This window comes from Escherichia sp. MR, from assembly GCF_005280595.1.
Lineage (GTDB): Bacteria > Pseudomonadota > Gammaproteobacteria > Enterobacterales > Enterobacteriaceae > Escherichia > Escherichia ruysiae.
Genome location: NZ_SZVK01000018.1, coordinates 1 through 57,472 on the forward strand (window position 1 = coordinate 1; position 57,472 = coordinate 57,472).

Annotated in this window: 60 protein-coding genes, 3 tRNA genes and 1 pseudogene (1 of these 64 cut by a window edge); 45 read left to right on the plus strand and 19 right to left on the minus strand. The window is 49.9% G+C overall.

Annotated features, from left to right (window positions below; genetic code table 11):
• Positions 1-62 (plus strand): IS1 family transposase (locus FC814_RS23475; protein ID WP_071528444.1); only part of this gene is annotated, 62 nt, incomplete at its 5' end.
• A 10-nt stretch (positions 63-72) separates the two neighbouring features.
• Here FC814_RS23475 and FC814_RS23105 read toward each other — a convergent pair.
• The 3 genes and pseudogenes from FC814_RS23105 to FC814_RS23115 all read right to left on the minus strand — a co-directional run.
• Positions 73-936 carry a hypothetical protein gene (locus FC814_RS23105; protein ID WP_301546363.1) on the minus strand — a complete coding sequence of 288 codons (864 nt, stop codon included), beginning with the start codon at positions 934-936 and terminating at the stop codon, positions 73-75.
• A gap of 66 nt (positions 937-1,002) precedes the next feature.
• Positions 1,003-1,734, minus strand: a complete 732-nt coding sequence (locus tag FC814_RS23110; protein ID WP_301546364.1) for a hypothetical protein — start codon at positions 1,732-1,734, stop codon at positions 1,003-1,005.
• Between the two features lie 436 nt (positions 1,735-2,170).
• Positions 2,171-2,302 (minus strand): annotated as a pseudogene (locus tag FC814_RS23115) (integrase); the annotation flags it as partial.
• A 239-nt stretch (positions 2,303-2,541) separates the two neighbouring features.
• On the opposite strand from FC814_RS23115, the gene dcyD reads away from it, so the two are divergent.
• The 4 genes from dcyD to sdiA all read left to right on the plus strand — a co-directional run bounded on the left by dcyD (position 2,542) and on the right by sdiA (position 5,913).
• Positions 2,542-3,528 carry a D-cysteine desulfhydrase gene (gene dcyD / locus FC814_RS10220; protein WP_137325894.1) on the plus strand — a complete coding sequence of 329 codons (987 nt, stop codon included), beginning with the start codon at positions 2,542-2,544 and terminating at the stop codon, positions 3,526-3,528.
• Positions 3,529-3,542: 14 nt separating this feature from the next.
• Positions 3,543-4,211, plus strand: a complete 669-nt coding sequence (gene tcyL / locus FC814_RS10225; protein ID WP_032225570.1) for a cystine ABC transporter permease — start codon at positions 3,543-3,545, stop codon at positions 4,209-4,211.
• Positions 4,208-4,960 carry an L-cystine ABC transporter ATP-binding protein TcyN gene (tcyN, locus tag FC814_RS10230; RefSeq protein ID WP_137325895.1) on the plus strand — a complete coding sequence of 251 codons (753 nt, stop codon included), beginning with the start codon at positions 4,208-4,210 and terminating at the stop codon, positions 4,958-4,960. Before tcyL ends, tcyN begins: the two co-directional genes overlap by 4 nt.
• Positions 4,961-5,190: 230 nt before the next feature.
• Positions 5,191-5,913: a transcriptional regulator SdiA gene (sdiA, locus tag FC814_RS10235; protein WP_001154261.1), complete on the plus strand. Its 723-nt coding sequence runs from the start codon at positions 5,191-5,193 to the stop codon at positions 5,911-5,913.
• Positions 5,914-5,979: 66 nt separating this feature from the next.
• Here sdiA and yecF read toward each other — a convergent pair whose 3' ends face one another.
• Both yecF and FC814_RS10245 read right to left on the minus strand, forming a co-directional pair.
• Positions 5,980-6,204, minus strand: a complete 225-nt coding sequence (gene yecF, locus FC814_RS10240) for a DUF2594 family protein YecF (protein ID WP_000106474.1) — start codon at positions 6,202-6,204, stop codon at positions 5,980-5,982.
• The gene (locus FC814_RS10245) at positions 6,191-6,367 is read right to left on the minus strand and encodes a hypothetical protein (RefSeq protein WP_032155896.1); all 177 of its coding nucleotides are present in this window, start codon (positions 6,365-6,367) and stop codon (positions 6,191-6,193) included. The genes yecF and FC814_RS10245 overlap by 14 nt, the downstream gene beginning before the upstream one ends.
• Before the next feature lie 296 nt (positions 6,368-6,663).
• Here FC814_RS10245 and uvrY point away from each other — a divergent pair, with 296 nt between their 5' ends.
• The 7 genes from uvrY (at position 6,664) to yecA (ending at position 11,067) form a co-directional block, all read left to right on the plus strand.
• Positions 6,664-7,320 carry a UvrY/SirA/GacA family response regulator transcription factor gene (gene uvrY, locus FC814_RS10250; RefSeq protein ID WP_000611331.1) on the plus strand — a complete coding sequence of 219 codons (657 nt, stop codon included), beginning with the start codon at positions 6,664-6,666 and terminating at the stop codon, positions 7,318-7,320.
• On the plus strand, positions 7,317-9,149 hold the full coding sequence (uvrC, locus tag FC814_RS10255; protein ID WP_000116018.1) for an excinuclease ABC subunit UvrC: 1,833 nt from the start codon (positions 7,317-7,319) through the stop codon (positions 9,147-9,149). Before uvrY ends, uvrC begins: the two co-directional genes overlap by 4 nt.
• 56 nt (positions 9,150-9,205) lie before the next feature.
• Positions 9,206-9,754: a CDP-diacylglycerol--glycerol-3-phosphate 3-phosphatidyltransferase gene (gene pgsA / locus FC814_RS10260; RefSeq protein ID WP_001160187.1), complete on the plus strand. Its 549-nt coding sequence runs from the start codon at positions 9,206-9,208 to the stop codon at positions 9,752-9,754.
• Positions 9,755-9,905: 151 nt separating this feature from the next.
• Positions 9,906-9,981 (plus strand) — tRNA-Gly (locus FC814_RS10265).
• 53 nt (positions 9,982-10,034) lie between these two features.
• Positions 10,035-10,108, plus strand: a tRNA-Cys gene (locus FC814_RS10270).
• Between the two features lie 12 nt (positions 10,109-10,120).
• Positions 10,121-10,207, plus strand: a tRNA-Leu gene (locus tag FC814_RS10275).
• A gap of 194 nt (positions 10,208-10,401) precedes the next feature.
• Complete coding sequence (gene yecA / locus FC814_RS10280; protein WP_000847898.1) at positions 10,402-11,067, plus strand: UPF0149 family protein YecA; 666 nt, start codon at positions 10,402-10,404, stop codon at positions 11,065-11,067.
• A gap of 62 nt (positions 11,068-11,129) precedes the next feature.
• On the opposite strand, the gene tyrP is transcribed toward yecA, so the two are convergent.
• Positions 11,130-12,341 carry a tyrosine transporter TyrP gene (tyrP, locus tag FC814_RS10285; RefSeq protein WP_000797587.1) on the minus strand — a complete coding sequence of 404 codons (1,212 nt, stop codon included), beginning with the start codon at positions 12,339-12,341 and terminating at the stop codon, positions 11,130-11,132.
• 190 nt (positions 12,342-12,531) lie between these two features.
• On the opposite strand from tyrP, the gene FC814_RS10290 reads away from it, so the two are divergent.
• A complete protein-coding gene (locus tag FC814_RS10290; RefSeq protein WP_000094895.1) occupies positions 12,532-12,771 on the plus strand; it encodes a YecH family metal-binding protein in 240 nt (79 codons plus the stop codon).
• A gap of 37 nt (positions 12,772-12,808) precedes the next feature.
• Here the strand turns inward: FC814_RS10290 and ftnA are convergent, their stop codons facing one another.
• Together ftnA and yecR are read right to left on the minus strand one after the other, a co-directional pair.
• The gene (gene ftnA / locus FC814_RS10295) at positions 12,809-13,306 is read right to left on the minus strand and encodes a non-heme ferritin (protein WP_000917207.1); all 498 of its coding nucleotides are present in this window, start codon (positions 13,304-13,306) and stop codon (positions 12,809-12,811) included.
• Between the two features lie 178 nt (positions 13,307-13,484).
• Positions 13,485-13,808, minus strand: a complete 324-nt coding sequence (gene yecR, locus FC814_RS10300; RefSeq protein WP_000681391.1) for a YecR family lipoprotein — start codon at positions 13,806-13,808, stop codon at positions 13,485-13,487.
• A gap of 263 nt (positions 13,809-14,071) precedes the next feature.
• On the opposite strand from yecR, the gene azuC reads away from it, so the two are divergent.
• A complete protein-coding gene (gene azuC, locus FC814_RS10310; RefSeq protein WP_077629254.1) occupies positions 14,072-14,158 on the plus strand; it encodes a stress response protein AzuC in 87 nt (28 codons plus the stop codon).
• Between the two features lie 115 nt (positions 14,159-14,273).
• The gene (yecJ, locus tag FC814_RS10315; protein WP_000082114.1) at positions 14,274-14,525 is read left to right on the plus strand and encodes a DUF2766 family protein YecJ; all 252 of its coding nucleotides are present in this window, start codon (positions 14,274-14,276) and stop codon (positions 14,523-14,525) included.
• Between the two features lie 83 nt (positions 14,526-14,608).
• Here the strand turns inward: yecJ and FC814_RS10320 are convergent, their stop codons facing one another.
• Positions 14,609-15,112, minus strand: a complete 504-nt coding sequence (locus tag FC814_RS10320; RefSeq protein WP_000246122.1) for a non-heme ferritin-like protein — start codon at positions 15,110-15,112, stop codon at positions 14,609-14,611.
• Positions 15,113-15,901: 789 nt separating this feature from the next.
• Between FC814_RS10320 and araF the strand changes: the two genes are divergently transcribed.
• The 5 genes from araF (at position 15,902) to otsA (ending at position 21,846) form a co-directional block, all read left to right on the plus strand.
• Positions 15,902-16,891, plus strand: coding sequence for an arabinose ABC transporter substrate-binding protein AraF (gene araF / locus FC814_RS10325; protein ID WP_000548667.1), 990 nt, complete (start codon positions 15,902-15,904; stop codon positions 16,889-16,891).
• Between the two features lie 73 nt (positions 16,892-16,964).
• Positions 16,965-18,479: an arabinose ABC transporter ATP-binding protein AraG gene (araG, locus tag FC814_RS10330; RefSeq protein WP_001187835.1), complete on the plus strand. Its 1,515-nt coding sequence runs from the start codon at positions 16,965-16,967 to the stop codon at positions 18,477-18,479.
• Between the two features lie 14 nt (positions 18,480-18,493).
• Entirely contained in the window at positions 18,494-19,480 is a 987-nt protein-coding gene (gene araH, locus FC814_RS10335; protein ID WP_000100212.1) for an arabinose ABC transporter permease AraH, read from the plus strand.
• A 163-nt stretch (positions 19,481-19,643) separates the two neighbouring features.
• On the plus strand, positions 19,644-20,447 hold the full coding sequence (otsB, locus tag FC814_RS10340) for a trehalose-phosphatase (RefSeq protein WP_137325897.1): 804 nt from the start codon (positions 19,644-19,646) through the stop codon (positions 20,445-20,447).
• Positions 20,422-21,846, plus strand: coding sequence for an alpha,alpha-trehalose-phosphate synthase (gene otsA / locus FC814_RS10345; RefSeq protein WP_137325898.1), 1,425 nt, complete (start codon positions 20,422-20,424; stop codon positions 21,844-21,846). The genes otsB and otsA overlap by 26 nt, the downstream gene beginning before the upstream one ends.
• A 6-nt stretch (positions 21,847-21,852) precedes the next feature.
• Here otsA and uspC read toward each other — a convergent pair whose 3' ends face one another.
• A complete protein-coding gene (gene uspC / locus FC814_RS10350; RefSeq protein ID WP_000122665.1) occupies positions 21,853-22,281 on the minus strand; it encodes a universal stress protein UspC in 429 nt (142 codons plus the stop codon).
• A 776-nt stretch (positions 22,282-23,057) separates the two neighbouring features.
• Between uspC and flhD the strand changes: the two genes are divergently transcribed.
• The 14 genes from flhD (at position 23,058) to flhe (ending at position 37,155) form a co-directional block, all read left to right on the plus strand.
• Positions 23,058-23,408 (plus strand): flagellar transcriptional regulator FlhD, encoded by a 351-nt coding sequence (gene flhD / locus FC814_RS10355; RefSeq protein ID WP_001516558.1) that lies wholly within the window; start codon positions 23,058-23,060, stop codon positions 23,406-23,408.
• A 2-nt stretch (positions 23,409-23,410) separates the two neighbouring features.
• A complete protein-coding gene (gene flhC, locus FC814_RS10360) occupies positions 23,411-23,989 on the plus strand; it encodes a flagellar transcriptional regulator FlhC (protein ID WP_001291590.1) in 579 nt (192 codons plus the stop codon).
• Between the two features lie 123 nt (positions 23,990-24,112).
• Positions 24,113-25,000, plus strand: a complete 888-nt coding sequence (gene motA, locus FC814_RS10365; RefSeq protein WP_000906346.1) for a flagellar motor stator protein MotA — start codon at positions 24,113-24,115, stop codon at positions 24,998-25,000.
• Positions 24,997-25,923: a flagellar motor protein MotB gene (gene motB, locus FC814_RS10370; RefSeq protein ID WP_000788499.1), complete on the plus strand. Its 927-nt coding sequence runs from the start codon at positions 24,997-24,999 to the stop codon at positions 25,921-25,923. Before motA ends, motB begins: the two co-directional genes overlap by 4 nt.
• Positions 25,924-25,927: 4 nt before the next feature.
• On the plus strand, positions 25,928-27,892 hold the full coding sequence (cheA, locus tag FC814_RS10375) for a chemotaxis protein CheA (protein ID WP_137325899.1): 1,965 nt from the start codon (positions 25,928-25,930) through the stop codon (positions 27,890-27,892).
• A gap of 20 nt (positions 27,893-27,912) precedes the next feature.
• Complete coding sequence (cheW, locus tag FC814_RS10380) at positions 27,913-28,416, plus strand: chemotaxis protein CheW (RefSeq protein ID WP_000147302.1); 504 nt, start codon at positions 27,913-27,915, stop codon at positions 28,414-28,416.
• 144 nt (positions 28,417-28,560) lie between these two features.
• The gene (tar, locus tag FC814_RS10385; protein WP_137325900.1) at positions 28,561-30,222 is read left to right on the plus strand and encodes a methyl-accepting chemotaxis protein II; all 1,662 of its coding nucleotides are present in this window, start codon (positions 28,561-28,563) and stop codon (positions 30,220-30,222) included.
• A gap of 148 nt (positions 30,223-30,370) precedes the next feature.
• The gene (gene cheR / locus FC814_RS10390; RefSeq protein ID WP_137325901.1) at positions 30,371-31,231 is read left to right on the plus strand and encodes a protein-glutamate O-methyltransferase CheR; all 861 of its coding nucleotides are present in this window, start codon (positions 30,371-30,373) and stop codon (positions 31,229-31,231) included.
• Positions 31,232-31,233: 2 nt separating this feature from the next.
• On the plus strand, positions 31,234-32,283 hold the full coding sequence (cheB, locus tag FC814_RS10395) for a protein-glutamate methylesterase/protein glutamine deamidase (RefSeq protein WP_000036399.1): 1,050 nt from the start codon (positions 31,234-31,236) through the stop codon (positions 32,281-32,283).
• Positions 32,284-32,297: 14 nt separating this feature from the next.
• Positions 32,298-32,687 carry a chemotaxis response regulator CheY gene (cheY, locus tag FC814_RS10400; RefSeq protein ID WP_000763855.1) on the plus strand — a complete coding sequence of 130 codons (390 nt, stop codon included), beginning with the start codon at positions 32,298-32,300 and terminating at the stop codon, positions 32,685-32,687.
• 10 nt (positions 32,688-32,697) lie between these two features.
• The gene (gene cheZ / locus FC814_RS10405) at positions 32,698-33,342 is read left to right on the plus strand and encodes a protein phosphatase CheZ (RefSeq protein ID WP_000983593.1); all 645 of its coding nucleotides are present in this window, start codon (positions 32,698-32,700) and stop codon (positions 33,340-33,342) included.
• A 201-nt stretch (positions 33,343-33,543) separates the two neighbouring features.
• Positions 33,544-34,692: a flagellar biosynthesis protein FlhB gene (flhB, locus tag FC814_RS10410; protein ID WP_024212519.1), complete on the plus strand. Its 1,149-nt coding sequence runs from the start codon at positions 33,544-33,546 to the stop codon at positions 34,690-34,692.
• Entirely contained in the window at positions 34,685-36,763 is a 2,079-nt protein-coding gene (flhA, locus tag FC814_RS10415) for a flagellar biosynthesis protein FlhA (RefSeq protein WP_137325902.1), read from the plus strand. Before flhB ends, flhA begins: the two co-directional genes overlap by 8 nt.
• Positions 36,763-37,155 carry a flagellar protein FlhE gene (gene flhe / locus FC814_RS10420; protein WP_001221459.1) on the plus strand — a complete coding sequence of 131 codons (393 nt, stop codon included), beginning with the start codon at positions 36,763-36,765 and terminating at the stop codon, positions 37,153-37,155. The genes flhA and flhe overlap by 1 nt, the downstream gene beginning before the upstream one ends.
• Positions 37,156-37,207: 52 nt before the next feature.
• On the opposite strand, the gene argS is transcribed toward flhe, so the two are convergent.
• Positions 37,208-38,941 (minus strand): arginine--tRNA ligase, encoded by a 1,734-nt coding sequence (argS, locus tag FC814_RS10425; RefSeq protein WP_137325903.1) that lies wholly within the window; start codon positions 38,939-38,941, stop codon positions 37,208-37,210.
• Between the two features lie 214 nt (positions 38,942-39,155).
• Here argS and FC814_RS10430 point away from each other — a divergent pair, with 214 nt between their 5' ends.
• The 4 genes from FC814_RS10430 to torZ all read left to right on the plus strand — a co-directional run bounded on the left by FC814_RS10430 (position 39,156) and on the right by torZ (position 44,426).
• A complete protein-coding gene (locus FC814_RS10430) occupies positions 39,156-39,722 on the plus strand; it encodes a VOC family protein (RefSeq protein WP_010345044.1) in 567 nt (188 codons plus the stop codon).
• Positions 39,723-39,735: 13 nt separating this feature from the next.
• A complete protein-coding gene (gene cutC / locus FC814_RS10435) occupies positions 39,736-40,482 on the plus strand; it encodes a copper homeostasis protein CutC (protein ID WP_001185707.1) in 747 nt (248 codons plus the stop codon).
• A gap of 389 nt (positions 40,483-40,871) precedes the next feature.
• Positions 40,872-41,972 carry a NapC/NirT family cytochrome c gene (locus FC814_RS10440; RefSeq protein ID WP_137325904.1) on the plus strand — a complete coding sequence of 367 codons (1,101 nt, stop codon included), beginning with the start codon at positions 40,872-40,874 and terminating at the stop codon, positions 41,970-41,972.
• Between the two features lie 24 nt (positions 41,973-41,996).
• Entirely contained in the window at positions 41,997-44,426 is a 2,430-nt protein-coding gene (torZ, locus tag FC814_RS10445) for a trimethylamine N-oxide reductase TorZ (protein WP_137325905.1), read from the plus strand.
• A 34-nt stretch (positions 44,427-44,460) separates the two neighbouring features.
• Here the strand turns inward: torZ and cmoB are convergent, their stop codons facing one another.
• The 5 genes from cmoB to FC814_RS10470 are packed head-to-tail and all read right to left on the minus strand — an operon-like array spanning position 44,461 to position 48,042.
• A complete protein-coding gene (gene cmoB / locus FC814_RS10450; protein WP_000564725.1) occupies positions 44,461-45,432 on the minus strand; it encodes a tRNA 5-methoxyuridine(34)/uridine 5-oxyacetic acid(34) synthase CmoB in 972 nt (323 codons plus the stop codon).
• Positions 45,429-46,172: a carboxy-S-adenosyl-L-methionine synthase CmoA gene (cmoA, locus tag FC814_RS10455; protein ID WP_000019588.1), complete on the minus strand. Its 744-nt coding sequence runs from the start codon at positions 46,170-46,172 to the stop codon at positions 45,429-45,431. Before cmoA ends, cmoB begins: the two co-directional genes overlap by 4 nt.
• A gap of 40 nt (positions 46,173-46,212) precedes the next feature.
• Positions 46,213-46,608 (minus strand): MAPEG family protein, encoded by a 396-nt coding sequence (locus tag FC814_RS10460; RefSeq protein WP_010345040.1) that lies wholly within the window; start codon positions 46,606-46,608, stop codon positions 46,213-46,215.
• 52 nt (positions 46,609-46,660) lie between these two features.
• Positions 46,661-47,479 carry a DUF72 domain-containing protein gene (locus tag FC814_RS10465; protein ID WP_085460799.1) on the minus strand — a complete coding sequence of 273 codons (819 nt, stop codon included), beginning with the start codon at positions 47,477-47,479 and terminating at the stop codon, positions 46,661-46,663.
• On the minus strand, positions 47,476-48,042 hold the full coding sequence (locus FC814_RS10470; protein WP_085460798.1) for a hydrolase: 567 nt from the start codon (positions 48,040-48,042) through the stop codon (positions 47,476-47,478). The genes FC814_RS10465 and FC814_RS10470 overlap by 4 nt, the downstream gene beginning before the upstream one ends.
• A gap of 310 nt (positions 48,043-48,352) precedes the next feature.
• On the opposite strand from FC814_RS10470, the gene aspS reads away from it, so the two are divergent.
• From aspS to ruvC, 4 genes are read left to right on the plus strand one after another with little or no spacing between them, the layout of a single operon-like run.
• Positions 48,353-50,125, plus strand: a complete 1,773-nt coding sequence (gene aspS, locus FC814_RS10475) for an aspartate--tRNA ligase (RefSeq protein ID WP_137325906.1) — start codon at positions 48,353-48,355, stop codon at positions 50,123-50,125.
• A complete protein-coding gene (nudB, locus tag FC814_RS10480; RefSeq protein ID WP_077629663.1) occupies positions 50,118-50,570 on the plus strand; it encodes a dihydroneopterin triphosphate diphosphatase in 453 nt (150 codons plus the stop codon). The genes aspS and nudB overlap by 8 nt, the downstream gene beginning before the upstream one ends.
• A 29-nt stretch (positions 50,571-50,599) precedes the next feature.
• Entirely contained in the window at positions 50,600-51,340 is a 741-nt protein-coding gene (locus FC814_RS10485) for a YebC/PmpR family DNA-binding transcriptional regulator (RefSeq protein ID WP_137325907.1), read from the plus strand.
• 34 nt (positions 51,341-51,374) lie between these two features.
• Positions 51,375-51,896, plus strand: coding sequence for a crossover junction endodeoxyribonuclease RuvC (gene ruvC / locus FC814_RS10490; protein WP_001295503.1), 522 nt, complete (start codon positions 51,375-51,377; stop codon positions 51,894-51,896).
• 1 nt (position 51,897) lies between these two features.
• Here ruvC and FC814_RS10495 read toward each other — a convergent pair whose 3' ends face one another.
• Complete coding sequence (locus FC814_RS10495) at positions 51,898-52,500, minus strand: YebB family permuted papain-like enzyme (protein ID WP_000701081.1); 603 nt, start codon at positions 52,498-52,500, stop codon at positions 51,898-51,900.
• Positions 52,501-52,771: 271 nt separating this feature from the next.
• Here FC814_RS10495 and ruvA point away from each other — a divergent pair, with 271 nt between their 5' ends.
• Together ruvA and ruvB are read left to right on the plus strand one after the other, a co-directional pair.
• Positions 52,772-53,383, plus strand: a complete 612-nt coding sequence (gene ruvA, locus FC814_RS10500; protein WP_137325908.1) for a Holliday junction branch migration protein RuvA — start codon at positions 52,772-52,774, stop codon at positions 53,381-53,383.
• An 8-nt stretch (positions 53,384-53,391) separates the two neighbouring features.
• Positions 53,392-54,402 (plus strand): Holliday junction branch migration DNA helicase RuvB, encoded by a 1,011-nt coding sequence (gene ruvB, locus FC814_RS10505; protein WP_000568522.1) that lies wholly within the window; start codon positions 53,392-53,394, stop codon positions 54,400-54,402.
• An 87-nt stretch (positions 54,403-54,489) separates the two neighbouring features.
• On the opposite strand, the gene dsbB is transcribed toward ruvB, so the two are convergent.
• Positions 54,490-55,020, minus strand: a complete 531-nt coding sequence (gene dsbB, locus FC814_RS10510) for a disulfide bond formation protein DsbB (RefSeq protein WP_000943446.1) — start codon at positions 55,018-55,020, stop codon at positions 54,490-54,492.
• A 145-nt stretch (positions 55,021-55,165) separates the two neighbouring features.
• Positions 55,166-56,707, minus strand: coding sequence for a Na(+)/H(+) antiporter NhaB (gene nhaB / locus FC814_RS10515; protein WP_000406374.1), 1,542 nt, complete (start codon positions 56,705-56,707; stop codon positions 55,166-55,168).
• 221 nt (positions 56,708-56,928) lie between these two features.
• Here nhaB and fadR point away from each other — a divergent pair, with 221 nt between their 5' ends.
• Positions 56,929-57,472, plus strand: partial view of a fatty acid metabolism transcriptional regulator FadR gene (gene fadR / locus FC814_RS10520; protein ID WP_105281472.1) — the 5' portion only. It continues 176 nt past the right edge of the window; only the first 544 of its 720 coding nucleotides appear in the window; its start codon is at positions 56,929-56,931; its stop codon lies beyond the right edge, outside the window.

Below are 57,472 nucleotides of genomic sequence, written 5' to 3' on the forward strand. Positions count from 1 at the left end.
AATCGGTGGAGCTGCATGACAAAGTCATCGGGCATTATCTGAACATAAAACACTATCAATAAGTTAGAGTCATTACCTGGAACCTGTGCTCATATTCAGCGATGAATCTGTGTCAAATACCGAACTTCCGCTAAAGGTGACATCAGCTCCCGAAACGGAAACATGTGTACCTGTACCCGCACTCAGATTGCCTTTTATCTCAGAGCTGGTGGAGTCTTTATTTGTAATGGACAGAGAATTACCATCAGCATTATTTACAACATTATTCAAAACAATATCACTTTGAATGACAGAACCGGCGAAGAGATTCAAAGAGTTAGTTCCACCATTCAGAGATATTGCGGTATCACAATCTTGCCCTCTGTCGCCAGATACTCCTCCGGGGAAGTGAACGTTACTTTCACCTTCCTGTCCGCCACTACCAGGCAATATCCTGCCATGATTATTTATCGTAATATCACTCCCGGATATAGCAGTACCACCATTACCTCCGTTGCCACCATTACCTCCGGCACCAGTTTTATTATTTTCAAGGGAACGCCCTCCATCGCCACCATCACCACCAGTGCCGCCATTTCCACCAATAATATTTCCATAATTATTTATTTCCATATTATTTCCAGATATGGCAATCCCACCAGTACCACCAATCCCACCAGTACCACCAGTGCCAAGGGGCAATGAATCAGTGGGATCATATTCATCTGTATCACCACTACCTCCTTCACCACCAGTGCCCCCCAGTCCGCCAGTTATATCTCCCGTATTATTTATCTTAATATTATTACCATATATAGCAGACCCTCCAATACCACCACTACCACCGGTACTCCCATTAATATTCTGATCGGTAGTAAATTCGACACTACCTTCGCCACCGCGAGCACCATCCCCCCCCTGGCCACCTGTAATGTGATTATTATTTGTTATCTCCATATTATTTCCGGATATGGCTGTGCCTCTATTCCCTCCTGTGCCGGCAGAAGGCCCCCATACCGCCCACTAGGCACCACTACTACCTTGCCCGGCAGTGATGTTTCCGTTATTGCTTATTTGAAGATTGTTGCCAGATATGGCTGTCCCACCAACAGCAGGAGTCCCAGTTAAACCACCGCTCTTATCGCCATAACCACTGGCTCCAGGCATTCCGCCATCGCCACCCGTAATGCTTCCGTTGTTCGTAATGGTAAGATCATCTCCGGAAATAGCGGTACCTGCTTCACCTCCATCGCCTCCGCCATTACCATAACCTCCCCAACCCCCCTTACCACCGGAAATATCACCAGAATTAACAAGAGTAAAATTATTTCCAGTAATGGCTGTACCGCCCTGGCCTCCTGCAGATCCCATCTTCGTATTATCATCATCACCAGCCCATCCGCCTTCACCGCCACTAATGCGAGTACCGCTGTTAATTGTCAGGATATTTTCATCCTGTAACGAACCAGGTACAACATTAACAATGAGAGCATCTTCACCAGCTTCCCCATCATCATTATTATCTGGCCTGTGATGCGAGGCATCAGCACCAATGATATTTTCAGATATTTCTGCAGGGTTTCCTTCAGAAAGAGTAACTTCCATTTTGGCTCCCAAAGCAGGCTGAATGGACAGAGTGGCAGATATAAGACTGCAAAGTAATGTAGTCTTCATTCCCTCTTGCGTTACGCCGAATGTTTTTCTGTTTTTTATATAGATATCAAATTTTTCTTTTTTATTAATTTTCATTTTCACAAAAGCTCCAATTTTTTTAAGAATGGTGGGTTAAATGTTTTGGCTGTATAAATATTAATGGGAAATAATATGCATTATCTAATCATCATACAAATGATCGATGCGAGCATTATTGCAAATAAACAGAAAAAATCCATCTCAAGCAATCAGGTTGGTTTTTTTTGACGAGTAATTTGAAATTGTAATGTTTTCTGGATGTTAGTTTGTTTATTGATTGGTGTAATTTTAGATAGTGAGTGTTTCTTTGCTTTTTTATAAGAAAAGTGCCTGAAAATATCGTCAAGGAATATAATATTTTTATCCTAAAAACAGACCTGGATATAAATAATAATTAATGCAGAGATAATGATCACCATATTAATGAACGGGTATTGATAACAGGCTTGATCAACCTAAGATGCCAGGAGAAGTTATCCCCGTAACCAGGGGACATCAGATGTTCTGCTTTATGGATATAAGCAGCCTTTACACCGTTACGTTCCTGATGATCCATCGGACATTCAACAGTATCACGGGACCACAAACCTGATTCTATTAATGCACTACATGCCATCACCCGGAATCCGTGACTACTACAGTTGCCAGACGCTCAACGAAAGACCGATAAAACGCCAGAGTATGAATCACCCGCAGAGCGGTTCAACCAGTATGTTGCATCCATCGGGTGAAATCACAGCCAGAAACGTGTCAACGCTGTTCTGGACGGGGCATAATGACAAAAAAGGTGCTTTAATTAGCGCCTTTTTTATTTAAGCGTTTTTTGCGTGCATAATAACAATATCACAACAACACATACCGGAGGCTTTTATGCCACTGCATAATTTAACTCGTTTCCCACGGCTGGAGTTTATCGGCGCACCAACGCCGCTCGAATATCTGCCGCGTCTTTCTGATTATCTTGGGCGGGAAATTTTCATTAAACGGGATGACGTCACTCCGATGGCGATGGGCGGCAATAAATTACGCAAACTAGAGTTTCTCGCGGCAGACGCCCTGCGTGAAGGTGCCGACACTCTGATTACCGCCGGAGCGATTCAGTCTAACCACGTGCGCCAGACTGCCGCCGTCGCCGCAAAACTTGGGCTGCATTGTGTGGCGCTGCTGGAGAATCCTATCGGAACAGCCGCAGAAAACTATTTAACCAACGGCAATCGCTTGTTGTTGGATCTCTTCAATACCCAGATTGAAATGTGCGATGCGCTGACCCATCCCAATGCCCAACTGGAAGAGCTGGCAACGCGAGTCGAAGCGCAAGGGTTCCGTCCGTATGTCATTCCGGTTGGAGGTTCTAATGCTTTAGGCGCGCTGGGCTATGTGGAGAGCGCGCTGGAAATCGCGCAACAGTGTGAAGGGGCGGTTAATATTTCTTCGGTGGTGGTGGCGTCGGGCAGCGCCGGAACGCACGCTGGACTGGCAGTAGGATTGGAACAACTAATGCCAGAAAGCGAACTGATTGGCGTGACCGTGTCACGTTCCGTTGCTGACCAGTTGCCAAAAGTGGTTAACCTACAACAGGCAATAGCGAAAGAACTGGAACTGAGCGCATCAGCGGAAATTTTACTCTGGGATGACTATTTTGCGCCTGGCTACGGCGTGCCGAACGACGAAGGCATGGAAGCGGTGAAACTGTTGGCGCGGCTGGAAGGCATTCTGCTTGATCCTGTGTATACCGGAAAAGCGATGGCGGGGCTGATGGATGGCATCAGTCAGAAACGCTTCAAAGACGAAGGGCCGATTCTGTTTATTCATACTGGCGGCGCGCCTGCGCTGTTCGCCTATCATCCTCACGTCTAGCCCCGGAAACGCTCATGCAAGAAAGTATACAACTGGTTATTGATTCTTTGCCGTTCCTGCTTAAAGGGGCTGGGTATACGCTGCAACTCAGCATCGGCGGCATGTTTTTTGGCTTACTGCTGGGATTCATTCTCGCGCTGATGCGCCTGTCGCCACTCTGGCTCGTGCGCTGGCTGGCACGTTTTTACATTTCCATTTTTCGCGGTACGCCGCTCATCGCGCAACTGTTTATGATCTACTACGGCCTACCGCAGTTTGGCATTGAACTAGATCCGATTCCGTCGGCGATGATTGGCCTGTCACTGAACACCGCTGCCTATGCTGCCGAAACGCTGCGTGCCGCCATTTCATCTATTGATAAAGGTCAGTGGGAAGCCGCCGCCAGTATTGGCATGACGCCGTGGCAAACTATGCGTCGCGCAATTTTGCCGCAGGCGGCTCGGGTGGCGCTGCCGCCGCTGTCGAACAGCTTTATCAGCCTGGTAAAAGATACCTCGCTGGCAGCGACGATTCAGGTGCCGGAACTGTTTCGTCAGGCGCAGTTGATTACCTCGCGCACGCTGGAAGTTTTCACCATGTATCTGGCGGCTTCGCTCATCTACTGGATTATGGCGACAGTGTTATCGACGCTACAGAACCATTTTGAGAATCAACTTAACCGCCAGGAGAGAGAACCAAAATGAGTGCCATTGAAGTTAAAAACCTGGTGAAAAAATTCCACGGTCAGACGGTACTGCACGGTATCGATCTGGAGGTCAAAACTGGCGAAGTCGTGGCGATTATCGGCCCGAGTGGCTCCGGCAAAACCACGTTGCTACGCAGCATAAATTTGCTGGAGCAACCGGAGGCGGGGAGCATCACCGTTGGGGATATCACTATTGATACTGCGCGTTCGTTAAGCCAGCAAAAATCGCTGATTCGCCAGTTGCGCCAGCATGTCGGATTTGTCTTTCAGAATTTTAATCTGTTTCCGCATCGCACAGTGCTGGAAAACATTATTGAAGGGCCGGTGATCGTTAAAGGCGAACCGAAGGAGGAGGCCACGGCGCGCGCTCGCGAGCTGCTGGCAAAAGTTGGACTGGAAGGGAAAGAGACCAGCTATCCGCGTCGTTTGTCCGGCGGTCAACAGCAACGTGTGGCGATTGCGCGTGCGCTGGCGATGCGCCCGGAAGTCATTTTGTTTGACGAACCCACTTCGGCGCTGGACCCGGAGCTGGTGGGGGAAGTCCTGAATACCATACGCCAGTTGGCACATGAAAAGCGCACCATGGTGATTGTGACGCACGAAATGAGCTTTGCCCGTGACGTTGCTGACCGCGCGATCTTTATGGATCAAGGGCGGATAGTAGAGCAGGGCCCTGCAAAAACCTTATTTGCCGATCCTCAGCATCCCCGTACACGCCAGTTCCTTGAGAAGTTTCTGTTGCAATAAGATAAGAAAAAATCAGCCCCGGCAGCTTTTTAGTCGGGGCGAAAACGCATTCCTGACCGCATAAATCGCTTAATAAATCAGCATAACTTATTAATAACATAAGAGAATGCTATGGCTTGCAAAAGTAATTCATTGTCTGAATAATATAAATTATATATAAATCTTATTTATGTGATAGTTTGAGTTATCAGTATAAATGATACTCACTCTCAGGGGCGTTGCGGTTAACTATGCAGGATACGGATTTTTTCAGCTGGCGTCGCACGATGTTGTTGCGTTTTCAGAGGATGGAGGCCGCAGAAGAGGTCTACCATGAAATAGAGCATCAGACTTACCAACTGGAGTTCGATTTTTATTCATTATGTGTGCGCCACCCGGTGCCATTCACGCGACCGAAAGTGGCTTTCTACACCAATTATCCGGAGTCATGGGTCAGTTATTATCAGGCCAAAAACTTTCTCGCCATTGATCCTGTGCTTAACCCTGAAAACTTCAGTCAGGGGCATTTATTGTGGAATGATGAGTTATTCAACGAAGCACAGCCGTTATGGGAAGCCGCACGTGCGCATGGTTTACGCCGTGGCGTCACTCAGTATTTAATGCTGCCGAATCGGGCGTTGGGGTTTTTGTCCTTTTCCCGTAGCAGTACGCGTGAAATACCCATTCTTAGTGATGAACTGCAATTAAAAATGCAGCTATTGGTGCGTGAAAGTCTGATGGCGTTGATACGTTTAAATGATGACATAGTGATGACGCCAGAGATGAATTTCAGCAAGCGGGAAAAAGAAATTCTGAAATGGACCGCAGAAGGTAAAACGTCAGCAGAGATAGCGATGATCCTGTCAATCTCTGAGAATACTGTCAATTTTCATCAGAAAAATATGCAGAAAAAAATCAATGCACCGAATAAGACGCAGGTTGCCTGCTACGCAGCCGCAACTGGCTTAATATGATATCTATTACATTGGGCATGAAAGATGCCAAACCGGCTGAAAGGTGCGCTTTCAGCCGGTTTTATATTACTGACGGTAGGCTTGTTTAATTTGCTTAACCGTTTTGGAAAATACCGCAGCCTGGGTTTCGTCTTCGATCAGCGCAAGCTGTTTTTCCATCTTTAACATCACGCGGCCCGCGTCAGCTTGTCCCATCGCCTGCAGCATCAGCGTCAGCATCGCTTTCAGGCAGGAGACTTCATTTGCCAGTTCTTGATTATTCTCGGCAGTAGAAAAATCAGGCGTACTCATTTATTTTCCTCGTCATGTTGCAATGAAAATTTGCGGTGAAAAATGTTAAGGCGGCGGAGTATACCATAAGCTTTGCTAAAAATAGCAGTGGTTGTTTTTTGCGCACGATATCAGCAATAGTAATAAAACAGGGAATATAACGCGCAATAAATATTTTTATCATGAATGTTTTTCGCGCGTATTGTTCGGGTTAATTCATGTTACATATTCATGCCGCTGATTTTTCATTTATGCTGAATAAAGTCAATTTTTGTCACATTTCGTCGTTGGCCTTACTGCGAAACGCGCTGGCAAACCTTTGATGACGGACGTGACGATAACTCTGGACAATCGAATTTACAAAAACGAGAGAAAAATCGAATACCCACCATTTTTAACGTTTCAAAGTTGCAATAAAAACCGCTAATATACGAATGACTAACTATCAGTAGCGTTATCCCTATTTCTGGAGATATTCCTTTGATCAACGTTCTACTTGTTGATGACCACGAACTGGTGCGCGCAGGGATACGACGCATTCTGGAAGATATAAAGGGTATTAAAGTCGTCGGTGAGGCATCCTGCGGTGAAGACGCCGTTAAGTGGTGCCGGGCAAACACCGTTGACGTCGTGCTAATGGACATGAGTATGCCTGGCATTGGCGGTCTTGAGGCGACGCGTAAAATCGCTCGCTCGACAGCAGATGTCAAAATCATCATGCTTACGGTTCATACTGAAAACCCTTTACCAGCGAAAGTCATGCAGGCCGGTGCTGCGGGCTATCTCAGCAAAGGTGCGGCTCCGCAGGAAGTTGTGAGTGCGATTCGCTCTGTCTATTCGGGGCAGCGTTATATTGCTTCTGACATTGCTCAACAAATGGCATTAAGCCAGATCGAACCAGAAAAAACAGAAAGCCCATTTGCCAGTTTGTCTGAACGTGAATTGCAGATTATGCTGATGATTACCAAAGGCCAAAAGGTCAATGAGATCTCAGAACAGCTTAACCTCAGCCCGAAAACGGTGAACAGCTATCGCTACCGTATGTTCAGTAAATTAAACATTCATGGCGATGTTGAGCTGACTCACCTGGCAATTCGCCATGGTCTGTGTAATGCGGAGACATTAACAAGTCAGTGAGTGTTCAGTTTGACGCAAAAGCGTTTTTAAAAACCGTAACCAGCCAGCCTGGCGTTTATCGCATGTATGATGCTGGTGGTACGGTTATCTATGTCGGCAAAGCGAAAGACCTGAAAAAACGGCTTTCCAGCTATTTCCGTAGCAACCTCGCTTCGCGCAAAACCGAAGCGTTGGTTGCCCAGATCCAGCAAATTGATGTGACGGTTACCCATACCGAAACCGAAGCTCTGCTGCTGGAACACAACTACATCAAACTCTATCAGCCGCGTTACAACGTTCTGTTACGCGATGATAAATCTTATCCTTTTATTTTTCTTAGCGGCGATACCCATCCGCGTCTGGCTATGCATCGCGGTGCAAAGCACGCCAAAGGTGAATATTTCGGCCCGTTCCCAAACGGCTATGCCGTGCGTGAAACCCTGGCGCTGCTACAAAAGATTTTCCCGATTCGCCAGTGTGAAAATAGCGTTTATCGCAACCGCTCGCGTCCGTGTCTGCAATATCAGATAGGGCGCTGTCTGGGACCGTGCGTTGAGGGTCTGGTGAGTGAAGAAGAGTACGCCCAGCAGGTAGAGTATGTGCGCCTGTTTTTATCCGGTAAGGACGATCAGGTGCTGACTCAACTGATCGGTCGCATGGAAACAGCCAGCCAGAATCTGGAGTTTGAAGAAGCGGCACGTATTCGCGACCAAATCCAGGCGGTGCGACGCGTAACCGAAAAACAGTTTGTCTCCAATACAGGTGATGACCTTGACGTTATTGGCGTCGCTTTCGATGCGGGCATGGCTTGTGTCCACGTCTTGTTTATTCGTCAGGGCAAGGTGCTCGGTAGCCGTAGTTATTTCCCAAAAGTGCCTGGCGGTACGGAGCTGGGCGAAGTGGTGGAAACCTTTGTCGGTCAGTTCTATTTACAGGGCAGCCAGATGCGCACTTTGCCGGGTGAGATCCTGCTCGACTTTAATCTTAGCGATAAAACGCTGCTCGCCGATTCCCTTTCAGAACTGGCAGGGCGCAAGATTAACGTTCAGACTAAACCGCGTGGCGATCGGGCACGTTATCTGAAGCTGGCGCGCACCAATGCGGCGACGGCCTTAACGACCAAACTTTCGCAGCAATCTACGGTTCACCAGCGTCTGACCGCGCTTGCAAGCGTGTTGAAATTGCCGGAAGTGAAGCGGATGGAGTGTTTTGACATCAGCCATACCATGGGTGAACAAACGGTCGCTTCGTGTGTGGTGTTCGATGCTAACGGCCCGCTGCGTGCGGAGTATCGGCGCTATAACATTACCGGCATTACGCCTGGTGATGATTATGCGGCAATGAATCAGGTGCTGCGTCGGCGTTACGGTAAAGCCATCGACGACAGTAAGATTCCGGACGTGATCCTGATTGATGGCGGCAAAGGCCAGCTTGCGCAGGCGAAAAATGTCTTCGCCGAGCTGGATGTCTCATGGGATAAAAACCATCCGCTGCTTCTTGGCGTGGCGAAAGGAGCCGATCGTAAGGCTGGGCTGGAAACGTTGTTCTTCGAACCTGAAGGTGAGGGCTTCAGTCTGCCGCCAGATTCACCGGCGCTGCATGTCATCCAGCATATCCGCGATGAATCACACGATCACGCGATTGGTGGGCATCGCAAAAAACGCGCAAAAGTCAAAAATACCAGCACGCTGGAAACCATCGAAGGCGTTGGACCAAAACGTCGGCAAATGTTGTTGAAATATATGGGCGGTTTGCAAGGTTTACGTAACGCCAGCGTTGAGGAAATTGCAAAAGTGCCGGGTATTTCGCAAGGTCTGGCAGAAAAGATCTTCTGGTCGTTGAAACATTGATGTCTCTGTAGCAACATAGGGGTAATCTTACTGACAACAGATAGTTACCCGTCATTATGCAATTTAATATCCCTACGTTGCTCACACTGTTCCGTGTCATCCTTATCCCATTCTTTGTATTGGTCTTTTATCTGCCTGTCACCTGGTCGCCGTTTGCTGCCGCGCTCATTTTCTGCGTTGCGGCGGTAACTGACTGGTTCGATGGTTTTCTGGCGCGTCGCTGGAATCAGAGTACCCGCTTTGGCGCTTTCCTTGATCCAGTAGCAGATAAAGTGCTGGTTGCCATTGCCATGGTGCTGGTAACTGAGCATTACCATAGCTGGTGGGTCACTTTGCCAGCGGCAACGATGATCGCCCGTGAAATTATTATTTCTGCTCTACGTGAATGGATGGCTGAACTCGGTAAACGCAGCAGTGTGGCTGTCTCCTGGATTGGTAAAGTAAAAACGACTGCCCAAATGGTGGCGCTGGCCTGGCTGTTATGGCGTCCGAACATTTGGGTTGAGTACGCTGGTATTGCACTTTTCTTTGTGGCTGCGGTACTGACTCTGTGGTCTATGTTGCAATATTTGAGCGCAGCTCGCGCAGATTTGCTTGATCAGTGATCGTTTCGGCGCAAAATTCAGCAAACGATCAAAAGTGGTGAAAAATATCGTTGACTCATCGCGTCAGGTAAGTAGAATGCAACGCATCGAACGGCGGCACTGATTGCCAGACGATAATAAAATCAAGTGATTAGCTGATTGCTTGATGAATGCGGGAATAGCTCAGTTGGTAGAGCACGACCTTGCCAAGGTCGGGGTCGCGAGTTCGAGTCTCGTTTCCCGCTCCAGTTTAAAAGACATCGGCTTAAGCGGGTGTCTGGCTGAAAAGCCTGAAGAATTTGGCGCGTTAACAAAGCGGTTATGTAGCGGATTGCAAATCCGTCTAGTCCGGTTCGACTCCGGAACGCGCCTCCACTTTTTTCCCGAGCCCGGATGGTGGAATCGGTAGACACAAGGGATTTAAAATCCCTCGGCGTTCGCGCTGTGCGGGTTCAAGTCCCGCTCCGGGTACCATGGGAAAGATAAGAATAAAATCAAAGCAATAAGCAGTGTCGTGAAACCACCTTCGGGTGGTTTTTTTGTATCTGCCACTTATCGTTATACCCCTCTTATTTTTAATCACTGGGTAATCCACTCAAAAAGTATCTCTATGCCAGACCGACATGTAAGATAGACGCTGGCGAGTCGAGATCCACAAGGAAAAGCGTATGAAAACGGGACCGTTGAACGAAAGTGAGTTGGAATGGCTGGATGATATCCTGACCAAATACAACACAGACCACGCCATCCTTGATGTAGCTGAGCTGGACGGTTTATTGACGGCGGTGTTGAGTTCTCCGCAAGAAATTGAACCAGAACAGTGGTTGGTGGCCGTCTGGGGTGGGGCGGACTATGTACCGCGCTGGGCGTCAGAAAAAGAGATGACGCGCTTTATGAACCTGGCTTTTCAACATATGGCCGATACCGCAGAGCGTCTGAACGAATTTCCTGAACAGTTTGAGCCGTTATTTGGTCTGCGAGAGGTTGATGGTAGTGAGCTGACGATTGTTGAGGAGTGGTGCTTTGGCTATATGCGTGGAGTTGCTCTCTCTGACTGGTCGGCATTGCCTGAATCCTTAAAACCGGCGCTTGAGGCGATTGCGCTGCACGGTACGGAAGAAAACTTCGAGAGAGTAGAGAAGCTGTCGCCGGAAGCGTTTGATGAGAGTGTGGATGCCATTCGACTGGCGGCACTTGATTTGCATGCTTACTGGATGGCTCATCAGCAGGAAAAGCCTGTTCAGCAACCGATAAAAGCAGAAGAAAAACCGGGTCGTAACGATCCTTGCCCGTGCGGTAGTGGTAAGAAATTTAAGCAGTGCTGCTTGCATTAAGAGGTCACATTGGGTGCCAGAGTTAATTCTGGCACCCAACAGGGATATGTGAGGTTATTTGATCACCCCACTTCTGGTAACCACCCTGCTGCAATCAAAAATTGCACTCCAATCACGCCAATACCACAGAGAAACACCAGTATCAACGCTGGACGGCCGCCTTTCACCCGATAACCTGCTTGTGGATTATGCTTTCTGCTCTGCCAGGTCAACAGGGAAGGGATAATCAACGCCAGCACAGCCAGCGCCACACCGGCGTAACCCAGCGCCATTACAAAGCCACGTGGGTAAAACAGCGCAAATGCCAGCGGTGGCAGAAAAGTAATTGCCCCGGTTTGCATTCTCCCGCCAACGCTATTTGATCGCTGAAACAGATCCGCAAGATAATCAAATAAGCCTAATGCTACGCCGAGGAAGGAGGTTGCGAGGGCTAAGTCAGCAAATAAATGCACCGCCAGTTCGACATGCGGTGAGGCCACCACTTCGCGTAATGCCTGTAACAGCCCGTTTAGCCCGGCATGATTAGCCAACAATCCCATAAAGGTTGTGGAATCAATGCTGCCCAGCGTCGCCAGTTGCCAGAATATATACGCCACCAGAGGGATCGCACTACCGGTAATAAATACCCAGCGCAGCTTGCGAATGTTGCCATCCATATAACTGACGATGCTCGGTACACTACCGTGGAAGCCAAATGACGTAAAAATTACCGGGATCGCCGACAACGCAAGTCCTTGTTGTAGCGGCAGGGTTAAAAGATTCACTTTGTGAATATGCGGTAGCAGCAATACCAGCATCACCACCAGAAAAATAATTTTGGCGCTGAACAGAAAGCGGTTAAATAAATCGACCAGCGACGTCCCGACACAAACCACACCACCGGCAACAAAAGTGAACAACAACACGCCAGTGGTTGCCGACACTGGAATACCCGTCCAGTCGCTGATGCTGGAGGCCAGCAATTCACCGGCGCCGCTAATGTACGCCGCCGTCAGGGCGTACATTAAAAACATCATACTGAAGCCTGTCAGCCACTGCCCATAATGCCCCAGATAGCGTTTTGCCAGCGTGCCCAGACCGGTATCTGCGGGTACATGCTGATACACCTCCAGCAATAGCAGTGCGGTGTAACACATCAATGCCCACAGACCAACTAACAATGTCAATGTGACACTAAAACCGACGCCTGCTGCCGCCAGCGGCATTGCCAACATACCCGCGCCAATTGTGGTTCCTGCCACGATAAAAACACTTCCCAGAGTTCTGTTTTTCACGCTTTCTTCTGTCCTGACGATCTTTATGAGTGATATCTGCGGCGCAGGTTAAGGCATTCTACATTTTTCGTCAAATCGGCGTTACATTTAGTGTAAATAAAAATGTACAATAAAATGCATTCAGAACTGCGCTGGCGCAAAGCCTTGATGAGCAGCTATCGCTACGCTATGCCCTTTTTGAGGAGGAACGATGAGCTCTATTCACGGTCATGAAGTGTTAAATATGATGATTGAATCAGGCGAGCAATATACGCACGCCAGTCTGGAAGCGGCGATCAAAGCGCGTTTTGGTGAACAGGCGCGTTTTCATACCTGCTCGGCGGAAGGGATGACTGCGGGAGAACTGGTGGCGTTTCTGGCGGCGAAAGGTAAATTTATTCCCGGTGAAGAAGGGTTCTCAACCGATACAAGTAAAATTTGTCGCCACTGATATGAAACGGCGGCAGTAAATCTGCCGCCAGAGTAGATTAATTTTGCGCGTCGAGGGTAGAAAGTTCTTTATCGATGAAATAAAGACCTTCGCCGCTTTTACCGGCCAGACTTAATTTATCAATAATCGATTTGAACAATTTCTCTTCTTCATGTTGCTCAGAAACATACCATTGCAGGAAATTAAACGTTGGGTAATCCTGGTTGGTCATGGCAGCGTGAGCCAGTTCATTAATTTTCTGCGTGATTAATTGTTCATGCTTATAGGTTTCCTGGAATAATTCATCAAGTGAAGAATATTCAGCAAACGGGGATTCAACGGTATTAATACGCGGTAAGTTTCCGGTATCGGTCAGATAGTCAAACAGACGCTGCATATGCGTCATCTCTTCCTGGGCGTGTCGGCGGAGAAACGCAGCCGCGCCTTCAAAGGTATGATAGCTGCACCAGGCGCTCATTTGCTGATAAAGCAGTGAAGAGTACAGTTCCAGGTTCATCTGCTCATTGAGTTTTTCAATCATTTCTGGTTTCAGCATGATAGTGCTCCATAAAGGTTATTTTTGTTGCTGTGGCGCCACTATAATTTGTTATTTTATTATTTGCAAAAGGTAAAATATTAAATTCAATTATTAAAAATACGAATGGGAATAAAACGCATTAACGCTATTTGTGGCATTAATTAACCAGCGAAGCATCCCTCGCTGATTAAGGTCTTTATTGATAAGTCGAGGGCATTAAATTTTGGCACTGATACGACAGCGTAAATTCCGTATTCAGGCATAACGATCCCGCAAACAGACTACAGTTACTTACAGGTTGCCCAAACGCAATAGCGCGGGTAAACCCTGCGTGCTGACATGCGCGTTCCGCTATTCTTTGATTAAGATAGCTGTCAGTACGGGCGTGTTGTAAAAATGCCTGATCATAAACGAGGCGCACAATACCGCTCGTGACATTAACTTCGCTCAATTGAGCCTGACGAGTTACGGTGCAGCCCGCTAATGTTAAAAGTGAAAAAATAAATATCAGATGTTTCATGTCACGGCCTGAAGAGGGAGAAGAAACTGGTATTGTACCCGCGCGCAGTACCAGGTTATGGACAGAAAAGACGACGGATCGGTGCTATTCCTTGCTTTTCCCAGAAGTCAGGCGCTTTATGGGGGCTTTGTGGTTATCAATTTCATAACATTAAAGGGGTATTTATGTGATATATATCACATAAAGATTGATTTTTGTGATGGATGTCATATTATAAGCGCAAAGACGATAACACCTGCATAACAAATGGTCGGAGTACCTCGATGAAACTACGCAAAATCCTGAAAAGCATGTTTGATAACTATTGCAAGACGTTCAAAGACGTACCGCCAGGCAATATGTTCAGATAACAAAAAAACCTGCTTCGGCAGGTTTTTTTGTGCCCTGGTGATGGCGGATGTGACTATCGCTGTGGAGGGGAAGCCGCTACTATAGCGGCTTTCAAAAAGCTATCAGGAGTTTACAATGTCCCAGCCGCTGAATGCCGATCAGGAACTGGTCTCTGATGTTGTCGCTTGCCAGTTGGTAATCAAACAAATTCTCGACGTACTCGATGTGATCGCACCTGTTGAGTTGCGTGAAAAAATGTCCAGCCAGTTGAAGAATATCGATTTTACTAACCATCCCGCCGCAGCCGATCCGGTAACGATGCGCGCTATCCAAAAAGCCATCGCGCTGATTGAACTGAAATTTACTCCGCAAGGTGAATCCCATTAAAAAAACCGCTGCTTCAAAGTATGAAGCAGCGGCTTTCTCAAAATTATTTGTATCCGGCGCATGTTTTAAAGCGCCGAACATGATTAATGTATCTGATGCGACACGACATTAAGAACATGCTGGTCGGTCTGGACAGGGCACATACCGGCAAGTTTCGCGCTGCGTACTTCATCAAGAATGGTTTGCAACAACAGACCATCGTGCTGCTGTTCTTTTTCCAGATCGCGCAGGAAATCGACGGTAGAATCATCATTCAATTCTTTAGCTTCATCGGCTAATTGTGACAGCTTGCTTGAACGCTGCTCATATTCTTCCATCGTCTTTTGGAAGAGTTCTTCCAGGGAGTTAAGCTTTTCTCCTGGTACATCGATAGCTTTAACGATGGGAGTTGCTCCGATACTTTTCATAAAGTTAAACATGCGCATCATTTGCGTCACGTTACTCTGTGCCTGGGCGCGAAGGAAAGTAGCGGTGCCATTCAGACTTTGTTCAGAACACCATTTGCTCAGGTGAAGGTAGAGATTGGATGCATAAAACTCGCGGTTCATTTGGGTGTTGAGTTTGAGAAGCATTCCAGTGGTTGCCATACCTAATATCCTTATATCCAGAAGACGTGAGGTGCAAGATGAATCAAAACACCGTAATTACTGATTGCAGAATAATTCCTTTCTGCATGTCCAAAATGTGATCGTGGAGTCAATTCTGACGATGATCTGAAATAAGCATAACGTCTGAACGGATATAAGAAAATCCTTAAATCACCAGATTTATATTTTTTTACATTTCATTGATGAGAACAATTAGTTTGCAATAATTCCTAATGCGCTGTGTTGGTATATCTCATTGATATTGAAATAAATTATTAATAACATGATGATGTTTTGATATTTTAAGATATTTTTTTAGTTATGCGATGATGCTCTCATTATAGCGTTACCCTTAATTAATAATGGTGGTGATAATTAATGTGGAAATTGATTGTTGCAAGGATTAGAGACTTCATCCTCCTTCACTATTCAGCGTAAATGAACAACCTCTTACCCGGTAATAATTAGATTAAAAAAAGACACTCCCAGCCTCTCAACGCATACCACAAGGATTTCCAGGCTAATGTCATGGATTATTCTGCTAATGCCTTTTTGAATTGTCAGACAATTACCGTTTCCAGTATGTCATTTCTCGCTGAATTTATGCACGTTCTCACTGTAATTCTGCTATGTGATATTGCTCTCCTATGGAGAATTAATTTCTCGCTAAAACTATGCCAACACAGTCAATTATCTTTTCGCTAAAGGTAATGCTTTGTTTTCCGATTGAATTAACAAAAGTTCTTAGTTTTTGCCCTACACAAAATGACGCTAAAGCTGGAGATAACCATGCACAAATTTACTAAAGCTCTTGCAGCCATTGGTCTGGCTGCCGTTATGTCACAATCCGCTATGGCGGAAAACCTGAAACTCGGTTTCCTGGTAAAGCAACCAGAAGAGCCGTGGTTCCAGACCGAATGGAAGTTTGCCGATAAAGCCGGGAAAGATTTAGGGTTTGACGTTATTAAGATTGCCGTGCCGGATGGCGAAAAGACGCTGAACGCCATCGACAGTCTGGCTGCCAGCGGTGCGAAAGGGTTTGTCATTTGTACGCCAGACCCGAAACTGGGTTCCGCAATTGTGGCGAAAGCACGTGGCTATGGTATGAAAGTGATTGCCGTGGATGACCAGTTTGTAAATGCCAAGGGTAAGCCGATGGATACCGTGCCGCTGGTGATGATGGCGGCGACCAAAATTGGTGAGCGTCAGGGCCAGGAACTGTATAAAGAGATGCAAAAACGTGGTTGGGACGTAAAAGAAAGTGCCGTAATGGCGATTACTGCCAACGAACTGGATACCGCTCGTCGCCGTACCACGGGCTCTATGGACGCACTTAAAGCCGCCGGATTCCCGGAAAAACAAATATATCAGGTTCCTACCAAATCTAACGACATCCCTGGGGCATTTGACGCCGCCAACTCCATGCTGGTTCAGCACCCTGAAGTTAAACACTGGTTGATTGTCGGGATGAACGACAGCACCGTGCTGGGCGGTGTACGTGCAACGGAAGGTCAGGGCTTTAAAGCGGCGGACATCATTGGTATCGGTATCAATGGGGTGGATGCGGTGAGCGAGCTGTCCAAAGCGCAGGCTACCGGTTTCTACGGTTCACTCCTGCCAAGTCCGGACGTACATGGCTATAAATCCAGCGAAATGCTCTACAACTGGGTAGCGAAAGACGTAGAACCACCAAAATTCACTGAAGTTACCGATGTAGTTCTGATTACGCGCGACAACTTTAAAGAAGAACTGGAGAAAAAAGGTTTAGGCGGTAAGTAATCTGCCGTAAAAATTCCCCTCTGCCTTTATTGTGCAGAGGGGGTGTGAAAGACCAGTGATTCACGGAGACGTTATGCAACAGTCTACCCCGTATCTCTCATTTCGCGGCATTGGTAAAACTTTCCCCGGCGTTAAGGCGTTGACGGATATTAGTTTTGACTGCTATGCCGGTCAGGTTCATGCGTTGATGGGTGAAAATGGCGCAGGAAAATCAACACTCTTAAAAATCCTTAGCGGAAACTATGCGCCAACCACGGGTTCTGTAGTGATTAATGGACAAGAAATGTCCTTTTCCGACACGACCACTGCGCTTAACGCGGGCGTGGCGATTATTTACCAGGAACTGCATCTCGTGCCGGAAATGACCGTCGCGGAAAATATTTATCTCGGCCAGCTTCCCCATAAAGGCGGCATTGTAAATCGTTCACTGCTGAATTATGAAGCAGGTTTACAACTCAAACATCTGGGTATGGATATTGACCCGGCTACGCCGCTGAAATATCTCTCCATTGGTCAGTGGCAGATGGTTGAAATTGCCAAAGCTCTGGCGCGTAACGCCAAAATTATCGCCTTTGATGAGCCAACCAGCTCCCTGTCTGCCCGTGAAATCGACAATCTTTTCCGCGTTATTCGTGAGCTACGAAAAGAGGGGCGGGTGATCCTATACGTTTCTCACCGTATGGAAGAAATATTTGCTCTCAGCGATGCCATCACCGTCTTTAAAGATGGACGTTACGTCAAAACTTTCACCGATATGCAGCAGATTAACCACGACGTTCTGGTACAGGCGATGGTCGGTCGCGATATCGGCGATATCTACGGCTGGCAACCGCGTAGTTATGGTGAGGAGCGATTGCGCCTGGATGCAGTTAAGGCGCCAGGCGTGCGTACGCCAATAAGCCTGACCGTTCGCAGTGGTGAAATTGTTGGTCTGTTTGGTCTGGTGGGGGCTGGACGCAGCGAATTAATGAAAGGCATGTTTGGTGGTACGCAAATCACCGCCGGTCAGGTTTATATCGACCAAAAGCCGATTGATATTCGCAAGCCGGGTCACGCCATTGCCGCTGGCATGATGCTCTGTCCGGAAGATCGCAAAGCGGAAGGTATTATTCCGGTGCATTCCGTTCGTGACAATATCAACATCAGTGCCCGTCGCAAACATGTGCTTGGTGGTTGTGTGATCAATAACGGCTGGGAAGCGAATAATGCTGATCACCATATTCGTTCGCTCAATATCAAAACGCCGGGAGCGGAGCAATTAATCATGAATCTCTCCGGTGGTAATCAGCAGAAAGCCATTCTGGGGCGTTGGTTATCGGAAGAGATGAAGGTCATTTTGCTGGATGAACCTACGCGCGGTATTGATGTGGGAGCCAAGCACGAAATATATAACGTGATTTATGCGCTGGCGGCGCAGGGCGTGGCGGTGCTGTTTGCCTCCAGCGATCTGCCCGAAGTCCTCGGCGTTGCCGACCGTATTATCGTCATGCGTGAAGGTGAAATCGCGGGTGAATTGCTACACGAGCAGGCAGATGAGCGTCAGGCACTAAGCCTTGCTATGCCTAAAGTCAGCCAGGCAGTTGCCTGAGTAAGGAGAGTATGATGTCTTCTGTTTCTACATCGGGTTCTGGTGCATCTAAGTCGTCATTCAGCTTCGGGCGTATCTGGGATCAGTACGGTATGCTGGTGGTGTTTGCGGTGCTGTTTATCGCCTGTGCCATTTTTGTCCCGAACTTTGCCACCTTCATTAATATGAAAGGGCTGGGGCTGGCAATCTCCATGTCGGGGATGGTGGCGTGCGGCATGTTGTTCTGTCTCGCGTCGGGTGACTTTGACCTTTCTGTTGCTTCGGTAATTGCCTGTGCAGGTGTTACTACGGCGGTGGTTATCAATCTGACCGAAAGCCTGTGGATAGGCGTGGCGGCAGGTTTGCTGCTGGGCGTCCTCTGCGGTCTGGTGAATGGTTTTGTTATCGCCAAACTTAAAATTAACGCTTTGATTACCACGCTGGCGACGATGCAGATTGTCCGTGGTCTGGCGTATATTATCTCCGACGGTAAAGCGGTCGGTATCGAAGATGAAAGTTTCTTTGCTCTCGGTTATGCCAACTGGTTCGGCCTGCCTGCGCCAATCTGGCTCACTGTCGCTTGCCTGATAATCTTTGGCTTGCTGCTGAACAAAACTACCTTTGGTCGTAATACGCTGGCGATTGGTGGTAACGAAGAGGCCGCGCGTCTGGCAGGTGTACCGGTTGTCCGCACCAAAATCATTATCTTTGTTCTCTCTGGTCTGGTATCGGCGATTGCCGGGATTGTTCTGGCTTCGCGCATGACCAGCGGTCAGCCGATGACCTCGATTGGCTATGAGTTGATTGTTATCTCAGCCTGCGTTTTAGGTGGCGTTTCTCTGAAAGGTGGCATCGGAAAAATCTCATATGTGGTGGCGGGTATCTTAATTTTAGGTACTGTAGAAAATGCTATGAACCTGCTCAATATTTCTCCTTTCGCGCAGTACGTGGTTCGTGGCTTAATCCTGCTGGCGGCGGTGATCTTCGACCGTTACAAGCAAAAAGCGAAACGCACTGTTTGATGCTTTTTTCCGCAAAAATTTAGCCCTTTTTTCCTCCACAGCCAGCCGCCACAACGGCTGGCTGTTCTTTTTTGCAAATGGCGAGCTACGTCACACTGTCTATACTTACATGTCTGTAAAGCGCGTTCTGCGCGAACTATAAAAAGATAAGGAGGAGTACCGGGTGACAGAACCGTTAACCGAACCCCCTGAACTATCCGCGAAATATGCCTGGTTTTTTGATCTCGATGGAACGCTGGCGGAAATTAAACCGCATCCCGATCAGGTCGTCGTGCCTGACAATATTCTGCAAGGACTTCAGCTACTGGCAGCCGCAAGTGATGGTGCATTGGCATTGATATCAGGGCGCTCAATGGTCGAGCTTGACGCACTGGCAAAACCTTATCGCTTCCCGTTAGCGGGTGTACATGGGGCGGAGCGCCGTGACATCAATGGTAAAACGCATATCGTTCATCTGCCGGATGCGATTGCCCGCGATATTAGTGTTCAACTGCATACGGCAATCAGCCACTATCCCGGTGCGGAGCTGGAGGCGAAAGGGATGGCGTTTGCGCTGCACTATCGTCAGGCGCCGCAGCACGAAGACGCCTTATTGAGATTAGCGCAACGCATTACCCAGATTTGGCCGCAAATGGCATTACAGCAGGGAAAGTGTGTCGTCGAGATTAAACCAGGAAACACCAGTAAAGGGGAGACGATTGCTGCCTTTATGCAGGAAGCTCCCTTTATCGGCCGTAAGCCCGTTTTTCTGGGCGATGATTTAACCGATGAATCTGGCTTCGCGGTCGTTAACCGACTGGGTGGAATGTCAGTGAAAATTGGCACCGGAGCGACTCAGGCATCATGGCGGCTGGCGGGCGTGCCGGATGTCTGGAGCTGGCTTGAAATGATAACCAACGCATTACAACAACAAAAAAGAGAAAATAACAGGAGTGATGACTATGAGTCGTTTAGTCGTAGTATCTAACCGGATTGCACCACCAGACGAGCACGCCGCCAGTGCCGGTGGCCTTGCTGTCGGCATACTGGGTGCACTGAAAGCTGCAGGTGGACTGTGGTTTGGCTGGAGTGGCGAAACGGGGAATGAGGATCAGCCGCTAAAAAAGGTGAAAAAAGGAAATATTACCTGGGCCTCTTTTAACCTCAGTGAAAAGGATCTCGACGAATACTACAACCAATTCTCCAATGCCGTTCTCTGGCCTGCATTTCATTATCGACTCGATCTGGTGCAATTTCAGCGTCCTGCCTGGGACGGCTATCTACGCGTAAATGCGTTGCTGGCAGATAAATTACTGCCGCTGCTAGAAGACGATGACATTATCTGGGTTCACGATTATCACCTGTTGCCATTTGCGCATGAATTACGCAAACGTGGGGTGAATAATCGCATTGGTTTCTTCCTGCATATTCCTTTCCCGACGCCGGAAATCTTCAATGCGCTGCCGACGTATGACACCTTGCTTGAACAGCTTTGTGATTATGATTTGCTGGGTTTCCAGACAGAGAACGATCGCCTGGCGTTCCTGGATTGCCTTTCTAACCTGACCCGCGTTACGACGCGTAGCTCAAAAATCCATACGGCCTGGGGCAAAGCGTTTCGAACCGAAGTTTACCCCATTGGCATTGAACCAGATGAGATAGCCAAACAGGCTGCCGGACCATTGCCGGCAAAACTGGCGCAACTAAAAGCGGAACTGAAAAACGTACAAAATATCTTTTCTGTCGAACGACTGGATTATTCCAAAGGTTTGCCGGAGCGTTTTCTCGCCTATGAAGCGTTGCTGGAAAACTATCCGCAACATCACGGTAAAATTCGCTATACCCAGATTGCGCCAACGTCGCGTGGTGATGTGCAAGCGTATCAGGATATTCGTCATCAGTTGGAAAATGAAGCCGGGAGAATTAACGGCAAATATGGTCAATTAGGCTGGACGCCGCTTTATTATCTGAATCAGCATTTTGATCGTAAATTACTGATGAAAATCTTCCGCTATTCTGATGTTGGATTAGTGACGCCGCTGCGCGACGGAATGAACCTGGTCGCGAAAGAGTATGTTGCCGCACAGGATCCTGCCAATCCGGGCGTACTGGTACTTTCGCAATTTGCCGGAGCGGCAAACGAACTGACGTCGGCGTTAATTGTAAACCCCTACGATCGTGATGAAGTTGCGGCGGCGCTCAATCGGGCGTTGACGATGTCGCTGGCGGAACGTATTTCCCGCCATGCAGAAATGCTGGAAGTTATTGTGAAAAACGACATTAATCACTGGCAGGAGTATTTTATTCGCGATCTAAAGCAGATAGTTCCGCGAAGCGCGGAAAGTCAGCAGCGCGATAAAGTTGCTACCTTTCCGAAACTGGCGTAATGGCAGTTAATCTCCCTTAAGCGGAACCAGTAGTACATCGACCTCGCTTGAGGCAATCACACTTTTCGCTGAGCAGGATGCTCGCGAAAAGAAACTGTGGTTATGATTGCCGCAAATCACCAAATCGAATTTATGCTTACGGCACACTGCCAGAATATGTTCGCTTAACTCACCGTAAGCAATAAATGTCTCTTCTACCGGATATCCCGCATCCTTTATTAATTTATCAAGAAAGTTTTGTGTTTCTTCATGCATTACGCTGCGTAAATCTTCAAGCATCGGTGCGGCTAATTGATTGAAGATTTCCGGGTCGGAAGCGAGAGTGATCAAACTTATGCGCCCATTAACCGGACGGGCGATAGAGACCGCTTTTGTCAACAGTTGCTGGCTTTCTGGCGAGACAGCTACAGCAACAAGAACATTGGTATAGCTCATAACCTGCTCCTTATTCTGTGAACTTCAGGTGTTATTACAGCTTTACTCTGAATGAGGCATTGATGCAATAACAACTCAGTCAAAAAGGTAAATATTAGGCTGGTTACTAGTAAGAATAATTAATTAGTACCGCAATGTTATTGTTCGATCGCCAGTATGGCTGTAAGAAGTAAAATTATCTATTTTCCTTATAAAACAAATGGTTAATGTTTGAAAAACATTTATATAACATTTGAGGGGGTCTCGGCTTTATTTTCACTTGAACTGGGTCATGTTATGTAACTCTCTGTTTGAAAATAAGTTATAGAGGGTAAGTAAATTTATTTCATACATAACAGATGGTTATTTACGGTGATTTATATTAACAGTGCGCAACATAATAATTTTATGCCTCTACTTCATTTTTGAAGCCAGAGGCGCTGAAAAACTTTTTAACAGAATGAAATATCATCAAAACAAAAGTATGACTTATACATTAATGTTAAGTAATTGAGTGTTTTGTGTGATCTGAGTCACACATTATCGAAAATCGCAGCGTCGCTCCGTTGTATGTGTGAGTGGTGACGAGTACAGTTGCGTCGAATTAGGAAAAATCTTAGTTAAGTGTAAAAAACACTATTCTCTGTAAGGGATTGTTTCATCGCTTACGATGCTTGTGTTTTTTCGTTGATCGCAACTATTCCATGGTTATTTACTTTTTACCGGGATTTCCCGGCGACATCACGGGGTGCGGTGATACCGCATAAAAATAAAGTTAGTTATTCTGGATGGGAATAATGCATACCTCCGAGTTGCTGAAACATATTTATGACATCAATTTGTCATATTTACTTCTTGCACAACGTCTGATCGTTCAGGACAAAGCGTCCGCCATGTTTCGTCTCGGTATTAATGAAGAAATGGCAACAACGTTAGCGACGCTGACGCTTCCGCAAATGGTTAAACTGGCAGAAACCAATCAACTGATTTGTCATTTCCGCTTTGACAGCCACCAGACTATTAATCAGTTGACGCAGGATTCCCGCGTTGACGATCTCCAGCAAGTTCATACCGGTATCATGCTCTCTACGCGTTTGTTGAATGATGTTAATCAGCCCGAAGAAGTGCTGCGTAAAAAAAGGGCCTGATAATGAGCGAAAAAAGCATTGTTCAGGAAGCCCGGGATATTCAGCTGGCAATGGAATTGATCACCCTCGGTGCTCGTTTGCAGATGCTGGAAAGTGAAACACAATTAAGTCGCGGACGCCTGATCAAACTCTATAAAGAACTGCGCGGAAGTCCGCCGCCGAAAGGTATGCTGCCATTCTCCACCGACTGGTTTATGACCTGGGAACAAAATGTTCATGCGTCGATGTTTTGTAATGCATGGCAGTTTTTGCTGAAAACCGGGTTATGTAACGGCGTCGATGCAGTAATCAAAGCCTATCGTTTATACCTCGAACAGTGTCCGCAAGCCGAAGATGGGCCGCTGCTGGCGTTGACACGCGCCTGGACACTGGTGCGATTTGTTGAAAGTGGTTTACTACAACTTTCCAGTTGCAAGTGCTGCGGCGGTAATTTTATCACCCATGCCCATCAGCCTGTTGGCAGCTTTGCCTGCAGCTTATGTCAGCCGCCATCACGAGCGGTAAAAAGACGTAAACTTTCTCAAGACCCTGCCGATATTATCCCTCAACTGCTGGATGAACAGAGAGTACAGGCTGTTTAACTCACGCGATATGGCGAAACATTCCAGCAGCGGCAACTGATTGTCGCTGCTTTTTTCCCCGACCGTAAGTTAACGCCTGACGACTGAACATCCTGTCATGGTCAACAGTGAAAGGATGATGTCGTGCTTATCTTATTAGGTTACCTGGTTGTTCTCGGTACAGTTTTCGGCGGTTATTTGATGACCGGCGGAAGCCTTGGAGCACTTTATCAACCCGCTGAACTGGTGATTATTGCCGGTGCAGGTATTGGGTCGTTTATTGTCGGCAACAACGGTAAAGCCATCAAAGGCACGCTTAAGGCGCTGCCGTTACTGTTTCGCCGCTCCAAATACACCAAAGCAATGTATATGGATCTGCTGGCGCTGCTTTACCGGCTAATGGCGAAATCACGCCAGATGGGCATGTTTTCGTTGGAGCGCGATATTGAAAATCCTCGCGAGAGCGAGATCTTCGCCAGTTATCCTCGCATTATGGCTGATGCCGTCATGCTTGATTTTATTGTCGATTATCTGCGCCTGATTATTAGTGGTCACATGAATACCTTTGAAATCGAAGCTTTGATGGATGAAGAGATCGAGACTCACGAAAGCGAGGCGGAAGTCCCGGCAAACAGTCTGGCGCTGGTCGGTGACTCGCTCCCGGCATTTGGTATTGTCGCGGCTGTGATGGGAGTGGTTCACGCGCTCGGTTCGGCTGACCGACCTGCCGCCGAACTGGGGGCGTTGATTGCTCATGCGATGGTGGGGACTTTCCTCGGTATCTTATTGGCTTATGGATTTATTTCCCCGCTGGCAAGTGTTTTGCGCCAGAAAAGCGCAGAGACCAGCAAAATGATGCAGTGCGTCAAAGTCATACTGCTTTCTAATCTCAACGGTTATGCACCGCCAATTGCGGTTGAATTTGGTCGCAAAACGCTCTACTCCAGCGAGCGCCCGTCGTTCGTCGAACTGGAAGAGCACGTTCGTGCAGTGAAAAATCCGCAACAGCAGACGACAACTGAGGAAGCATGAAGAATCACGCGCATCCCATTATTGTCGTCAAGCGACGCAAAGCGAAAAGTCACGGCTCGGCGCATGGATCGTGGAAGATTGCTTATGCTGACTTTATGACTGCGATGATGGCTTTTTTTCTGGTGATGTGGCTGATCTCCATCTCCAGCCCAAAAGAGCTGATTCAGATTGCAGAATATTTCCGCACGCCGCTGGCGACGGCAGTAACGGGCGGTGATCGCATTTCTAATAGTGAAAGCCCAATTCCTGGCGGGGGTGATGATTACACCCAAAGCCAGGGAGAAGTGAATAAGCAACCGGACATTGAAGAACTGAAAAAACGCATGGAGCAAAGTCGGCTGCGGAAATTGCGGGGCGATCTCGACCAGCTTATTGAATCAGACCCGAAACTACGGGCGCTGCGTCCACATCTCAAAATCGATCTGGTACAGGAAGGTTTACGCATCCAGATTATCGACAGCCAGAATCGCCCGATGTTTAAAACCGGTAGTGCCGACGTCGAACCCTATATGCGCGACATTCTGCGGAGTATTGCGCCTGTGCTGAACGGTATTCCTAACCGTATCAGTCTCTCCGGTCATACCGATGATTTCCCTTACGCCAATGGCGAGCAAGGCTATAGCAACTGGGAGCTTTCTGCCGAACGCGCCAATGCGTCGCGCCGTGAGCTAATGGTGGGCGGTCTGGCTGATGGCAAAATTCTGCGCGTTGTCGGCATGGCAGCCACCATGCGTTTGAGCGATCGTGGACCTGATGATGCCGTCAACCGTCGAATCAGCCTGCTGGTTCTGAACAGACAAGCAGAACAAGCTATTTTGCATGAAAACGCTGAAAGCCAGAATGAGCCGGTAAGTGTTCTGGAAAAAACAGGGAGCGCACCGCAGGTCAGTGTTCCCACAATGCCATCAGCCGAACCGAGGTGACTGCGTGAGCATGGATATAAGCGATTTTTATCAGACATTTTTTGATGAGGCGGACGAACTGTTAGCCGATATGGAGCAGCATCTGCTTAATTTGCAGCCAGAATCGCCAGATGCCGAACAGTTGAATGCCATCTTTCGGGCTGCCCACTCGATCAAAGGAGGGGCAGGAACCTTTGGCTTCAGCGTTTTGCAGGAAACCACGCATCTGATGGAAAACCTGCTCGACGAAGCCAGACGTGGTGAGATGCAGCTTAATACCGACATTATCAATCTGTTTTTGGAAACGAAGGACATCATGCAAGAACAGCTCGACGCTTATAAACAGTCACAAGAGCCAGATGCCGCCAGCTTCGATTATATCTGCCAGGCCTTGCGTCAACTGGCATTAGAAGCGAAAGGCGAAACGGTATCCGCAGTGACCCGATTAAGTGTGGTTGCCAAAAGTGAACCGCAAGATGAGCAGAGCCGCAATCAGTCGTCGCGACGAATTATCCTTTCGCGCCTGAAAGCGGGAGAAATCGATCTGCTGGAAGAAGAGCTGGGACATCTGACAACGTTGACTGACGTGGTGAAAGGAGCCGATTCGTTATCGGCGACATTAGCGGGAGATATTGCGGAAGACGACATTACTGCGGTGCTTTGTTTTGTCATTGAGGCCGATCAGATTGCCTTTGAAAGCGTTGAGTCTACGGCGAAAGTATCTGCGCCACCGGTGCTTAAACTTGCCGCCGCAGAAGCGCCAGTTGTACGGACAGAACGGGAAAAACCGCCGCGCGGCAGTGAATCCACCAGTATCCGTGTGGCTGTAGAGAAGGTTGATCAACTGATTAACCTTGTCGGCGAACTGGTCATCACCCAGTCGATGCTGGCTCAGCGTTCGAGCGAACTGGACCCGGTTAATCATGGTGATTTGATTACCAACATGGGGCAGTTACAACGTAACGCCCGTGATTTGCAGGAATCGGTGATGTCGATCCGCATGATGCCGATGGAATATGTCTTTAGTCGCTATCCCCGGCTGGTACGTGACCTGGCGGGAAAACTCGGCAAACAGGTAGAACTGACGCTGGTGGGCAGTTCCACTGAACTCGACAAGAGCCTGATAGAACGCATTATTGACCCGCTGACCCATCTGGTACGCAACAGTCTCGACCACGGAATTGAACTGCCGGAAAAACGCCTCGCCGCAGGCAAAAACCGCGTCGGAAATTTGGTTCTGTCTGCTGAACATCAGGGTGGCAACATCTGCATCGAAGTGACCGACGATGGCGCGGGGCTAAACCATGAACGGATTCTGGCAAAAGCTGTTTCACAAGGTCTGACCGTCAGCGACAACATGACAGATGACGAAGTGGCAATGCTGATATTTGCTCCTGGTTTTTCTACAGCAGAGCAGGTTACCGATGTCTCCGGACGCGGCGTTGGTATGGATGTCGTCAAACGTAATATCCAGGAGATGGGCGGTCATGTCGAAATCAAATCGACGCCGGGCGCAGGAACTACGATCCGCATTTTACTGCCGCTGACGCTGGCGATCCTCGATGGCATGTCTGTACGTGTTGCAGATGAAGTTTTCATTCTGCCGCTGAATGCCGTCATGGAATCACTGCAACCCCATGAAGCTGATCTGCATCCACTGGCGGGCGGCGAGCGGGTACTGGAAGTACGTGGTGAATATCTGCCTATCGTCGAACTGTGGAAAGTGTTCAACGTCACGGGCGCGAAAACTGAAGCGACTCAGGGAATTGTGGTGATCCTGCAAAGTGGCGGTCGCCGCTACGCTTTGCTGGTGGATCAATTAATTGGTCAACACCAGGTAGTAGTGAAAAACCTGGAAAGTAACTATCGCAAAATCCCGGGAATATCCGCCGCAACGATTCTCGGCGACGGCAGCGTGGCACTGATTGTTGATGTTTCTGCCTTGCAGGCGATAAACCGCGAACAACGTATGGCGAACACCGCCGCCTGAATGAGTAAAAAGGTAACAATATGACCGGTATGACGAATGTAACAAAGCTGGCCAGCGAGCCGTCAGGCCAGGAATTTCTGGTATTTACCCTTGGTGATGAAGAGTACGGTATTGATATTCTGAAAGTGCAGGAGATCCGTGGCTACGATCAGGTAACACGGATTGCGAACACGCCAGCGTTTATCAAAGGCGTCACGAATCTGCGCGGCGTTATTGTGCCGATTGTTGACTTACGAATTAAGTTCAGCCAGGTGGATGTGGACTATAACGACAACACGGTAGTTATCGTACTGAATCTCGGACAACGGGTGGTCGGCATCGTGGTTGACGGCGTTTCAGACGTGCTTTCATTGACGGCGGAGCAAATTCGTCCGGCACCGGAATTTGCCGTGACGCTTTCAACAGAATATCTCACTGGATTGGGCGCACTGGGCGACCGTATGTTGATTCTGGTGAACATCGAAAAACTGCTGAATAGCGAAGAGATGGCGCTGTTAGATAGCGCGGCGTCAGAAGTGGCGTAATTCTCCTGATTTCCTCAATTGAAATGAACCCGATGATCTGCGCATCGGGTTTTTTATTTCAATTTCGCGGCGGGTGGCATCAGCAATAAAGTTTCCCCCTTCCTTGCCGATAACGAGATCAACTTGTTTTCAGGAAGGTGCCTTATGATTAACCGTATCCGCGTAGTCACGCTGTTGGTAATGGTGCTGGGGGTATTCGCACTGTTACAGCTAATTTCCGGCAGTTTGTTTTTTTCTTCGCTTCACCATAGCCAGAAAAGCTTTGTCGTTTCCAATGAACTACGGGAACAACAGAGTGAGCTCACCTCAACCTGGGATTTAATGCTACAAACGCGCATTAATTTGAGCCGTTCGGCGGTGCGGATGATGATGGATTCATCCAATCAACAAAGTAACGCCAAAGTTGAATTGCTTGATAGCGCCAGGAAAACATTGGCCCAGGCAGCGACTCATTTTAAAAAATTCAAAAGCATGGCACCGTTACCTGAAATGGTCGCCACCAGTCGTAATATTGATGAAAAATACAAAAACTATCACACAGCGTTAACTGAACTGATTGATTATCTTGATTATGGCAATACTGGCGCCTATTTCGCTCAACCAACTCAGGGAATGCAAAATGCGATGGGCGAAGCGTTTGCTCAGTACGCCCTCAGTAGTGAAAAACTTTACCGCGATATCGTCACTAACAATGCGGAAGATTACCGCTTTTCCCAGTGGCAACTGGCGGTTATCGCGCTGGTGGTGGTATTGATTTTGCTGGTGGCGTGGTACGGCATCCGCCGTATGTTGCTTACCCCGCTGGCGAAAATCATTGCTCACATTCGCGAAATTGCCGGTGGTAACCTGGCGAATAACCTCATCATTGATGGGCGCAGTGAAATGGGCGAACTGGCGCAGAGCGTTTCGCATATGCAGCGTTCTTTGACCGACACAGTCACCCATGTGCGCCAGGGGTCGGACGCCATCTATGCCGGTACACGTGAAATTGCAGCGGGCAATACCGATCTTTCATCACGCACTGAACAGCAGGCATCCGCGCTGGAAGAAACTGCCGCCAGCATGGAACAGCTCACCGCGACGGTGAAACAGAACGCCGATAACGCCCGTCAGGCCTCGCAACTGGCACAAAGTGCCTCCGACACCGCGCTGCACGGCGGCAAAGTGGTGGATGGCGTGGTGAAAACCATGCATGAAATCGCCGACAGTTCGAAAAAAATCGCCGACATTATTAGCGTAATCGACGGCATTGCCTTCCAGACCAATATCCTCGCACTGAATGCCGCTGTTGAAGCCGCGCGTGCCGGGGAACAGGGGCGTGGTTTTGCTGTGGTGGCGGGTGAAGTGCGTAATCTTGCCAGTCGCAGCGCCCAGGCAGCAAAAGAGATCAAAGCTCTGATAGAAGACTCAGTTTCCCGCGTTGATACCGGTTCTGTGCTGGTCGAAAGCGCCGGGGAAACGATGACGAATATCGTTAATGCGGTTACGCGCGTCACCGACATTATGGGGGAAATTGCTTCAGCCTCCGATGAGCAGAGCCGTGGCATTGATCAAGTTGCGCTGGCCGTGTCGGAAATGGATCGCGTCACTCAACAGAATGCCTCGTTGGTGCAGGAGTCAGCCGCCGCTGCTGCCGCACTGGAAGAGCAGGCCGGTCGTTTAACGCAGGCAGTATCCGCATTTCGTCTGGCAGCCAGTCAGCTAAACCACAAACCACCACTAAAATCCCAGCCTGCCAGTGAGCAATCACCTGCGCAGTCGCGGCGGCGTATCGCTGAACAAGAGCCAAACTGGGAAACATTTTGATGGGTATTTACTCAAGCGCCATTGCCGCCAGATGAGGCTGATGATGCAACAGAACGTCGCGCTTATCGTTTCTGGTGGCGCTATTACAACACAATCGGTGCAGTTACAGGCTGTGCCAGTGGTTTCCTGAAGTGATTGAGAAGGCGCTATGACATCATCTCAGCCCTGTGGGCAAACGTCTTTATTGTTACAGATGAGCGAGCGCCTTGCGCTTTCCGACGTTCATTTTCGGCGGATAAGTCAATTGATCTATCAACGTGCGGGGATTGTTCTGGCCGACCACAAGCGTGACATGGTCTACAACCGGTTGATACGCCGTTTGCGCTCGCTGGGACTGGCCGATTTTGGTCATTATCTGAACATGCTGGAATCTAATCAGTTTAGCGGCGAGTGGCAGGCATTTATTAACTCGCTGACTACCAACCTGACGGCATTTTTCCGTGAAGGGCATCATTTCCCACTGCTCGCGGCTCACGCTCGCCGTCGTTCTGGGGAATATCGTGTATGGAGCTCGGCGGCGTCGACTGGTGAAGAGCCGTACAGCATTGCCATGACGCTGGCGGACACATTAGGCACCGCGCCTGGACGCTGGAAAGTGTTCGCCAGTGATATCGACACCGAAGTGCTGGAAAAAGCCAGAAGCGGCATTTATCGCCATGAAGAGCTGAAAAACCTGACGCCACAACAACTCCAGCGTTACTTCATGCGCGGCACGGGGCCGCATGAAGGGCTGGTGCGCGTGCGCCAGGAACTGGCGAGCTATGTCGATTTTTCCCCGCTGAATTTGTTGGCGAAACAGTACACCGTACCGGGGCCGTTTGATGCGATCTTCTGCCGTAACGTCATGATCTACTTTGATCAAACGACCCAACAGGAGATTTTGCGCCGCTTCGTGCCACTACTTAAACCTGACGGATTGCTGTTTGCGGGGCACTCTGAAAATTTCAGCCACCTTGAGCGCAGCTTCACGCTGCGTGGGCAGACGGTGTATGCGCTAAGTAAGGATTAACCATGAGCAAAATCAGGGTGTTGTCTGTCGATGATTCGGCACTGATGCGCCAGATCATGACGGAAATCATCAACAGCCATAGCGATATGGAAATGGTGGCAACGGCGCCCGATCCGCTGGTAGCGCGAGATTTGATTAAGAAATTCAACCCCGATGTGCTGACGCTGGATGTTGAAATGCCACGGATGGACGGGCTGGATTTCCTCGAAAAATTAATGCGTTTGCGTCCAATGCCCGTTGTGATGGTTTCTTCTCTGACCGGCAAAGGTTCTGAAGTGACGCTGCGTGCGCTGGAGTTGGGGGCGATTGATTTTGTCACTAAACCGCAACTGGGTATTCGAGAAGGGATGCTGGCGTACAGCGAAATGATCGCTGAAAAGGTGCGTACGGCGTCGAGGGCGAGCCTCGCGGCGCATAAACCATTATCGGCTCCGGCAACGCTGAAGGCGGGGCCGTTGTTGAGTTCAGAAAAACTGATTGCGATTGGTGCTTCAACGGGGGGCACCGAGGCAATTCGGCACGTATTGCAGCCGCTGCCGCTTTCCAGCCCGGCACTGTTAATCACCCAGCATATGCCGCCTGGCTTTACCCGTTCTTTTGCCGACCGCCTGAATAAGCTGTGTCAAATCGGTGTTAAAGAGGCCGAAGACGGAGAACGTGTTTTGCCGGGACATGCCTATATCGCACCGGGCGATCGACATATGGAACTGGCGCGCAGCGGCGCGAACTATCAAATCAAAATTCACGATGGCCCGGCGGTTAACCGCCATCGACCGTCGGTGGATGTGTTGTTTCATTCTGTCGCCAGACAGGCGGGGCGCAACGCGGTTGGAGTGATCCTCACCGGTATGGGCAACGACGGTGCGGCGGGAATGTTGGCGATGCGTCAGGCGGGGGCATGGACCCTTGCGCAAAACGAAGCAAGCTGTGTGGTGTTCGGTATGCCGCGCGAGGCCATCAATCTGGGGGGCGTCTGCGAAGTGGTCGATCTTAGCCAGGTAAGCCAGCAAATGCTGGCGAAAATCAGTGTCGGACAGGCGATACGTATTTAAATCAGGAGTGTGAAATGGCGGATAAAGAACTTAAATTTTTGGTTGTGGATGACTTTTCCACCATGCGACGCATTGTGCGTAACCTGCTGAAAGAGCTGGGTTTCAACAATGTTGAGGAAGCGGAAGATGGCGCTGATGCTCTCAACAAGTTACAGGCGGGCGGTTATGGCTTTGTGATTTCCGACTGGAATATGCCGAATATGGATGGTCTGGAGTTGCTGAAAACCATTCGTGCTGATGGTGCGATGTCGGCGTTGCCAGTGCTGATGGTGACCGCTGAGGCGAAGAAAGAGAACATTATCGCGGCAGCACAAGCGGGGGCCAGTGGCTATGTGGTTAAGCCATTTACCGCCGCGACGCTGGAGGAAAAACTCAACAAAATCTTTGAGAAACTGGGCATGTGAGGATGCGACTATGATGCAACCATCAATCAAACCTGCTGATGAACATGCAGCCGGCGATATCATCGCGCGCATCGGCAGCCTGACACGTATGCTGCGTGACAGCCTGCGCGAGCTGGGACTGGATCAGGCGATAGCCGAAGCTGCAGAAGCCATCCCTGATGCCCGCGATCGCTTGTTCTACGTTGTGCAGATGACTGCGCAGGCCGCAGAGCGGGCGCTGAATAGCGTTGAGGCGTCGCAACCGCATCAGGATGAAATGGAGGAATCGGCAAAAGCATTAACCCAACGCTGGGATGACTGGTTCGCCGATCCGATTGACCTTGCCGACGCCCGTGAACTGGTGACAGATACGCGGCAATTTCTGGCGGATGTGCCCGCGCATACCAGCTTCACAAACGCGCAACTGCTGGAAATTATGATGGCGCAGGATTTTCAGGATCTCACCGGGCAGGTGATTAAACGGATGATGGATGTGATTCAGGAAATTGAACGCCAGTTGTTGATGGTGCTGCTGGAAAATATCCCGGAACAGGATGCGCGTCCGAAACGTGAAAACCAGAGTTTGCTTAACGGACCACAGGTCGATACCAGCAAAGCCGGTGTGGTTGCCAGTCAGGATCAGGTGGACGATTTGTTGGATAGTCTTGGGTTTTGATTTGTATTGCCTGATGTGACGTGACCGCGTCATATCAGGCGGTCGGATAAGGCGTTTACGCCACATCCGACAAACGTGCTCCCTGTCTGATGTACTGCGGTAAAAGCCCTAAAGCCCACCTGTTTTGCCACTTATTCCAGGCATTGAATGCTTTCCGCTCTGGCATTATTCACGCTTATTACCATTTCCAGGATTGGCGACGTGTCTGACGAGAGCGACGACAAAACAGAAGCTCCCACACCTCACCGACTTGAAAAAGCGCGGGAAGAGGGGCAGATCCCGCGCTCCCGTGAGCTGACCTCACTGCTCATTTTACTGGTGGGCGTGTGTGTTATTTGGTTTGGTGGCGCGTCTCTGGCACGGCGGTTGTCGGGGATGCTCTCCGCCGGGCTGCATTTTGATCACAGCATCATCAATGACCCCAACCTCATTCTCGGACAGATTATTTTGCTGATCAGAGAAGCCATGCTTGCACTGTTGCCGCTGATTAGCGGTGTGGTGCTGGTGGCGCTCATTTCGCCGGTCATGCTGGGGGGGCTGGTATTTAGTGGTAAATCATTGCAACCGAAGTTTTCCAAACTCAACCCACTACCGGGCATTAAACGTATTTTCTCGGCGCAAACTGGCGCGGAGCTGCTGAAAGCTATCCTGAAATCTACACTGGTTGGCTGCGTTACTGGCTTTTATCTCTGGCATCACTGGCCGCAGATGATGCGCTTAATGGCGCAGTCACCCATTACCGCAATGGCTAACGCGATGGATGTTGTGGGGTTGTGTGCACTTTTAGTGGTGCTTGGTGTCATTCCGATGGTGGGATTTGACGTCTTTTTTCAAATTTTCAGCCACCTGAAAAAGCTGCGTATGTCACGGCAGGATATTCGTGATGAGTTCAAACAAAGCGAAGGCGATCCGCATGTCAAAGGGCGAATTCGTCAGATGCAGCGTGCTGCCGCGCGGCGTCGGATGATGGCCGATGTGCCGAAAGCGGACGTCATTGTTAATAACCCAACTCACTATTCAGTGGCATTGCAGTATGACGAAAACAAAATGAGCGCGCCGAAAGTCGTTGCTAAAGGCGCGGGGCTGGTGGCGTTACGCATTCGTGAAATCGCCGCTGAAAATAACGTCCCGACTCTTGAAGCGCCGCCGCTGGCGCGCGCGCTGTATCGACACGCAGAAATCGGCCAACAAATTCCCGGTCAACTGTATGCCGCCGTGGCGGAAGTGCTGGCCTGGGTCTGGCAACTGAAACGCTGGCGTCTGGCCGGTGGACAACGTCCTGAACAACCCACTCATCTTCCGGTGCCGGAAGCCCTGGATTTTATCAACGAGAAACCGTCCCATGAGTAATCTGGCCTCGATGCTGCGCCTGCCCGCAAACCTGAAATCGACACAGTGGCAGATCCTTGCCGGACCTATTTTGATCCTGCTGATTTTGTCGATGATGGTGCTGCCATTGCCCGCATTCATTCTCGACCTGCTGTTCACTTTCAACATTGCCTTGTCGATTATGGTGTTGCTGGTGGCGATGTTTACCCAGCGCACGCTTGAGTTTGCCGCGTTTCCGACCATTCTGTTGTTTACCACGCTGCTGCGTCTGGCGCTTAATGTGGCTTCCACGCGTATCATTTTGATGGAAGGGCATACTGGCGCGGCGGCGGCAGGGAAGGTGGTTGAAGCATTTGGTCATTTTCTCGTGGGCGGTAACTTTGCCATCGGCATTGTGGTGTTTGTCATCCTCGTGATCATCAACTTTATGGTCATTACCAAAGGTGCCGGACGTATCGCGGAAGTGGGTGCGCGCTTTGTTCTCGACGGAATGCCAGGAAAACAGATGGCGATTGATGCCGACCTCAACGCTGGCCTGATTGGCGAAGATGAAGCAAAAAAGCGACGTTCAGAAGTGACCCAAGAAGCTGATTTTTACGGCTCAATGGACGGGGCGAGTAAGTTTGTCCGTGGTGACGCCATCGCCGGGATCCTCATCATGGTCATTAACGTTGTTGGCGGATTGCTGGTTGGGGTGTTGCAACATGGCATGAGTATGGGTCATGCAGCGGAAAGTTATACGCTGTTGACCATCGGTGATGGTCTGGTCGCGCAAATACCTGCGCTGGTTATTTCTACCGCTGCGGGGGTTATCGTTACGCGAGTCAGTACCGATCAGGACGTTGGCGAGCAGATGGTTAATCAGCTTTTCAGTAACCCCAGCGTCATGTTGTTAAGTGCCGCAGTGCTAGGTTTACTGGGGCTGGTGCCGGGAATGCCAAACCTGGTATTTTTACTGTTCACAGCGGGATTGCTGGGGCTGGCATGGTGGGTTCGTGGACGTGAACAAAAAGCGCCCGCTGAACCGAAACCAGTGAAGATGGCGGAAAATAATGCCGTTGTCGAAGCGACCTGGAACGATGTGCAACTGGAAGATTCTCTGGGAATGGAAGTGGGTTATCGGCTGATCCCGATGGTCGATTTTCAGCAGGATGGCGAGTTGCTTGGTCGTATTCGCAGTATTCGCAAGAAATTTGCTCAGGAGATGGGCTTTCTACCGCCAGTGGTGCACATCCGCGACAATATGGATCTACAGCCTGCCCGCTATCGTATCTTGATGAAAGGCGTTGAGATTGGCAGTGGTGATGCTTATCCGGGGCGCTGGCTGGCCATTAACCCAGGAACAGCCGCCGGGACGCTACCCGGCGAAGTGACTGTCGATCCGGCATTTGGACTTAATGCTATCTGGATCGAAAGTGCGCTAAAAGAACAAGCGCAGATTCAGGGATATACGGTGGTTGAAGCCAGTACAGTGGTGGCAACGCATCTTAACCACCTCATTAGTCAACATGCCGCAGAACTGTTTGGTCGTCAGGAGGCGCAGCAGTTACTGGATCGCGTGGCGCAGGAGATGCCAAAACTGACGGAGGATTTGGTTCCTGGCGTTATCACGCTTACCACGCTGCATAAAGTGCTACAAAACCTGCTTGATGAAAAAGTACCGATCCGCGATATGCGCACCATTCTTGAAACACTGGCGGAACATGCGCCTATCCAGAGCGATCCGCATGAATTAACCGCCGTCGTGCGCGTGGCGCTGGGGCGGGCAATTACTCAGCAGTGGTTCCCCGGTAAAGATGAAGTTCACGTTATTGGTCTGGACACGCCACTGGAGCGTTTACTGTTACAGGCGTTGCAGGGCGGTGGCGGACTGGAACCGGGGCTGGCGGATCGTTTGCTGGCACAGACCCAGGAAGCATTATCCCGTCAGGAGATGCTGGGTGCGCCGCCAGTACTGTTGGTGAACCACGCGCTGCGTCCGCTATTGTCTCGCTTTCTGCGCCGTAGCCTGCCGCAACTGGTGGTGCTGTCGAATCTCGAACTCTCTGATAACCGGCAGATTCGGATGACGGCGACTATTGGGGGTAAATAATGAGGATCTTACTGGCGATATTGTTGTTTCCGCTGGTTGTACAAGCCGCCGGGGAGGGGATGTGGCAGACAAGTAGTGTGGGCGTTACGCTAAATCATCGCGGTGAGTCGATGTCGTCAGCGCCTCTTTCTTCGCGACAACCAGCATCAGGATTGATGACGCTGGTGGCGTGGCGTTATCAGCTTATCGGCCCGACACCATCGGGGCTGCGGGTACGCTTGTGTTCACAATCTCGTTGTGTCGAGTTAGACGGGCAGAGTGGGAGCACTGTGGCCTTTTCCGGTATACCGGCGGCAGAACCGTTGCGATTTATCTGGGAAGTGCCTGGCGGTGGGCGGTTAATTCCGCCGCTGAAGGTACAACGTAATGAAGTGATTGTGAATTACCGTTAGTGATAAAAAAGCCGATGTCTGCAACGACATCGGCCTTTGCGGTATAACGCTATTACATACGCTCTACCGTCTCAATACCCAGCGTATCCAGACCCAGTTTCAGCGTCTTCGCCGTCAGTTGCGCCAGTTTCAGACGGCTGTTACGCACTTCTTCGTTTTCTGCGCTAAGGATCGGGCAGTGCTCGTAGAAGCCAGAGAACAGACCGGCCAGATCGTACAGATAAGCACACATCACGTGCGGCGTGCCTTCACGGGCAACCACAGTGAGGGTTTCTTCAAACTGCAGCAGGCGAGCAGCCAATTGTGCTTCGCGATCTTCACGGATGATCACCGGAGCCGCAGCCAGTTGCTCTTCGTTAATTTCTGCTTTACGGAACACGGACAACACACGGGTGTAGGCATACTGCATGTACGGCGCAGTATTACCCTCAAACGCCAGCATGTTGTCCCAGTCGAAGATGTAGTCGGTGGTGCGGTTTTTGGAGAGATCCGCGTATTTCACCGCACCGATACCCACGGCATTGGCCAGTTTTTCCAACTCGTCGGCTGGCATATCCGGGTTCTTCTCTGCCACCAGACGACGTGCACGCTCCAGGGCTTCATCCAGCAGATCGGCCAGTTTCACTGTACCGCCAGCACGGGTTTTAAACGGTTTGCCGTCTTTGCCCAGCATCATGCCAAACATGTGGTGTTCCAGCGGTACGGATTCCGGCACGTAGCCTGCTTTACGGACGATCGCCCACGCCTGCATCAGGTGTTGATGCTGACGGGAGTCGATGTAATACAGCACGCGATCGGCATGTAGCGTCTCGTAACGGTACTTCGCACAGGCGATATCGGTGGTGGTGTAGAGATAGCCGCCATCTTTCTTCTGAATGATCACACCCATCGGTTCGCCTTCCTTGTTTTTGAACTCATCAAGGAATACGACGGTTGCGCCTTCGCTTTCTACTGCCAGACCTTTGGCTTTCAGATCCGCCACGATACCCGGCAGCATCGGGTTGTACAGGCTTTCGCCCATCACGTCATCACGGGTCAGCGTCACGTTCAGACGATCGTAGGTGATCTGGTTCTGCGTCATGGTGATGTCGACCAGCTTGCGCCACATCTCGCGGAAATATTCGTCACCGCTTTGCAGTTTTACCACGTAGTTACGTGCACGCTCGGCGAACTCTTCATCTTCGTCGTAATGCTTTTTCGCATCGCGGTAGAAACCTTCAAGGTCAGCCAGCTCCATTTCACCGGCGTTTTCCTGCTGCTGCTTTTCCAGCCATGCAATCAGCATACCGAACTGAGTGCCCCAGTCGCCGACGTGGTTAGCACGAATCACTTTGTGACCGAGGAACTCCAGAGTACGTACTGCCGCGTCACCAATGATAGTGGAACGCAGATGACCGACGTGCATCTCTTTCGCCACGTTTGGCGCGGAGTAGTCAACCACAATGGTCTGTTTTTCTGGCGTAGCAACACCGAGACGATCGGACGCCAGCGCCTGCTGAACATGTTCAACCAGGAATGCCGGATCAAGGAAAATGTTGATAAAGCCAGGACCGGCGATCTCAACTTTGCTGGCGATACCGTTAAGATCCAGATGAGTCAGCACCTGCTCTGCTAATTGTCGCGGTGCCATACCCAGTTTTTTAGCAACTGCCATCATGCCGTTAGCCTGATAGTCGCCGAACTGAACTTTTGCTGACTGACGAACCTGCGGTTCGCAATCCGCAGGCGCGCCTGCCGCAATCATGGCCTGACGGACTTTTTCTGAGAGAAGAGCCTGAATATTCACCGGAATACCTTACATTGATGAAGCGAGCAAAAATTGCCCGCACCAGTTAAAGAAATTAGGGCGGGAGTATACTGCAAATGGCTGTTTTCGTCAGCAACGTGCGCGTGGCGTATTGCCGTTTTCACTATTGCATCAGGAGCGGCGTGAAATCAGCGGTTGGTTGGCGCAGGGCAACAGGGTAAATTAACGCTTTTACCGAAGACGAAGAGTGATTATGGCGAACTGGCAATCTATCGACGAGTTGCAGGATATTGCAACGGATTTACCGCGATTTATCCACGCATTAGACGAACTTTCACGGCGTCTGGGGCTGGATATTACTCCGCTGACTGCCGATCACATTTCTTTGCGTTGCCATCAAAACGCCACCGCCGAACGCTGGCGTCGCGGGTTTGAACAGTGCGGCGAACTCCTGTCAGAAAATATGATCAATGGTAGACCGATTTGCCTGTTTAAATTGCGTGAACCGGTACAGGTTGCTCACTGGCAGTTTTCGATTGTTGAGTTGCCGTGGCCAGGGGAAAAACGCTACCCGCATGAAGGTTGGGAACATATCGAAATTGTTCTGCCAGGAGAGCCGGAAACGCTGAATGCCCGCGCGCTGGCGTTGCTTTCTGATGAAGGACTAAGCCTGCCGGGGATCTCGGTTAAAACCAGTTCGCCAAAAGGTGAGCATGAACGATTACCGAATCCGACGCTGGCGGTCACCGATGGCAAAACGACGATAAAATTTCATCCATGGTCCATTGAAGAGATCGTTGCCAGCGAGCAGTCGGCGTAATTAAGGAGCAAAAATGGCATTACTGGAAATTTGCTGTTACAGCATGGAATGCGCGCTGACGGCGCAGCAAAACGGTGCCGACAGAATAGAATTGTGTGCGGCACCGAAAGAAGGGGGGCTAACGCCGTCACTGGGCGTTCTGAAGTCCGTGCGCCAGCATGTTACGATCCCCGTACATCCGATCATCCGTCCACGCGGTGGCGATTTTTGCTACAGCGACGGCGAGTTTGCCGCCATTCTTGAAGATATCCGCACAGTGCGTGAATTAGGATTTCCTGGACTGGTGACGGGGGTTCTGGATGTTGATGGTAATGTCGATATGCCACGAATGGAAAAAATAATGGCGGCTGCTGGTCCGCTGGCCGTCACTTTTCATCGTGCCTTCGATATGTGCGCTAACCCTTTAAATACATTGAATAACCTTGCTGAATTAGGCATTGCCAGGGTGCTGACATCGGGGCAAAAATCTGATGCACTGCAAGGTTTATCAAAAATTATGGAACTTATTGCCTATGGTGATGCTCCAATCATCATGGCCGGAGCAGGAGTCCGTGCAGAAAACCTGCACCATTTCCTCGATGCCGGGGTGCTGGAAGTCCATAGCTCTGCAGGAGCGTGGCAAGCCTCACCGATGCGTTATCGTAATCAGGGATTGTCCATGTCATCGGATGCACACGCGGACGAGTATTCGCGTTATGTCGTAGACGGGACGGCGGTTGCTGAAATGAAAGGAATCATTGAGCGCCATCAGGCCAAATGATTTTTACCGTTGCATCATGTCGCCCAATATGATGCTTGCTCGTACCAGGCCCCTGCCCATTCAACAGGGGCCTTTTTTTATCCTTGAGAAGTATGAAAAATGAACAGTTGCCGTGTCATATCGACTTCGTAATAGCGCGCCAAATCATGCTACTAAAAATGTTATATATATTCATATTAACTATGTAATTTAAATTATTAAAACTGCCAAATATATATTAAAAAATAACGGCTGGTTTCTTCTTTAATAATTAATGGTTAAATTGCAATAAATCATATTCTTTGTCGATTATTTCAGGCAGTGTTGTGCCGAATTTAGTGAGTTATTAATTCGTTGTATATTTATTTATACAGCTGGTTCGGTGTACTGGAATTTAATTAGAGGAATCTATGCGAGGGAAAAAACGCATTAGGTTATTTTTTCTGCTCATAGCAGTAGTGGTGGGTAGCGGTGGGTTATTGTTGGCGCAAAAAACGTTGCACAAAACGTCGGAAACGGCATTTTGTCTTTCCTGCCACTCAATGAGCAAACCGTTTGAGGAATATCAGGGGACTGTCCATTTTTCTAATCAAAAAGGTATTCGTGCTGAATGTGCCGATTGCCATATTCCAAAGTCAGGAATGGATTATTTATTTGCTAAATTAAAAGCATCTAAAGATATTTATCATGAATTTGTTAGCGGCAAAATAGACAGCGACGATAAGTTCGAATCCCATCGTCAGGAAATGGCCGAAACAGTGTGGAAAGAATTAAAGGCCTCAGACTCTGCAACGTGCCGTAGTTGCCATTCTTTTGATGCCATGGATATTGCCTCGCAAAGTGAATCTGCGCAGAAAATGCATAACAAAGCGCAAAAGGACGGCGAAACCTGTATCGATTGTCATAAAGGCATTGCCCATTTTCCGCCTGAAATAAAAATGGATGACAAGGCGGAGCATGAACTGGAAAGTCAGGCCGCCACATCAGTGACTAATGGCGCGCATATTTATCCTTTCAAACCTTCTCACATAGGTGAACTGGCTACTGTGAATCCTGGCACCGATCTCACGGTTGTTGATGCCAGTGGCAAACAGCCGCTCGTCCTGTTGCAGGGATATCAGATGCAGGGCAGTGAAAACACGCTCTACCTGGCGGCAGGTCAGCGGCTGGCGTTAGCCACACTAAGCGAAGAAGGTATCAAGGCGCTAACGATAAACGGGGAATGGAAAGCTGACGAATACGGTAATCAATGGCGTCAGGCGTCATTACAGGGGACGCTTACCGATCCCGCATTAGCAGACCGTAAACCGCTATGGCAATACGCTGAAAAACTTGACGACACCTATTGCGCTGGTTGCCATGCGCCTATTGCCGCCGACCATTACACCGTCAATGCCTGGCCGTCCATTGCCAAAGGGATGGGGGCGCGAACCAGCATGAGCGAAAACGAACTGGATATTTTGACGCGGTACTTCCAGTACAACGCTAAAGATATTACCGAGAAACAGTGATCTTCGTTGATCAGGGAGGAAGTTATGACATTAACAAGACGTGAGTTTATTAAAAAAAGCGGTATTGCGGCAGGGGCGCTGGTGGTGACATCGGCTGTACCGTTACCTGCCTGGGCAGAAGAGAAGGGCGGTAAAATTCTTACCGCAGGCCGTTGGGGAGCGATGAACGTAGAAGTGAAGGACGGTAAAATTGTTTCTTCTACAGGCGCGCTGGCGAAGACCATCCCGAACTCTTTGCAATCTACGGCGGCGGATCAGGTGCATACCACGGTGCGTATTCAGCATCCGATGGTGCGAAAAAGCTATCTCGACAATCCACTGCAACCGGCGAAAGGTCGCGGCGACGACAGTTACGTTCAGGTGAGCTGGGAACAAGCATTAAAACTGATTCATGAACAACACGATCGCATCCGCAAGGCCAATGGACCATCGGCCATTTTTGCCGGATCTTACGGTTGGCGTTCTTCTGGCGTGTTGCATAAAGCGCAAACTTTACTGCAACGTTATATGAATCTGGCGGGCGGTTATTCAGGACATAGTGGCGATTACTCGACCGGGGCTGCGCAGGTGATCATGCCGCACGTTGTCGGTTCCGTAGAGGTTTATGAACAGCAGACCTCCTGGCCGCTGATTCTGGAAAACAGCCAGGTGGTGGTGTTGTGGGGGATGAACCCGCTGAATACCTTAAAAATTGCCTGGAGCAGTACCGATGAGCAGGGGCTGGAGTACTTCCATCAACTGAAGAAATCTGGCAAACCGGTGATTGCCATTGATCCTATCCGTTCCGAAACGATCGAGTTCTTTGGCGATAACGCCACCTGGATCGCGCCGAATATGGGCACCGACGTGGCGCTGATGTTAGGGGTTGCGCACACCCTGATGACACAAGGCAAACACGATAAAGCGTTCCTTGAAAAATACACCACCGGCTATCCGCAGTTTGAAGAGTATCTGACCGGCAAGAAAGATAATACGCCGAAGAGCGCGGCCTGGGCGGCGGAAATTACCGGTGTGCCGGAGGCGCAGATAGTCAAACTTGCCGAACTGATGGCGGCGAATCGCACGATGCTGATGGCAGGTTGGGGAATTCAGCGCCAGCAATATGGTGAACAGAAACACTGGATGCTGGTGACCCTGGCGGCGATGTTAGGACAGATTGGTACGCCGGGCGGCGGCTTTGGTTTCTCTTATCATTACTCCAACGGTGGCAACCCAACACGCGTTGGCGGCGTACTGCCGGAAATGTCTGCGGCGATTGCCGGACAGGCCAGTGAGGCCGCTGATGATGGCGGAATGACGGCGATCCCTGTCGCCCGTATTGTCGATGCGCTGGAAAATCCTGGCGGCAAATATCAGCATAACGGTAAAGAACAAACTTACCCAAATATCAAAATGATCTGGTGGGCTGGCGGCGGTAATTTCACCCATCACCAGGATACCAATCGTTTGATAAAAGCCTGGCAGAAACCAGAGCTGATTGTCGTGTCTGAATGCTACTGGACGGCAGCAGCTAAACACGCGGATATCGTATTACCGATCACCACATCGTTTGAGCGCAATGACCTGACGATGACCGGCGACTACAGCAACCAGCACATCGTACCGATGAAGCAAGTGGTTGCGCCGCAGTTTGAAGCACGTAACGATTTTGACGTGTTTGCCGATCTTGCTGAATTACTGAAACCTGGCGGAAAAGAGATCTATACCGAAGGTAAAGATGAAATGGCGTGGCTGAAATTTTTCTATGATGCCGCTCAGAAAGGTGCGCGTGCGCAACGCGTCACTATGCCGATGTTTAATGCCTTCTGGCAGCAAAATAAACTGCTTGAAATGCGCCGCAGCGAGAAGAACGAGCAATATGTTCGCTATGGCGATTTCCGCGCCGATCCGGTGAAAAATGCGCTGGGTACGCCAAGCGGCAAAATTGAGATCTATTCCAAAACGCTGGAAAAATTTGCTTATAAGGATTGCCCGGCACACCCAACCTGGCTTGCGCCTGATGAGTGGAAAGGTACCGCCGACGAGAAGCAGTTGCAGCTTCTGACCGCACATCCGGCACACCGTTTACACAGTCAGCTTAACTATGCGGAACTGCGTAAAAAATATGCGGTTGCCGATCGTGAGCCGCTCACCATTCATACAGAAGATGCTGCTCGCTTTGGCATTGCGAACGGCGATCTGGTACGCGTCTGGAACAAACGCGGTCAGATCCTGACGGGAGCCGTGGTGACTGACGGGATCAAAAAAGGCGTGGTGTGCGTGCATGAAGGCGCATGGCCGGATCTGGAGAATGGCTTGTGTAAAAACGGCTGCGCAAACGTGTTAACGGCGGATATTCCCAGCTCGCAGCTGGCGAATGCCTGTGCCGGTAACACCTCGTTGGTGTATATCGAAAAATACACGGGCAATGCGCCGAAGTTAACGGCGTTTGATCAGCCAGCCATTCAGGCGTAAGAAGTGAATAGCGCCCGGAAACGGGCGCTAATCTTTACGGTTTGCGCGCAATCAGCACCGCGCGTTTAGGTGCCGGATAACCTTCCACTGTTTTGCCCGGATCATGCGGGTCGAGGAAATCGGCCAGCGATTCAGTAACCATCCATTCAGTGCGACGCTGCTCTTCTGTTGTAGTGACGCTCACGTCCGCAATGCGGATATCAACAAAACCACACTTCTTCAGCCAGTTTTTCAGCGCCAGCGCCGAGGGAATAAAGTAGACATTACGCATTTGCGCGTAACGATCGCCCGGCACCAGTACCGTGTTTTCGTCGCCATCAATAACCAGCGTTTCAAGCACCAGTTCACCCTCATTCACCAGTTGATCTTTCAACTGCCAGAGATGCTCCAGCGGCGAACGGCGATGGTACAGCACACCCATCGAAAAGACGGTATCAAAGGCTTTCAGTGCCGGAAGCTGTTCAATACCTAACGGTAACAGATGAGCGCGCTGATCGTTACCCAGCAGTTTGCGCACCGCTTCAAACTGGCAGAGGAAAAGTTGGGTCGGGTCGATCCCCACCGCGAGGTGCGCGCCTGCGCCGATCATGCGCCACATGTGATAACCGCTGCCGCAGCCGACATCGAGGATCGTGCGCCCGGTCAAATCAGAGAGATGGGGCAGAACACGATCCCATTTCCAGTCGGAACGCCATTCGGTATCAATGTTAACGCCATACAGCGAGAACGGCCCTTTGCGCCACGGCATCAGGTTGCGCATCAGGGTTTCAATGCGTTTAATTTGCCCGGCACTCAGCGGCTCTTCGCTTTCTGCCGTCACGCTATGCAGTAAATCAAGACGATACGGTTTAATTTCAGGCAGAAATTCCACCGCATTGGACCACTGTTTAAACAGACCGTGCTGCTGTTCACGCTGCCAGTTAGCAATCTGCGCAGGCAGTGTTTCCAGCCAGTGCGAAAGGTGATTTTTGGCAATCAGAGAATAAAAGTTACCAAAGTCGATCATGCAGCGTCCTCTGCTTTTAATGCCACCAGCGAACCAAAGTTAAAGCACTGGAACCACAGCTCGCTATGCTCAAAACCGGCTTTATGCAGGCGTGCTTTATGGGTTTCCACAGAATCGGTCAGCATCACGTTTTCCAGCATGCTGCGCTTCTGGCTGATCTCCAGTTCGCTGTAACCGTTGGCACGTTTAAAGTCGTGGTGCATGTTGAACAGCAGTTCACCAACTTTGGCATCTTCGAAACTGAATTTTTCCGAAAGCACCAGCGCGCCGCCGGGGTTCAGCCCTTGATAAATTTTATCCAGTAACGCCTGGCGCTCGGAAGGTTCCAGGAATTGCAGGGTAAAATTCAGCACCACCATCGATGCGTTTTCAATGGCGATATCGCGAATATCACCTTCAATAACGTCTACTGGCGTAGGGGCTTTATAGGCGTCAATATGACGACGGCAGCGTTCAATCATCGCCGGGGAGTTGTCGATGGCAATAATTTTGCAATTATCATGATGAATGTTGCGACGCACCGAGAGCGTCGCCGCGCCCAGAGAACAACCCAGATCGTAAACCTGCGTACCAGGTTGAACGAAGCGTTCGGCTAACATACCAATCATGGAAATAATATTGGAATAGCCGGGAACGGAACGCTGGATCATATCCGGGAAGACTTCAGCTACCCGTTCATCAAAGGTCCAGTCGCCCAGTCTGGCGATAGGGGCAGAAAATAGCGTGTCGCGGTGAGACATAACGTAAAAATCCGGGAAAAAGAAAGTGGCGTATTGTGCGCTAACGCAGGGAGAAAACCAACTCCCAGGGCATATACCAAAGATTCGCCAGCACCATCAGCAACAGCGCACACCAGGTGGCGCTCATGCCGGAACGTCGCCAGCGGAACAGACGGTGATGAAAACCGTAATAATGCATCAGACGACCAGCAAGCAAAACGATGCCGCAAATATGCACCATCCAGGTTTCTGCGCCATTCATTTCCATAAACAGCATCAACACAATCGCGATGGGAATATATTCCACCGCGTTACCGTGAATGCGAATGGCGCTTTGCAGTTCGCTAAAACCGCCGTCGCCATAGGCAACGCGATATTGCAAACGCAGGCGAACAACATCGAAAGAGAACTTCATTAATAACAACGCACCTAAAACGGCATACAGCGCGCTTACCATACAAACTCCCTTTAAAATGGCCGATGGCACTTGTCTATGATAGGTGGCAATTTCAGAAAAGAGAAGATTGCTGTGGAATAGCCGGAACTGCTCCGATCTCTGGGAGTGTTTTACGCAAGTCTTCCCACAGAGTATGTACCAGTTCCGGTGCCTGGGCGATATCAGGTGTATGCAGGAAAAGATAAGGCGTGGTGGTCTGTTGCCATTGCGCTAATTTTTGCAACCAGACCTGAAATAATTCCCGGTTTTGTGTCATATCATCGCTACCGATAAAACGGATCAGCGGATTCTTTGCCGTCAACACGGCATGTACCGGAACTTTCGGTTTTTTCCGTTGCGCATCGCGAATGGCTTCATTATGCGGACGTGCTGCATGAACCGGACGGCTGTCTAAAATCACCCGATTAACGCTGCGTTGATGCAAACCTCGATTAAGCGTTTGTTCTTCTTCGCCTTTGGTGAAAAACTGCGGATGGCGGACTTCCACACCATAGGTAAATTCGCCAGGAAGAGAATCGAGAAAGTGCCATAGCGCAGGCAGATCCCGTGGAGCAAACGTGGCGGGCAATTGCAGCCAGTATTGTCCAATGCGCGGCGCTAACGGCGACATACGGGTCAAAAATTCAGTCACTAAATCATCGCAATGCCGCAATGCTGCCTGATGCGAAATGGTTGCCGGAAATTTAAAACAAAAACGAAAATCATCGGTGGTCTGCTCGCGCCAACGCAGAACCACTTCCTGCTTTGGCAGAGCATAAAGGGTGGTGTTGCCCTCCACACAGTTAAAGTGGCGGGCATACTCTTCCAGGCTGGAGATCCCCAAACGCACCCATTTTGAATGCGACCATTGCGGCAGACCGATGTAAATCATAATGCGTTGAGGATCTCTTCCACGCGACGCACGCGGGCAATGCGCGGGTAGATATGGTTGATGCTGTTATTGTGCTGTTCGGTGCTGGCTGCACTACAGGCGTCTTCGGCAATCACCAGATTAAAGCCCAGCTCCCAGGCATTGCGGGCGGTTGATTCGACGCCAATATTGGTTGAGATCCCACATAAGACGATGGTGTCAATGCCACGACGGCGTAATTGTAACTCCAGATCCGTACCGTAAAACGCCCCCCATTGACGTTTGATGATTTCGATATCGCTGTCAGTTGCACCTAACGCCGCAGGATGTTGCCACCAGTTTTCCGGTAACGTTCTGGCAGGTGAGGGAGCATCAACTGGCTGTTTTAATGCTTCGGCGTAATCGGCAGACCAGCCGACGCGCACCAGAAACACAGGCTGACCGTTAGTTCGAAATTTCGCCGCCAGCTTCCCGGCGCGATTAACGACATCTTCAGCAGTGTGGGGACCACCGGCAAACGGTAAGATGCCTTCTTGTAAATCAATCACCACCAGCGCAGTGGTTTTAGCATTCAGTTCAAGCATGATGACTCCAGATAAAACAAAATCGAGCCTCTCACCTTAATGCGATTAGCCGATGGCAGAACGACAAATTTTGTTAATTTTTATGTGCTCAGGCAACACCTTTATAGCAAACAAGGGTAGAGTCTGATTTCAGGCCTGATATAAAGTGGTAACGAGTCGTTCCAGAGCGGGCCAGACTCTTACGGTGCGGCAGAATTTCCAGTATAATAGCCGCCTTTTTTCATTCAGTTGTGACATACAGCTAACGCTGCGACTTAGGTCACCTGCGCAGCAGGGGACGTCCGCCGGCAGCTAAGTTAAGGGATATCTCATGCGTACAGAATATTGTGGACAGCTCCGTTTGTCCCACGTGGGGCAGCAGGTGACTCTGTGTGGTTGGGTCAACCGTCGTCGTGATCTTGGTAGCCTGATCTTCATCGATATGCGCGACCGCGAAGGTATCGTGCAGGTATTTTTCGATCCGGATCGTGCGGACGCGTTAAAGCTGGCCTCTGAACTGCGTAATGAGTTCTGCATTCAGGTAACGGGCACCGTGCGTGCGCGTGACGAAAAAAATATCAACCGCGATATGGCGACCGGCGAAATCGAAGTGCTGGCGTCCTCGCTGACCATCATCAACCGCGCAGACGTTCTGCCGCTTGACTCTAACCACGTCAACACCGAAGAAGCGCGTCTGAAATACCGCTATCTTGATCTGCGTCGCCCGGAAATGGCTCAGCGCCTGAAAACCCGTGCAAAAATTACCAGCCTGGTGCGCCGTTTTATGGACGACCACGGATTCCTCGACATCGAAACCCCGATGCTGACCAAAGCGACGCCGGAAGGCGCGCGTGACTACCTGGTGCCTTCTCGTGTGCATAAAGGCAAATTCTACGCGCTGCCGCAATCTCCGCAGTTGTTCAAACAGTTGCTGATGATGTCCGGTTTCGACCGTTATTATCAGATTGTAAAATGCTTCCGTGACGAAGACCTGCGTGCTGACCGTCAGCCAGAATTTACCCAGATCGATGTGGAAACTTCTTTCATGACCGCGCCGCAAGTGCGTGAGGTAATGGAAGCTCTGGTGCGTCATCTGTGGCTGGAAGTGAAGGGCGTGGATCTGGGCGATTTCCCGGTAATGACCTTTGCGGAAGCCGAACGCCGTTACGGTTCCGATAAACCGGATCTGCGTAACCCGATGGAACTGACCGACGTTGCTGATCTGCTGAAATCTGTTGAATTTGCGGTATTCGCGGGTCCAGCGAACGATCCGAAAGGCCGCGTCGCTGCTCTGAGTGTTCCGGGCGGTGCATCGCTGACCCGTAAGCAGATCGATGAATACGGTAACTTCGTCAAAATCTATGGCGCGAAAGGTCTGGCTTACATCAAAGTTAACGAACGTGCGAAAGGTCTGGAGGGTATCAACAGCCCGGTAGCTAAGTTCCTCAATGCTGAAATCATTGAAGCCATCCTGGATCGTACTGCCGCGCAAGATGGCGATATGATTTTCTTCGGTGCCGACAACAAGAAAATTGTTGCCGACGCGATGGGCGCACTGCGTCTGAAAGTGGGTAAAGACCTTGGTCTGACCGACGAAAGCAAATGGGCGCCGCTGTGGGTTATCGACTTCCCGATGTTTGAAGACGACGGCGAAGGCGGCCTGACCGCGATGCACCATCCGTTCACCGCACCGAAAGACATGACTGCTGCCGAGCTGAAAGCGGCACCGGAAAATGCGGTGGCGAACGCTTATGATATGGTCATCAATGGTTACGAAGTGGGCGGTGGCTCTGTGCGTATCCATAATGGTGATATGCAACAGACTGTATTTGGCATTCTGGGTATCACCGAAGAGGAACAGCGCGAGAAATTCGGCTTCCTGCTCGACGCCCTGAAATATGGCACTCCGCCGCACGCAGGTCTGGCATTTGGCCTTGACCGTCTGACCATGCTGCTGACCGGCACTGACAACATCCGTGACGTTATCGCCTTCCCGAAAACCACAGCGGCAGCGTGTCTGATGACTGAAGCACCGAGCTTTGCTAACCCGACGGCTCTGGCTGAGCTGAGCATTCAGGTTGTGAAGAAGGCTGAGAATAATTGATATGACTTATAAGCGTCCCGTTTCGATCTTAGTGGTCATCTATGCACAAGATACGAAACGGGTGCTGATGTTACAGCGGCGTGACGATCCCGATTTCTGGCAGTCGGTAACCGGCAGCGTGGAAGAGGGTGAAACCGCGCCGCAAGCTGCCATGCGCGAAGTAAAGGAAGAGGTCACCATTGATGTTGTCGCTGAACAACTGACCTTAATTGACTGTCAACGCACGGTAGAGTTTGAAATTTTTTCACATTTGCGTCATCGCTATGCGCCGGGTGTGATGCGCAATACAGAATCATGGTTCTGTCTTGCGCTCCCGCACGAACGCCAGATTGTTTTTACTGAACATTTGGCCTACAAGTGGCTTGATGCGCCCGCAGCAGCGGCGCTCACTAAGTCGTGGAGCAACCGGCAGGCGATTGAAGAGTATGTAATTAACGCTGCCTGAACAGGCAGGGCTATTTGGAGATATTTTTTATGGCAGGTCATAGTAAATGGGCCAACACCAGACATCGTAAAGCCGCGCAGGATGCTAAGCGCGGTAAAATCTTCACTAAAATCATTCGTGAGCTGGTGACCGCAGCTAAACTGGGCGGCGGCGATCCGGATGCTAACCCGCGTCTGCGTGCGGCCATTGATAAAGCACTGTCTAACAACATGACCCGTGACACTCTGAACCGCGCAATTGCACGTGGTGTGGGCGGTGATGATGATGCGAACATGGAAACCATCATCTACGAAGGTTACGGTCCTGGCGGCACTGCAATCATGATTGAATGTCTGTCTGACAACCGTAACCGTACTGTTGCTGAAGTGCGTCACGCATTCAGCAAATGTGGCGGCAACCTCGGTACTGACGGTTCCGTAGCCTATCTGTTCAGCAAAAAAGGTGTGATCTCCTTCGAGAAAGGTGATGAAGACACCATCATGGAAGCGGCGCTGGAAGCAGGTGCAGAAGACGTTGTGACCTATGATGACGGCGCAATCGACGTCTACACTGCATGGGAAGAGATGGGTAAAGTACGTGATGCTCTGGAAGCGGCTGGTCTGAAAGCAGACAGCGCAGAAGTTTCCATGATCCCGTCAACCAAAGCCGATATGGATACAGAAACTGCACCGAAACTGATGCGTCTGATCGATATGCTGGAAGACTGTGACGACGTGCAGGAAGTTTACCATAACGGTGAGATCTCTGATGAGGTTGCAGCGACCCTCTGATGAGGCCGGCTAAACAACAAAACGGAGACGCGTGATGGCTATTATTCTCGGTATTGACCCGGGTTCGCGCGTTACCGGCTACGGCGTTATCCGTCAGGTGGGCAGGCAACTGTCCTACCTGGGCAGTGGATGCATACGCACCAAAGTGGATGATTTACCGTCTCGTCTGAAGCTCATCTATGCGGGCGTGACGGAAATCATCACCCAGTTCCAGCCCGATTATTTCGCAATCGAACAAGTCTTTATGGCGAAGAATGCCGACTCTGCCCTGAAACTGGGGCAGGCACGCGGCGTGGCGATTGTGGCGGCGGTGAATCAGGAATTGCCAGTATTTGAATATGCGGCACGTCAGGTAAAGCAAACGGTTGTAGGTATTGGTAGTGCCGAAAAAAGCCAGGTGCAGCATATGGTGCGCACTTTGCTAAAACTACCCGCCAACCCACAGGCGGACGCCGCCGATGCACTGGCGATTGCCATCACCCACTGCCATGTCAGCCAGAATGCGATGCAGATGAGCGAATCGAGGCTGAATCTGGCTCGCGGGCGACTGCGTTAAGTTATACCGCCTCGGTCAGTTCTTGCTGAGGCGTTACTACTCCTTCTGCATGTATTAACGCCAGATCCGGATGATGCCACAAACTCGCTGGAGTGACCGTTTTACGCGCCCACGGAATCGAACCTAAAAACCAGAATTTCCAGAAGGTGAGTTTTGCATTCGGATTGCTGTTTAACAGTTCTTCAAATGTCTCTATTTCACCCACCGGGATACATAGCGCCTCTTTATAAATATCAAAAACGAATTTTGAACAGAACTGGCGGGAAGATTCGTATTTAAAACCGGTATGGTAGAGCTTGCGTAGCCGGGAGGGAACCTGTTCTACCAGCCGTTGTTTTTGCTGTTCTGTTAGCCCGGCACCTAATCGCTTTACTGCATAGCGTTGGTTAGCAGAGCGTTTAATAAAGCGGGACAGTGTGGTTATGGTGGAAAGGGGAACACGGCTTTCTGCGACCAGATAATCATCGCTGTCATGACCAATAATGATCCCGACGTGATTACTCCAGCAATTTGATGCGGCAGATATTTGACCAAATAATGCAGCACCTATACATGTAAATACAATATCGCCAACTTCATATTCAGAAGGGTAATTAATTTTCACTTTGTCATTCCATTGAAATAATATGAATATGCGTAATATCATAAAAAATATTTTTTTGCAGGAGCAGAAAGGTTTATTTTTTGTAGATTTATCCACTAAATATTTAACATTAAAATATTTATTATAAATATGGCTTAGCGGATGAATTATACTGCGCCATTTTTCAGTTCATCGAGACGACTCGCAATTTTTCTTCATCCTTCGCTGGATATCTATCCAGCATTTTTTTATCATACAGCCTTATCTTTGATTCATTACGCAGGAGCGTCATGTGATAGGCAGGCTGAGAGGCATCATTCTGGAAAAACAACCCCCGCTGGTGTTACTTGAAGTGGGCGGCGTAGGCTATGAAGTGCATATGCCGATGACCTGTTTTTATGAACTCCCTGAAGCGGGCCAGGAAGCGATTGTTTTCACCCACTTTGTGGTGCGTGAAGATGCGCAGCTACTGTATGGTTTTAACAACAAACAAGAGCGCACGTTATTTAAAGAGTTGATCAAAACTAACGGCGTGGGACCGAAACTGGCACTGGCTATCCTCTCGGGTATGTCAGCGCAGCAGTTTGTAAATGCCGTTGAGCGTGAAGAACCTGCGGCACTGGTGAAATTACCTGGCATTGGTAAGAAAACTGCTGAACGCCTGATCGTTGAAATGAAAGATCGCTTTAAAGGTCTGCATGGCGATCTGTTCACACCGGCTGCCGATCTGGTATTGACCTCACCGGCAAGCCCGGCAACCGACGATGCCGAACAGGAAGCTGTTGCTGCGCTGGTGGCACTGGGCTATAAACCACAAGAAGCCAGCCGCATGGTGAGCAAAATCACTCGCCCTGATGCCAGCAGTGAAACATTAATTCGCGAAGCCCTGCGCGCCGCGTTATGAGGTAAAGGATGATTGAAGCAGACCGTCTGATTTCTGCCGGTACGACTTTGCCGGAAGATGTGGCAGATCGCGCCATTCGCCCCAAACTACTAGAAGAGTATGTTGGTCAGCCGCAGGTTCGTTCACAGATGGAAATTTTCATCAAAGCGGCGAAACTGCGCGGCGATGCCCTTGATCATCTATTGATTTTTGGTCCTCCGGGTCTGGGTAAAACCACACTTGCCAACATCGTCGCCAATGAAATGGGCGTCAATTTACGCACCACGTCCGGCCCGGTACTGGAAAAGGCGGGTGATCTGGCGGCGATGCTCACCAACCTTGAACCACACGATGTGTTGTTTATTGATGAGATCCATCGTCTTTCGCCTGTGGTGGAAGAAGTGCTGTATCCAGCCATGGAAGACTACCAGTTGGATATTATGATTGGTGAAGGCCCGGCAGCGCGTTCAATTAAAATCGATCTCCCCCCGTTCACCCTGATTGGCGCGACAACGCGTGCTGGTTCATTGACATCGCCACTGCGTGACCGTTTCGGTATTGTGCAGCGCCTGGAGTTTTACCAGGTGCCTGATTTGCAATATATCGTCAGTCGTAGCGCACGGTTTATGGGGCTTGAGATGAGTGACGATGGCGCGCTGGAAGTGGCTCGCCGGGCGCGAGGTACGCCACGTATCGCCAACCGCCTGCTGCGTCGTGTGCGAGATTTCGCCGAAGTGAAGCATGATGGCACCATCTCGGCGGATATCGCTGCTCAGGCGCTGGATATGCTGAACGTTGATGCTGAAGGTTTCGATTATATGGATCGCAAGTTATTGCTGGCGGTGATCGATAAATTCTTCGGTGGGCCGGTTGGCCTGGATAACCTGGCAGCGGCCATTGGCGAAGAGCGTGAAACTATTGAGGATGTGCTGGAACCTTATTTGATTCAGCAGGGCTTTTTGCAGCGGACGCCGCGCGGGCGTATGGCGACAGTGCGTGCGTGGAACCACTTCGGGATTACGCCGCCAGAAATGCCGTAGGCCGGGCAAGGCGTCTGCACCGCACCCAATATTAAGCTCTCGGCAAGGTGAAGCCAGACAGGCGCTCCCGCAGGAGCGCCGAATTGATTAGCGACCAAACAGGTCACGTTTTTTCGCTTTAAACGGCTGAGAGAGTACCACCAGCACTGCGACAATCAGGTAAGCAACAAAAATACCGAGCAACCACTGCGGCATATCCAGGCCTAAAAAATCCCACTGACGCTCAGCGCAATCGCCAGAGGCGACAAACACTTGTGGCACCCATTTATCCAGCGGCAGCCAGTCCGGGAATCGAACCATGAAATCACAGGTCATAAACGGTGAAGGATAGAGCTGGAGCATGGTGTGCTCGTAAGTTAATTGCACGCCACGAAAAGCACTATACAGCCAGATGATCATCGCCACATAACGCAGCGGAGTTTTCGGGGCGATAGCGCCAATCAGCGCGGCGCCCAGAATGCCGAATAACGCACAGCGTTCATAAATACAGAGCACGCAAGGTTTAAGTAACATCACATGCTGGAACCACAGCGCCGTCAGTTCCAGAGCCAGAGCGGTAAACGCCATTAACAGCCACGCCCCCCGGCCTTGTGAACATTGGTTCAAAAATCGCAACATAATAATTTCCCTGCAATATGCATCGAATGCGCAGTTTAAACCAATTCATTCGTTGCGCCACCAGGAGGGAGTAAAAATAGGATGTAATTGAACAATTATCGGGCGGAAAGGCAAACCGGGCATAAATATGCCCGGTAAGTTGTTATCAAAGCGTTGCAATCCACCCCATTTGCATAAACCATTCAGTTACAGGAGCAAGCGTAAACTCTACGCAGAGTAATCCGACGAGGGTCAGTACGAGAGTGTAGGGCAGAGCCATCCACACCATGCGGCCATAAGAAAGACGTATTAATGGCGCGAGTGCTGAGGTCAACAGGAATAAGAACGCAGCCTGTCCGTTCGGCGTGGCGACGGAGGGCAGGTTGGTTCCGGTGTTAATGGCGACTGCCAGCAGTTCATATTGCTTCAGTGTAATCGCGCCGCTTTCCATTGCCGCTTTTGCTTCGTTGATATAAATCGTCCCTACAAAGACGTTATCCGAAATGGAAGACAGCAAACCGTTGAAGATATAGAACAGCGATAGCTGAGCGTGTTCTGATGCCTGCAATACAAACTGGATAATTGGGGAGAACAGTTGTTGGTCGATAATCACCGCCACTACCGAGAAAAAGACCGTCAACAGTGCGGTGAATGGCAGAGACTCGGTGAAGGCTTTGCCGATAGCATGTTCATCAGTTACACCGGTCAGTGATGTCGCCAGAATAATGACAGACAAACCAATCAAGCCGACCTCTGCCAGATGCAAAGCCAGCGCGGTGACCAGCCAGACGCCGATAATCGCCTGGACAATCAGACGAATTTTATCCTGACGTGTACGCTGGAGACGGCTTTGATCGTCAAACTGTTGCAGTACTTCGCGGACTTTCTCCGGCAGCGTTTCGCCGTAGCCAAACCAACGCAGCTTCTCCACCAGCAGGCAGGTTAGCAGGCCGCAAATCAGGACAGGGACGGTCACCGGTGACATGCGCAGGAAGAAATCGCCAAAATGCCAGCCAGCAGCTTTGGCAATGATCAGGTTCTGTGGTTCGCCTACCATAGTCATCACGCCGCCTAATGCAGTGCCGACACCCGCATGCATCATCAGGCTACGCAGAAAGCCACGGAACTGCTCCAGAACCACTTTGTAATGCTTGTCGATATGGCTGTCGTCTTGCAGGTCGGTATCTTCGGTGCGGGAAGAAGCTACGCGGTGATAAATGCCATAAAAACCAACTGCAACACTGATCACTACGGCAACGACGGTTAAGGCATCGAGGAACGCAGAGAGAAACGCCGCCGCCATGCAAAAAGAGAGCGACAGCAGCATTTTGGAGCGAATGCTTAACAGTAAACGGGTAAATATGAACAGCAGAAGCTGTTTCATAAAATAGATGCCCGCCACCATAAACATCAGTAACAGCAAGACTTCAAGATTTGCCGCCACCTCTTCACGGACGTGTTCCGCACTGGTCATGCCGATGAAGACAGCTTCGATAGCCAACAGACCGCCGGGGAGCAGCGGATAGCATTTCAGAGCCATCGCCAGAGTGAAAATAAATTCCGCGACAAGCAGCCAGCCAGCAACAAAGGGGCTGATGAGGAAAATTAATGGGTTAACAATTAAGAAAATAATAAGGGCAAGTTTGTACCAGTCAGGTGACTGACCCAAAAAATTGCGCCATAACGCGCGGCCCCAGGAGATCTCCATGATGGTTTCCCTTACCTTACAAATAATAAATGATGTTTTTATGTTAGAACGCAAAGCTTAACGGTCAGGGGGGATCGAGGCAAGTCTTGATAGTCAAGGGGAAAGAGATACAGAAAATGAAGCCTTGATCCCTTTTTTCTTCTTTTTGTCTGCTATCAGCGTTGTTAGCCCTCTGGTATGATGAGTCCAACTTTGTTTTGCTGTGTTATGGAAATCTCACTATGGTCATTAAGGCGCAAAGCCCGGCGGGTTTCGCGGAAGAGTACATTATTGAAAGTATCTGGAATAACCGCTTCCCACCCGGGACTATTTTGCCCGCAGAACGTGAACTTTCAGAATTAATTGGTGTAACGAGAACGACGTTACGCGAAGTGTTACAGCGCCTGGCGCGAGACGGCTGGCTGACCATTCAACACGGCAAACCGACGAAGGTGAATAATTTCTGGGAAACCTCCGGGTTGAATATCCTTGAGACGCTGGCGCGACTGGATCACGAAAGTGTACCGCAACTCATAGATAATTTGCTGTCAGTGCGCACCAATATTTCGACCATTTTTATTCGCACCGCGTTTCGTCAGCATCCTGATAAAGCGCAGGAAGTGCTGGCAACGGCTAATGAAGTGGCCGATCACGCAGACGCCTTTGCTGATCTGGATTACAACATTTTTCGCGGTCTGGCGTTTGCCTCTGGTAACCCGATTTATGGTCTGATCCTTAACGGAATGAAAGGGTTGTATACGCGCATTGGTCGTCACTATTTCGCCA

Bases quoted from the DNA above. Each gene is read 5' to 3' on its own strand.
- FC814_RS23105 (WP_301546363.1), bottom strand. From the start codon at position 936: ATGGAGATAACAAATAATAATCACATTACAGGTGGCCAGGGGGGGGAT.
- dcyD (WP_137325894.1), top strand. From the start codon at position 2,542: ATGCCACTGCATAATTTAACTCGTTTCCCACGGCTGGAGTTTATCGGC.
- tcyL (WP_032225570.1), top strand. From the start codon at position 3,543: ATGCAAGAAAGTATACAACTGGTTATTGATTCTTTGCCGTTCCTGCTT.
- tcyN (WP_137325895.1), top strand. From the start codon at position 4,208: ATGAGTGCCATTGAAGTTAAAAACCTGGTGAAAAAATTCCACGGTCAG.
- sdiA (WP_001154261.1), top strand. From the start codon at position 5,191: ATGCAGGATACGGATTTTTTCAGCTGGCGTCGCACGATGTTGTTGCGT.
- yecF (WP_000106474.1), bottom strand. From the start codon at position 6,204: ATGAGTACGCCTGATTTTTCTACTGCCGAGAATAATCAAGAACTGGCA.
- FC814_RS10245 (WP_032155896.1), bottom strand. From the start codon at position 6,367: ATGATAAAAATATTTATTGCGCGTTATATTCCCTGTTTTATTACTATT.
- pgsA (WP_001160187.1), top strand. From the start codon at position 9,206: ATGCAATTTAATATCCCTACGTTGCTCACACTGTTCCGTGTCATCCTT.
- yecA (WP_000847898.1), top strand. From the start codon at position 10,402: ATGAAAACGGGACCGTTGAACGAAAGTGAGTTGGAATGGCTGGATGAT.
- FC814_RS10290 (WP_000094895.1), top strand. From the start codon at position 12,532: ATGAGCTCTATTCACGGTCATGAAGTGTTAAATATGATGATTGAATCA.
- ftnA (WP_000917207.1), bottom strand. From the start codon at position 13,306: ATGCTGAAACCAGAAATGATTGAAAAACTCAATGAGCAGATGAACCTG.
- yecR (WP_000681391.1), bottom strand. From the start codon at position 13,808: ATGAAACATCTGATATTTATTTTTTCACTTTTAACATTAGCGGGCTGC.
- azuC (WP_077629254.1), top strand. From the start codon at position 14,072: ATGAAACTACGCAAAATCCTGAAAAGCATGTTTGATAACTATTGCAAG.
- yecJ (WP_000082114.1), top strand. From the start codon at position 14,274: ATGTCCCAGCCGCTGAATGCCGATCAGGAACTGGTCTCTGATGTTGTC.
- FC814_RS10320 (WP_000246122.1), bottom strand. From the start codon at position 15,112: ATGGCAACCACTGGAATGCTTCTCAAACTCAACACCCAAATGAACCGC.
- araF (WP_000548667.1), top strand. From the start codon at position 15,902: ATGCACAAATTTACTAAAGCTCTTGCAGCCATTGGTCTGGCTGCCGTT.
- araG (WP_001187835.1), top strand. From the start codon at position 16,965: ATGCAACAGTCTACCCCGTATCTCTCATTTCGCGGCATTGGTAAAACT.
- araH (WP_000100212.1), top strand. From the start codon at position 18,494: ATGTCTTCTGTTTCTACATCGGGTTCTGGTGCATCTAAGTCGTCATTC.
- otsA (WP_137325898.1), top strand. From the start codon at position 20,422: ATGAGTCGTTTAGTCGTAGTATCTAACCGGATTGCACCACCAGACGAG.
- uspC (WP_000122665.1), bottom strand. From the start codon at position 22,281: ATGAGCTATACCAATGTTCTTGTTGCTGTAGCTGTCTCGCCAGAAAGC.
- flhD (WP_001516558.1), top strand. From the start codon at position 23,058: ATGCATACCTCCGAGTTGCTGAAACATATTTATGACATCAATTTGTCA.
- flhC (WP_001291590.1), top strand. From the start codon at position 23,411: ATGAGCGAAAAAAGCATTGTTCAGGAAGCCCGGGATATTCAGCTGGCA.
- motB (WP_000788499.1), top strand. From the start codon at position 24,997: ATGAAGAATCACGCGCATCCCATTATTGTCGTCAAGCGACGCAAAGCG.
- cheW (WP_000147302.1), top strand. From the start codon at position 27,913: ATGACCGGTATGACGAATGTAACAAAGCTGGCCAGCGAGCCGTCAGGC.
- tar (WP_137325900.1), top strand. From the start codon at position 28,561: ATGATTAACCGTATCCGCGTAGTCACGCTGTTGGTAATGGTGCTGGGG.
- cheR (WP_137325901.1), top strand. From the start codon at position 30,371: ATGACATCATCTCAGCCCTGTGGGCAAACGTCTTTATTGTTACAGATG.
- cheB (WP_000036399.1), top strand. From the start codon at position 31,234: ATGAGCAAAATCAGGGTGTTGTCTGTCGATGATTCGGCACTGATGCGC.
- cheY (WP_000763855.1), top strand. From the start codon at position 32,298: ATGGCGGATAAAGAACTTAAATTTTTGGTTGTGGATGACTTTTCCACC.
- cheZ (WP_000983593.1), top strand. From the start codon at position 32,698: ATGATGCAACCATCAATCAAACCTGCTGATGAACATGCAGCCGGCGAT.
- flhA (WP_137325902.1), top strand. From the start codon at position 34,685: ATGAGTAATCTGGCCTCGATGCTGCGCCTGCCCGCAAACCTGAAATCG.
- flhe (WP_001221459.1), top strand. From the start codon at position 36,763: ATGAGGATCTTACTGGCGATATTGTTGTTTCCGCTGGTTGTACAAGCC.
- FC814_RS10430 (WP_010345044.1), top strand. From the start codon at position 39,156: ATGGCGAACTGGCAATCTATCGACGAGTTGCAGGATATTGCAACGGAT.
- cutC (WP_001185707.1), top strand. From the start codon at position 39,736: ATGGCATTACTGGAAATTTGCTGTTACAGCATGGAATGCGCGCTGACG.
- FC814_RS10440 (WP_137325904.1), top strand. From the start codon at position 40,872: ATGCGAGGGAAAAAACGCATTAGGTTATTTTTTCTGCTCATAGCAGTA.
- torZ (WP_137325905.1), top strand. From the start codon at position 41,997: ATGACATTAACAAGACGTGAGTTTATTAAAAAAAGCGGTATTGCGGCA.
- cmoB (WP_000564725.1), bottom strand. From the start codon at position 45,432: ATGATCGACTTTGGTAACTTTTATTCTCTGATTGCCAAAAATCACCTT.
- cmoA (WP_000019588.1), bottom strand. From the start codon at position 46,172: ATGTCTCACCGCGACACGCTATTTTCTGCCCCTATCGCCAGACTGGGC.
- FC814_RS10460 (WP_010345040.1), bottom strand. From the start codon at position 46,608: ATGGTAAGCGCGCTGTATGCCGTTTTAGGTGCGTTGTTATTAATGAAG.
- FC814_RS10465 (WP_085460799.1), bottom strand. From the start codon at position 47,479: ATGATTTACATCGGTCTGCCGCAATGGTCGCATTCAAAATGGGTGCGT.
- FC814_RS10470 (WP_085460798.1), bottom strand. From the start codon at position 48,042: ATGCTTGAACTGAATGCTAAAACCACTGCGCTGGTGGTGATTGATTTA.
- aspS (WP_137325906.1), top strand. From the start codon at position 48,353: ATGCGTACAGAATATTGTGGACAGCTCCGTTTGTCCCACGTGGGGCAG.
- FC814_RS10485 (WP_137325907.1), top strand. From the start codon at position 50,600: ATGGCAGGTCATAGTAAATGGGCCAACACCAGACATCGTAAAGCCGCG.
- ruvC (WP_001295503.1), top strand. From the start codon at position 51,375: ATGGCTATTATTCTCGGTATTGACCCGGGTTCGCGCGTTACCGGCTAC.
- ruvB (WP_000568522.1), top strand. From the start codon at position 53,392: ATGATTGAAGCAGACCGTCTGATTTCTGCCGGTACGACTTTGCCGGAA.
- dsbB (WP_000943446.1), bottom strand. From the start codon at position 55,020: ATGTTGCGATTTTTGAACCAATGTTCACAAGGCCGGGGGGCGTGGCTG.
- nhaB (WP_000406374.1), bottom strand. From the start codon at position 56,707: ATGGAGATCTCCTGGGGCCGCGCGTTATGGCGCAATTTTTTGGGTCAG.